This window comes from Nonomuraea sp. NPDC005501, assembly GCF_040605905.1.
Taxonomy (GTDB): domain Bacteria; phylum Actinomycetota; class Actinomycetes; order Streptosporangiales; family Streptosporangiaceae; genus Nonomuraea.
This window is the reverse complement of the sequence record NZ_JBEXDT010000086.1, coordinates 1-40,981: the sequence shown is the minus strand read 5'-3', so window position 1 is coordinate 40,981 and position 40,981 is coordinate 1. Positions and strand designations below refer to the sequence as shown.

The 40,981-nt window shown below is 71.8% G+C and carries 39 protein-coding genes and 2 pseudogenes; 19 read left to right on the top strand and 22 right to left on the bottom strand.

The features are described 5' to 3' along the window. The 6 genes from ABZS51_RS32795 to uppS form a co-directional block, all read right to left on the bottom strand. On the bottom strand, positions 1-291 hold a 291-nt coding region (locus tag ABZS51_RS32795; protein WP_355449238.1), incomplete at its 3' end, for a hypothetical protein. A 250-nt stretch (positions 292-541) separates the two neighbouring features. After that, the gene (locus ABZS51_RS32790; RefSeq protein WP_355449235.1) at positions 542-1,414 is read right to left on the bottom strand and encodes a CU044_5270 family protein; all 873 of its coding nucleotides are present in this window, start codon (positions 1,412-1,414) and stop codon (positions 542-544) included. Next, a complete protein-coding gene (locus tag ABZS51_RS32785) occupies positions 1,407-1,958 on the bottom strand; it encodes an RNA polymerase sigma factor (protein ID WP_310713093.1) in 552 nt (183 codons plus the stop codon). Before ABZS51_RS32785 ends, ABZS51_RS32790 begins: the two co-directional genes overlap by 8 nt. Before the next feature lie 96 nt (positions 1,959-2,054). Beyond that, positions 2,055-2,711: a maleylpyruvate isomerase N-terminal domain-containing protein gene (locus tag ABZS51_RS32780; protein WP_355449232.1), complete on the bottom strand. Its 657-nt coding sequence runs from the start codon at positions 2,709-2,711 to the stop codon at positions 2,055-2,057. A 45-nt stretch (positions 2,712-2,756) separates the two neighbouring features. After that, a complete protein-coding gene (locus ABZS51_RS32775; RefSeq protein ID WP_355449229.1) occupies positions 2,757-4,175 on the bottom strand; it encodes an EF-hand domain-containing protein in 1,419 nt (472 codons plus the stop codon). Then, a complete protein-coding gene (gene uppS / locus ABZS51_RS32770; RefSeq protein WP_355449226.1) occupies positions 4,172-4,909 on the bottom strand; it encodes a polyprenyl diphosphate synthase in 738 nt (245 codons plus the stop codon). Before uppS ends, ABZS51_RS32775 begins: the two co-directional genes overlap by 4 nt. 363 nt (positions 4,910-5,272) lie before the next feature. On the opposite strand from uppS, the gene ABZS51_RS32765 reads away from it, so the two are divergent. Continuing rightward, the gene (locus tag ABZS51_RS32765; protein ID WP_355449223.1) at positions 5,273-6,802 is read left to right on the top strand and encodes a hypothetical protein; all 1,530 of its coding nucleotides are present in this window, start codon (positions 5,273-5,275) and stop codon (positions 6,800-6,802) included. Positions 6,803-7,046: 244 nt separating this feature from the next. On the opposite strand, the gene ABZS51_RS32760 is transcribed toward ABZS51_RS32765, so the two are convergent. Together ABZS51_RS32760 and ABZS51_RS32755 are read right to left on the bottom strand one after the other, a co-directional pair. Continuing rightward, entirely contained in the window at positions 7,047-7,532 is a 486-nt protein-coding gene (locus ABZS51_RS32760) for a MarR family transcriptional regulator (protein ID WP_355449220.1), read from the bottom strand. Between the two features lie 36 nt (positions 7,533-7,568). Further along, positions 7,569-8,621, bottom strand: coding sequence for a M1 family metallopeptidase (locus ABZS51_RS32755; protein ID WP_355449217.1), 1,053 nt, complete (start codon positions 8,619-8,621; stop codon positions 7,569-7,571). A gap of 94 nt (positions 8,622-8,715) precedes the next feature. Between ABZS51_RS32755 and ABZS51_RS32750 the strand changes: the two genes are divergently transcribed. Next, on the top strand, positions 8,716-9,072 hold the full coding sequence (locus ABZS51_RS32750) for a hypothetical protein (RefSeq protein ID WP_355449214.1): 357 nt from the start codon (positions 8,716-8,718) through the stop codon (positions 9,070-9,072). Positions 9,073-9,173: 101 nt separating this feature from the next. Here the strand turns inward: ABZS51_RS32750 and ABZS51_RS32745 are convergent, their stop codons facing one another. Beyond that, complete coding sequence (locus tag ABZS51_RS32745) at positions 9,174-9,818, bottom strand: hypothetical protein (RefSeq protein WP_355449211.1); 645 nt, start codon at positions 9,816-9,818, stop codon at positions 9,174-9,176. Positions 9,819-9,995: 177 nt separating this feature from the next. Here ABZS51_RS32745 and ABZS51_RS32740 point away from each other — a divergent pair, with 177 nt between their 5' ends. The 5 genes from ABZS51_RS32740 to ABZS51_RS32720 all read left to right on the top strand — a co-directional run bounded on the left by ABZS51_RS32740 (position 9,996) and on the right by ABZS51_RS32720 (position 14,767). Further along, the gene (locus tag ABZS51_RS32740) at positions 9,996-10,763 is read left to right on the top strand and encodes a GntR family transcriptional regulator (RefSeq protein ID WP_355449208.1); all 768 of its coding nucleotides are present in this window, start codon (positions 9,996-9,998) and stop codon (positions 10,761-10,763) included. A 69-nt stretch (positions 10,764-10,832) separates the two neighbouring features. Further along, on the top strand, positions 10,833-11,195 hold the full coding sequence (locus ABZS51_RS32735) for a hypothetical protein (protein ID WP_355449204.1): 363 nt from the start codon (positions 10,833-10,835) through the stop codon (positions 11,193-11,195). Continuing rightward, complete coding sequence (locus ABZS51_RS32730) at positions 11,192-13,180, top strand: hypothetical protein (protein ID WP_355449202.1); 1,989 nt, start codon at positions 11,192-11,194, stop codon at positions 13,178-13,180. Before ABZS51_RS32735 ends, ABZS51_RS32730 begins: the two co-directional genes overlap by 4 nt. Before the next feature lie 91 nt (positions 13,181-13,271). Then, positions 13,272-14,078 (top strand): sugar isomerase domain-containing protein, encoded by an 807-nt coding sequence (locus ABZS51_RS32725; protein ID WP_355449199.1) that lies wholly within the window; start codon positions 13,272-13,274, stop codon positions 14,076-14,078. Further along, a complete protein-coding gene (locus ABZS51_RS32720) occupies positions 14,075-14,767 on the top strand; it encodes an SDR family oxidoreductase (protein WP_355449196.1) in 693 nt (230 codons plus the stop codon). The genes ABZS51_RS32725 and ABZS51_RS32720 overlap by 4 nt, the downstream gene beginning before the upstream one ends. Positions 14,768-14,852: 85 nt before the next feature. Here ABZS51_RS32720 and ABZS51_RS32715 read toward each other — a convergent pair whose 3' ends face one another. Next, positions 14,853-15,680, bottom strand: a complete 828-nt coding sequence (locus tag ABZS51_RS32715; protein WP_355449193.1) for an alpha/beta hydrolase — start codon at positions 15,678-15,680, stop codon at positions 14,853-14,855. A 78-nt stretch (positions 15,681-15,758) separates the two neighbouring features. Here ABZS51_RS32715 and ABZS51_RS32710 point away from each other — a divergent pair, with 78 nt between their 5' ends. Next, positions 15,759-17,102, top strand: coding sequence for a M28 family peptidase (locus ABZS51_RS32710; RefSeq protein WP_355449190.1), 1,344 nt, complete (start codon positions 15,759-15,761; stop codon positions 17,100-17,102). Positions 17,103-17,106: 4 nt separating this feature from the next. On the opposite strand, the gene ABZS51_RS32705 is transcribed toward ABZS51_RS32710, so the two are convergent. After that, the gene (locus tag ABZS51_RS32705) at positions 17,107-18,297 is read right to left on the bottom strand and encodes an MFS transporter (RefSeq protein ID WP_355449187.1); all 1,191 of its coding nucleotides are present in this window, start codon (positions 18,295-18,297) and stop codon (positions 17,107-17,109) included. A 26-nt stretch (positions 18,298-18,323) separates the two neighbouring features. Next, the gene (locus ABZS51_RS32700) at positions 18,324-19,211 is read right to left on the bottom strand and encodes an MBL fold metallo-hydrolase (RefSeq protein ID WP_355449184.1); all 888 of its coding nucleotides are present in this window, start codon (positions 19,209-19,211) and stop codon (positions 18,324-18,326) included. 143 nt (positions 19,212-19,354) lie between these two features. Here ABZS51_RS32700 and ABZS51_RS32695 point away from each other — a divergent pair, with 143 nt between their 5' ends. Continuing rightward, positions 19,355-19,783 carry a MarR family transcriptional regulator gene (locus ABZS51_RS32695; RefSeq protein ID WP_355449181.1) on the top strand — a complete coding sequence of 143 codons (429 nt, stop codon included), beginning with the start codon at positions 19,355-19,357 and terminating at the stop codon, positions 19,781-19,783. A 33-nt stretch (positions 19,784-19,816) separates the two neighbouring features. On the opposite strand, the gene ABZS51_RS32690 is transcribed toward ABZS51_RS32695, so the two are convergent. Further along, the gene (locus ABZS51_RS32690; protein ID WP_355449178.1) at positions 19,817-20,653 is read right to left on the bottom strand and encodes a phosphotransferase; all 837 of its coding nucleotides are present in this window, start codon (positions 20,651-20,653) and stop codon (positions 19,817-19,819) included. A 298-nt stretch (positions 20,654-20,951) separates the two neighbouring features. Between ABZS51_RS32690 and ABZS51_RS32685 the strand changes: the two genes are divergently transcribed. The 4 genes and pseudogenes from ABZS51_RS32685 to ABZS51_RS32670 all read left to right on the top strand — a co-directional run bounded on the left by ABZS51_RS32685 (position 20,952) and on the right by ABZS51_RS32670 (position 25,346). Next, positions 20,952-22,370, top strand: a complete 1,419-nt coding sequence (locus ABZS51_RS32685) for a hypothetical protein (protein ID WP_355449175.1) — start codon at positions 20,952-20,954, stop codon at positions 22,368-22,370. Between the two features lie 533 nt (positions 22,371-22,903). Further along, positions 22,904-23,650, top strand: a complete 747-nt coding sequence (locus ABZS51_RS32680; RefSeq protein ID WP_355449172.1) for an SDR family oxidoreductase — start codon at positions 22,904-22,906, stop codon at positions 23,648-23,650. 167 nt (positions 23,651-23,817) lie between these two features. Continuing rightward, a pseudogene (locus ABZS51_RS32675) lies at positions 23,818-24,220 on the top strand (transposase); the annotation flags it as partial. A 247-nt stretch (positions 24,221-24,467) separates the two neighbouring features. Then, positions 24,468-25,346, top strand: a pseudogene (locus ABZS51_RS32670) (IS5 family transposase). Positions 25,347-25,352: 6 nt separating this feature from the next. On the opposite strand, the gene ABZS51_RS32665 reads toward ABZS51_RS32670, so the two are convergent. From ABZS51_RS32665 to ABZS51_RS32655, 3 genes are all read right to left on the bottom strand, one after another. Then, positions 25,353-25,658 carry a YciI family protein gene (locus ABZS51_RS32665; RefSeq protein ID WP_355449169.1) on the bottom strand — a complete coding sequence of 102 codons (306 nt, stop codon included), beginning with the start codon at positions 25,656-25,658 and terminating at the stop codon, positions 25,353-25,355. Positions 25,659-25,761: 103 nt separating this feature from the next. Then, positions 25,762-25,941 (bottom strand): hypothetical protein, encoded by a 180-nt coding sequence (locus tag ABZS51_RS32660; protein WP_355449166.1) that lies wholly within the window; start codon positions 25,939-25,941, stop codon positions 25,762-25,764. Positions 25,942-25,994: 53 nt separating this feature from the next. Beyond that, on the bottom strand, positions 25,995-26,882 hold the full coding sequence (locus tag ABZS51_RS32655; RefSeq protein ID WP_355449163.1) for a LysR family transcriptional regulator: 888 nt from the start codon (positions 26,880-26,882) through the stop codon (positions 25,995-25,997). A 118-nt stretch (positions 26,883-27,000) separates the two neighbouring features. On the opposite strand from ABZS51_RS32655, the gene ABZS51_RS32650 reads away from it, so the two are divergent. The 5 genes from ABZS51_RS32650 (at position 27,001) to ABZS51_RS32630 (ending at position 31,488) form a co-directional block, all read left to right on the top strand. Further along, positions 27,001-27,318, top strand: a complete 318-nt coding sequence (locus ABZS51_RS32650) for an SDR family NAD(P)-dependent oxidoreductase (RefSeq protein ID WP_355449160.1) — start codon at positions 27,001-27,003, stop codon at positions 27,316-27,318. Next, positions 27,294-27,608, top strand: coding sequence for an SDR family oxidoreductase (locus ABZS51_RS32645; protein WP_355449157.1), 315 nt, complete (start codon positions 27,294-27,296; stop codon positions 27,606-27,608). The genes ABZS51_RS32650 and ABZS51_RS32645 overlap by 25 nt, the downstream gene beginning before the upstream one ends. A 197-nt stretch (positions 27,609-27,805) precedes the next feature. Next, a complete protein-coding gene (locus ABZS51_RS32640) occupies positions 27,806-29,032 on the top strand; it encodes a serine hydrolase domain-containing protein (protein ID WP_355449154.1) in 1,227 nt (408 codons plus the stop codon). A 91-nt stretch (positions 29,033-29,123) separates the two neighbouring features. Then, complete coding sequence (locus ABZS51_RS32635) at positions 29,124-29,528, top strand: hypothetical protein (RefSeq protein WP_355449151.1); 405 nt, start codon at positions 29,124-29,126, stop codon at positions 29,526-29,528. A gap of 79 nt (positions 29,529-29,607) precedes the next feature. Continuing rightward, complete coding sequence (locus ABZS51_RS32630) at positions 29,608-31,488, top strand: CocE/NonD family hydrolase (protein WP_355449148.1); 1,881 nt, start codon at positions 29,608-29,610, stop codon at positions 31,486-31,488. A 468-nt stretch (positions 31,489-31,956) separates the two neighbouring features. Here the strand turns inward: ABZS51_RS32630 and ABZS51_RS32625 are convergent, their stop codons facing one another. The 3 genes from ABZS51_RS32625 to ABZS51_RS32615 all read right to left on the bottom strand — a co-directional run bounded on the left by ABZS51_RS32625 (position 31,957) and on the right by ABZS51_RS32615 (position 35,333). After that, positions 31,957-34,194: an Orn/Lys/Arg decarboxylase N-terminal domain-containing protein gene (locus ABZS51_RS32625; protein WP_355449145.1), complete on the bottom strand. Its 2,238-nt coding sequence runs from the start codon at positions 34,192-34,194 to the stop codon at positions 31,957-31,959. A gap of 213 nt (positions 34,195-34,407) precedes the next feature. Further along, positions 34,408-34,770, bottom strand: coding sequence for a hypothetical protein (locus ABZS51_RS32620; protein ID WP_310713132.1), 363 nt, complete (start codon positions 34,768-34,770; stop codon positions 34,408-34,410). A 206-nt stretch (positions 34,771-34,976) separates the two neighbouring features. Beyond that, positions 34,977-35,333, bottom strand: a complete 357-nt coding sequence (locus tag ABZS51_RS32615; RefSeq protein ID WP_355449141.1) for a metalloregulator ArsR/SmtB family transcription factor — start codon at positions 35,331-35,333, stop codon at positions 34,977-34,979. A 173-nt stretch (positions 35,334-35,506) separates the two neighbouring features. Between ABZS51_RS32615 and ABZS51_RS32610 the strand changes: the two genes are divergently transcribed. Further along, positions 35,507-36,412 (top strand): zinc-binding dehydrogenase, encoded by a 906-nt coding sequence (locus ABZS51_RS32610; RefSeq protein WP_355449138.1) that lies wholly within the window; start codon positions 35,507-35,509, stop codon positions 36,410-36,412. 45 nt (positions 36,413-36,457) lie between these two features. Here ABZS51_RS32610 and ABZS51_RS32605 read toward each other — a convergent pair whose 3' ends face one another. The 3 genes from ABZS51_RS32605 to ABZS51_RS32595 all read right to left on the bottom strand — a co-directional run. Continuing rightward, positions 36,458-37,024: a GNAT family protein gene (locus tag ABZS51_RS32605; protein WP_355449135.1), complete on the bottom strand. Its 567-nt coding sequence runs from the start codon at positions 37,022-37,024 to the stop codon at positions 36,458-36,460. Positions 37,025-37,094: 70 nt separating this feature from the next. After that, positions 37,095-40,655, bottom strand: coding sequence for a hypothetical protein (locus ABZS51_RS32600; RefSeq protein WP_355449132.1), 3,561 nt, complete (start codon positions 40,653-40,655; stop codon positions 37,095-37,097). A gap of 101 nt (positions 40,656-40,756) precedes the next feature. Further along, positions 40,757-40,981 (bottom strand): hypothetical protein (locus ABZS51_RS32595; RefSeq protein ID WP_355449129.1); only part of this gene is annotated, 225 nt, incomplete at its 5' end.

The window sequence follows — 40,981 nt, the reverse complement described above, 5'->3', positions numbered from 1 at the left end:
CACCGTCGCCGTGGAGTCCCAGCGGACGCAGTAGTTGATGGAGCCCTTGTTGGCCATCACCTGGTCCCAGCCGTAGTTACGGAAGCCGTACAGGTTGGAGTAGGTGCTCTCGACGTGCTGCCAGACCTGGTTCAGCGGCGTCACCAGGTTGGCCGGCGGACTCCAGGTCGCCGGGGCGGCGGCCGTGGCGGCCGGGGTGACGTGGCTCGACGCCGCCTGGGCGGGTAACGAGGGGACGAGGAGCAGACTGAGGAGCAGGATCGGGGCGATCGACGCCCACCGTCGTCTCACGTTCGGAACCTCCGGGGTGCGGTGTGGTAGCGCTAACATTTTCGGTGTCAGCGGTATGTCACATTGCTCCGATGGGGCACAGTGTTGGCCCGGCCGCCCACCCCTGTCAAGGCTGGCTCGTCGGCGGTCAAGGATCGCCGTCAATGAGCTGGAAGAACCGCCGGCGGCGTGAAAGTTGCAGAGCGGCCACCGGTGGTGGTCCCGGGCTGTCCGCCACTCCCGGGACCACCACGTCACCCTGTCCGTCAGCTCATTCGGCGGGAAGGTGGTCGGTCCATTCGGCGTCGATCGTCACCCCGCCCTCCTCGACGTAAGCGGCTCCTCCCGTGAGGGGGAACCAGAGGCGCGTGTTGCGTACCCTCGCGGTGTCGGGGTCCACGACCACGGTGTCCGCGCCCGGGTGCGCCAGGGGAAGCCGCAGGCGTCGCCCGCCGTCGGTGTCGCCGAGGTCAACCACGCCCGGCCGCGAGGCGAGCGCCCGGTAGGCGGCGGCGCGGACCTGGGGCGACACGGGCGCCTCGCTGATCAGCGAGACCAGCGCCTCGACGGCGAAGCCGTCCTGCTCGGCGGCGGTCGCCGGTCCCCCGCTGGTGCGGATGTCGCTCTCGGTGACGGCCGACCGTAGCCGGTCGTACAGGGCGTTCTCGTCGTCGGGCAGCCGCCGCAGCTCGTCGAAGGTCATGCGCAGCGGCCCCACCGCGAACGGCTGGGGCTCCCCGGGGAACTTGACGAGCTTGCCCTCGCCCTTCAGCCCCTTGCCCTTGAGCCAGAAACTGCCGTCTCGCCGGTACCAGTACTCCTGCACCGGATACTTCTCGTGGGTGACGGTGATGTGCCAGTACGTCCCGGAGCCCTCGGGGGTGCGTTCGGCCGAGACGGCGGCGACGAGCAGGACCTCCCGCCCGTTCTTCGACGCCGGCGCGGGCTCGCCGGAACTGCCGGGAACGATCACGAACGCGGCCGCGGCGGCCGCGGCGGCCACCGGGACCAGGAGCCACCTCGCCCGTCTCATGGGGGCGCTGCGGCGCATAGCGGCGCGGACCTGCAGGCGCCGCCGGGCGACCACCTCGGGAGAAGGGTCCGGCTTGGCGAGCAGTGTCCGGATCTCGCGAAGGTCATCCATGGTTGTCCTCCTTGGCCATCGCCTGGTGGATCTTCTTGCGGGCACGGTTGAGGCGGGAACCCACGGTTCCGTAGGAGATGCCGAGGGCGTCGGCCACCTCCTGGTGCGTGAGCTCCGGCAGGTAGACCAGCGTCAGCACGTCGCGCTCGCCCCGGTTGAGCGCGGCCAGGGCCCTGGCCAGGCGAGGCCCCATGCGTTGTGCCGTGACGGAGTCGACCACGCGGCCCTCGTGACTGTCGGCGGGAGGCTCGGCGCTCGTCCGGGCCAGCGCCCGGTAGTGGCGAGCCTCCTTGCGGCGGTGGCGGGCGATCAGGTTCGTGGCGATGCCGAACAGCCACGGCCGCAGCCCTCCGCGGGCGGGGTCGAAGCGCCCACGGTCGCGGAAGGCCAGGCAGAACGTCTCGGCCGCGATGTCCTCCCCCGCCTGGACGTCCAGGCGGCCGGCGGCGTACAGGTACACCTCGCGGAAGTAACGGTCGTAGACGGCCGTGAACGCCTCCGCGTCCGACCGGAAGCGGGCGACGAGCTCTTCGTCGTCGCCCACGTGTTCTCGTGACTGGGTCGCCACACTCTCACCCTCCTGCGAACGGTTGTCACCCTCCCTTCGCCGCATCCCGCAGGAGCTTTCCCACGCGGCAGATCAGCCCAGGACGAGCGGGAGCCGCGCGGCGAGACCGCCCAGCGCGGCGTCCTCCGCGCCGGTCGGCGGGCGCCGTCCGGTGCCGACCAGCAGCGCGTCCTTGTCGGAGAACGAGGCGGGAAACGGGGCTCCGGCGATCTCCTCCAGCGACGCGCGGGCCGCCGCGAGGGTCTCGGCGGGTGGCTCGGCGGCCGACGGCAGGTGCGCGATCAGGTCGAGGTGGTGCAAGGTCCATTCGAGGACGTACACGGACAGGTAATCGCCGACGGTCAGCACCTCGTCGCGGGTGCTGACGCGGCCGCCGGGATCGGCGAGTTCGGCGGCGCGGCCCGCGGCGGAACCGACGTCGTCGAGGTGGAACTTGAGCAGCCGCGGCTCACCGTAGGCGGCGGCCAGCCGGGGGATCAGCGCGTCGAGCGGGTCCTCGCCGGTCGGCGGCGTGTCGGCGACGTGCCAGTAGGTCACCGCGTCGCGGGTCGGCTCCGTCGCGGCGGGCGTGACCAGGGTGATCAGGACGTCCTGGGCGTCGAGGACCAGGTGGCACACCAGGTCCCGCACGAGCCAGCCGGTGCAGCCGGACGGCCGCTCGAAGTCCTCGTCGGGGAGCTCGGCGACCGCCGCGCGCAATGCCGTCCAGGAGCGTGAGAAGAGATCCACCGGGGCACGGTAGTGCCGGGCCGGGACGGCGGACAAGCGCCGCGGTCAGGACAGGAGCGTGTCGTAGGCGGTCGAGTGCTGCTGCCCGGACATGAAGGACAGGAACTGCCTGACGAAAGCACTGCGGGAGTAATCGCCGGCGCCCCGGTCGGTCAGGTCCCGGCGGAAGGCCGAGCGGAACAACGTCTGGTACTCGTGGGCGTCGATCGTCTCGTCGTCGTTGACGTCGGTGACGTCGAACAGCAGGTCGGCGACCTTGACCAGGCCGGCGCTGGGCAGGACGGCGGCCGAGGCGGCGTACTCCTGGCGCGTGACGCGGCCGTCGCCGTCGGCGTCGAGGTTGGTCTGCAACTCCCGCCACCAGGCGGCGTAGGCGTCGTACAGCCGCTCCTCGTCCTTCTCGTCCAGGTCGAGCCGGGTGGCGAGCTCTCTGGCCATGGCCGCCAGGTCGGGCCAGGTCAGATGGCCGTCGCCGGTCTGGTCGAGGACCTCGGCGAAGAACCGGTCGGCCGAGCGGGTGACATGGCCGGCCTCGTCGGGAGCCGGGGTGATGAGGCGGATCATGGCCGCGGCCTGGCCGGCCTTGCGGCGTACGCTCTCCCACGGTCCCGCGTCGCCGGCGTGGCCCGGGTCCAGCAGGCTCACGAACGAGCCGACGCGCGTCCAGCCGTCCGGCAGCAGGCGGGTGGCGCAGCCGATGGCCAGGTAGGCCGCGTGCATGAGGGTCCGCGCCCCCGGCAGGTCGGGCAGGGCGAGGCGCCGGCAGAAGGACTCCGGCAGCGACGCGATGGTGATCGCGGCGGCCACCGGGCCCGCCACGGCCCGGCCCGCGGCCCACACCGCCGGTCGATCGCGCAGCAGGGGCGGCGCGGGCACGTCGGCGAGGAGCCGGTAGAGGATGACGCGCACCGCCTCGGTGTTCTCCAGACGGCGGTCGATCATGTCGTCGAAGTAGGGCCAGAACTCCCGCAACGTCGCGGGGAGATGGGCGCTGTCGCCCTCGATCACGGCCAGGACCATGCGGAACTCGCCGTAGAGCCGTTCCAGCGCGGGCCCGTCGAGCGACTCCCCGCTCAGCCGGTACATCGTCACCGCCGACTCGAACAGGGTCGCCACCACCCAGGCGCGGGCTTCGGCGTCCGTCGCGTCGTAGCGGCGGCCCTGCGGGTCGGTGCCCGAGATGCGGGCGTGCAGGCGGTTGAGGCGCGCCGCCTCCCGGGTGCGGACGCGCTGGTCCGGGTCGAGGATCCGCTGCGTGCTCACCAGCGTGTTGCTCAGCCGCCGCCACGGATGCGCCACGAACGTCGAGTTGCCGATCAGCGCCGCGCCGATCTGCGGGTGCGCGGCCTCCAGAACCGTGGCGCGGGTCACCGCGAGGCCCCACCGTGCCTCGTTGACGAGGCCGCGCAGCATCGAGTCCGGCCCGAAGACGTCGGCGGTCTCCTCTGCGGCGGTCTGGCTCATCGAAGTCCCTCTCCCGTGGTGGTGGTCGATCGGCGGACATCGCCGAACCGGCGCTGGCGCCGCCGGTAGAGGTCAAGGCATTCCCAGAGGTGGGTCGCGCGGAAGTCCGGCCAGAGCACCTGCGGGAAGACCCATTCGGCGTAGGCCACCTGCCAGAGCATGAAGTTGGAGATGCGCTGCTCTCCGGAGGTACGGATGACCAGGTCGACGTCGGGCGTGTCGGAGTAGGGCAGGTGCCGGGCGAAGGTGTCCTCGGTGACCTGCTCGGCGGACACGTCGGCGCGGATCAGCGAGCGGGCGGCCTCCACGATGTCGCGGCGTCCGCCGTGGTCGAAGGCGACCGTCAGCGTCATCTTCGTGTTGTCGCCGGTGAGCGTCGTCAGATCGGCGATGTCCTGGGCCAGGGGTGGCGGGATCCGCGGATCGGACATGCCCAGGAACCTGCACCGGACGCCTCGCGCGTGCAATGCCGGCGCGTGCTTGCGGATGGCCCGGCGCACCAGCCGCATCAGGAGCTCGACCTCGCCCGCCGGTCTCCGCCAGTTTTCCGTGGAGAAGGCGTACAGGCTCAGCCACCTGATGCCGGCCGACCGCGCCGCCTCGATGACGTCGATCACCGCGGCCTCCGCCGCCTCGTGGCCCGCGGTGCGCGGCAGCGACCGCTGGGCGGCCCACCGGCCGTTCCCGTCCATCACACACGCCACGTGACCTGGCAATCCGCCGATGATTTCCATAACTCAACGTGACTCTACCATTACGGAATGTAGGACGAGTCCGGCCGGGCGCGCCTCGCGCTGTCTCCCCCGGCCTTCGCCCAGGCTCGGGGGCGTGCTGTTCACCCTGGTGACCGCGCCGCCGCAGGACCTCGGCGAGGACGCGGTCCGAAGCGTCGCCCATGCCGTCGTCCGAGGGCGCGCCGGGCGAGGCCCCTGGGTGGTGAGCCGATCCTCCTCAGCACCCCCACACCCTGGCTCAGCCCCTGCCGGCCGTTTACGATCATCTGGACCCCCGTCCACGGCGATCCTCTGGAGGCCACGGTGCCGGTCGGCGTTGCGCGTTCGAGAGCGTTCCCCGTCATCCGGTCAGGAGCACCGGCGGTGATCGCCCGTCTGCTCACCGCCGTCGCCCTGGTCCTGGGAAGCACCACCCCGGCACCGGCGTCGGCGGCGGCCGGCGGCGTGTGGCTCGGCCGCTACGAGGAGCTCGCGGCGCGAATCGGCGACAGCCTCCTCCAGGACGGCGACAGCGCCACCCTCGCCTGGGGCGAGAGCTACGTCATGCGCAGCCACCTCGACATCTACCGCAAGACCGGGGACGCCACCTGGCTGGACACCTTCGTCCGGCACGCCGACGCGGTGATCGGGCATGCCGACGACATCGACGGAGATGGATACCTCGGCTGGAGCACCAGCCGCTACTCGCCGGTCGAGTCGCTCAACCCCGGCTTCGAGACCGCCGCGAGCGGCGACGCCACACTGCCCGCCGGCTGGACCCGCTTCCAGGACTCGGGCAGCCATGTTCACCGCACCACCGACGTGCCGTCCGGGACCGGGAGCCGGTCCGTGCGCGTGGTGTCCGACCTGACCAGGTGGAAAAAGCTCCACCAGCCCGTCAACGCCCGTTACGCCGGCGGGACCACGCACGTCCTGCGCGGCTGGGGCAAGCGGACGGGATCGGTGGCCGGCCGGATCGTGGTGCGGGACGGCTCCACCACGCTCTGCGGGCTGGAGTACACGACGAGCACGTGGACCTACAAGGAGACCGCCTGCGTCCTGCCCGCCGGCCGCTCGCCGGAGGTCTGGCTCGAACACGACACCTACAAGGTGAGCGGGTCGGCGTACTTCGACGACGTGAAACTCAGCGGGCGCTTCCCCTACATCGTCCACGACGCCATGATCGGCATCCCGATCGCCGAGTTCGTCCGGCTCGTCGCGCAGGACGCCGCGCTGTCCCGGTACGGCGTCAAGGCGGCGGCGTACCGGGCCTTCCTGGAGAACCACATCGTCCCCCGCTGGGAGTCCAGCGCCTACCTCGGCGACACCTGGCGGCCCCTCGGCGCCACTGAAGGCGTGTACCTGCAGTCCCCCAAGCTCGACACCCTCAGCCATACGAGGCCCAGCGACGAGCTGCCGTACAACATGGCGCTGGCCTTCGCCAACCTGCTCCTGGTCCTGCACAGCGTGAACGGCGACGCCGCCTACCTCGACCGGGCCACCCGCGTCGCCCGGTGGGCCAGGAACGACCTGACCACCTCGGGCGGCGCCTTCACCTGGAACTACGCCACCTACACCACGACCAGGGAGGACGTGTCCCACGCCAACGTCGACCTGTCGGCGTTCCTGGAGTTCCAGCGGCAGGGGTACGTCTTCACGGCGTCGGACATGGCCGCCTTCAAGAACACCTTCAAGACCAGGATGTGGAACGGCTCGACGACCGCTCCGGTGTTCAGCCTCCGGGTCGACGGCACCGGGAACGCCGACGGCGCAGACTCCTACCTGCACTCCTGGCTGGAGCTGACGGACTGGGATCCCCAGGTGAAGGAGCTCGTCGCGGCGAAGTACACCGGTTTCACCGCCACCAACGCCGGCCACCTGATCACGCTCGCCCGCCTCGCCGCCCGGGAGTGACACCGGCCGGCAGGGCCCGCCCGGCGGCACGCCGCCCAGCAGGCGGCCGAGGTGCGGCAGCGCCGCGGGATCCACCTCGCGGACCTACCCGCCGGCGCTCCGCTCCCCCGCAGGGGCGCCCGTTCCCGGTGGAGACGATGTGCTGCTGGTCCTGGCCCTGGTCGTCGCCTGGGCGGGCGAGCACGCCGGGCTCGCCGACGCTCGCCGCGCCGCACGTGGCCGGGGTGGCGTTGCCTGCCGGAGGTCAGGCCCAGGACTCCAGCAGGCCGCGCAGGATCCGGTCCAGCGCGGCGGCGTCCTGCGGTCCCAGGGCCGCGCCGAGATCGGCCAGGTTCGCCGCGTGCTCGGTGAGTGTCTCGTCGATCACCGACCGGCCCTTGTCGGTCAGGAGGATCCGAAAGCTGCGCCGATCAGCCGGGTCCAGCCTCCGCTCGACCAGCCCGGCCTGCTCCAGGCGGTCCAGCCGGTTCGTCATGCCGGCCCGCGACATCATCAGCACCGCCGACAGCTCCGACGGGATCATCGTGTACGGCGGCCCGGACCGGCGCAGCGCCGCCAGCACGTCGAACTCCCCAGGACGCAGGCCATGGCGGACGAAGACCTCCTCGACCGCCGCCTCGACCATGCGGGTCACCCGCCCCATGCGCGCGAAGACCCCCATCGGGGCAAGATCCAGATCGGGCCGCTCGCGCCGCCACTGGCCGAGAATCGCATCGACCGCGTCACCCATGTCCAGCACTATATTCGACCCAGGATAATCGCCGATCTAACTACCGCGCGGGCTGGCCCTGGAGTCGAGCCAGGTGTCGATCAGCTCCGTGAAGTCCTCACCCGTGTGCTGGTTGACCCAGGCGGTGAAGGACGCCCGGTCCTGGCTGGTGTTGCGGTGCTCCTGGACCCACGCGCGGGTCATGGCGAAGAACCGCTCGTCGCCGACGCGCTTCCTGATCTCGTGCAGCATCAGGGCGGGGCCGTAGTAGACGTTGGCGCCCGCGAACCAGTCCCGGCGGTAGTCGCCCGGCGAGCCCATCTCCTTACGCATGGCCTTCTCCCGGCTGCGGATCTCGGCCATGTGATCGTCCATCGAGCCGGGGCTGTGGTCGGCGGTCCACTGGATCTCGAAGTACATGGCGAAGCCCTCGTTCAGCCACACGTCCCGCCAGGTGCGCGGGCTGACGCTGTTGCCGAACCAGTGGTGCGCGAGCTCGTGCAGCACCACCTCGGGGCGCAGGAAGTCGTCCCCCATGGTGATCATCTGCTGGGTCTCCATGCCGGACCGGCTGGTGACCACCAGCCCCGCGCTGGGGAACGGATACGGCCCGGCCTTCTGCTCCATCCAGCGCAGCAGCTCCGGCAGCCGGCGCGCCACCGGCAGGTCCCAGCGGTCCTCCCGGCGCACCCAGTAGGTGATCGGGATGCCGCGCGGGCCCTTCGCCCGATACATCCGGTACCTGTCGACGGTGAACAGCGTCACGTAGCAGGCGACCGGGTCGGCCGACTTCCAGTGGTAGGTGGCCGTGCGCCCCATCTCGGTCCTGCCCCGGTACGTGCCGTGCGCGACGCCCGCCCAGCCCTTGGGGACGGTGATGGCGACGTCGTAGAGCGCCTCGTCCGACGGATGGTCGTTCACCGGGAACCAGGTGAACGCGCCGAAGGGCTCCTGCAACGCCCAGGCCGACCCGTCGGCGGCCGAGCGCAGGCCGAGCAGCGCGAGGTCCCGGCGCTGCTGCCCGGACGCGTACGGCTCCGGCACGCCGTGGTAGCGGACCACCACCCGGGCGCCGTGATCGGCGGGCAGCGGGGCGGGCAGGGAGGACATCCCGCTCACCCTCGGCGGCCGCCGCCACCACGCGCCGGACGTCAACTACTGGGGCGTCACGTTCGCCCCGGACGACAACCGGTTCTACGCGACCGTGGCCACCGGGGGGAAGACGTACCTGGTGGAGGGCGACTACACCGGCTGGCGGGCCCGCGCGATCAGGGAGAACGCCGAGTGCCCCTCGCTGTCGCCCGACGGGGCCCGCCTGGTGTTCAAGAAGCGGGTCTCCGCCGGCTCCGACCGGCCGTGGCGGCTGTACGTGCTCGACCTCGCCTCGATGCGCGAGACGCCGCTGGCCGAGACCGCCGGCATCGACGACCAGGCGGCCTGGCTCGACGACCGGACCGTGATGTACGCCAAGGGGCACGACGTGTGGTCCGTGCCCGCCGACGGCGGCGGCTCGCCCGCCCTGCTGGTTCGTGACGCGTCCTCACCGGTGGCGGTCCGGTGAGGACGCGGGTCCGGCCTCGGCGAGCGCTTCACGGGCGTGGCGTGCCCGGCGGTGGGAGCCGCCGGGCACACCACCTCACGAGCGGGCCGCGGCCCCCCTGATCAGATGGTGCCGTTCTCGATGGCCTGCTTGAGGCCCGCCTGCGTCTGCTGGTGGGCGGCGGTGCCGTTGGCCGCGACGAAGTCGATCAGCGTGGCGTCCGCGTCGAAGGTGAGGTTCTCGGTGACCACCGTCCTGCCCCGGGCCAGCACCCTGAAGGTGATCTTCTGGTGGGTGACCACGGCGGGCTCGGACCAGGTGTCGGTCTCGTAGGAGAAGCCCGCGGTGCTGAGGCGCTGCTGGGCGTACACCTTGTTGGTGACGGTCGCGCCCTCGTACGGGATCTCCTCGATGGCGGTGAGGTTGACGTACCGCGTTGCGGCCTGCCGCCACTCCTTGTGGGTGGCGACCCGCTTGAGGAACGGGTTGGGGCCGATGTGGTTGTTGATGTTGGAGTAGGCGGTGAACACCTGCTGGATCGGCCGGTCGATCTGGATGGAGATCTGGCTGGTGGCCCGGCTGCGGCCCGAGTCCGGGGCGGGCGGCGTGGTGTCGTAGAACGCGTGGGTGTCCCAGGCGGTCTGCCACTCGGCGGCCAGTTCGGCGTCGGTCTGGGTGGTGTCCGCGTTGGCGGGCCCGGATGCGGCGCTGACGAGGAGAGCCCCGGCGAGCACGGGAGCTGCGGCGAGGCGAAGGAAGTGCTTCACGTACACCTTCAGGTAGAAGCGATGGTACGGATGTCCTTCTATCGCAGATACGCGTCCTTTTTCCGGTACTTCACCGGAATGATCAAATTGTGAACATCTTCCGGCATGCCGGGCTGTTGACACCATCCAGCTCGGACAGAAAAGATACGGTCGTCCGTACAAATAAGGATGGACGACATGACCGACTGGGAACGCCGCCTGACCCTCGACCCGTCAGCCGCCGTGCCGCTCTACTTCCAGCTGCGCGAGCGTCTGCGGGCCGTCATCCGCGACTGCGAGCCCGACACCCTGATCCCGGCCGAGAAGGACCTCATGGTCTACGCCGGTGTGAGCAGGGCCACGGCTCGCCGGGCGATCGGCGACCTCGTCCAGGAGGGGCTGCTGGTCGCCCGGCAGGGCAGCGGCACCTACACCGCGCCGATGGTCGTGGCTCCCGAGCTGGGCGCGCGCCCGGCGGGGTTCACCGAGACGATGGCGCGGCTCGGGCGCAGGCCGACGACGCGGGTGCTCAGGGCGCACCGGCAGCCGGCCGGCGCCGACGTCGCCGTCGCGCTCGGGCTTGGCGAGGGGCAGGAGGTCGTCTTCGTCGAGCGGCTGCGGCTGATCGAGGGCACGCCGTGCATGGTGGAGAGCGCCCATCTGCCGGCCGACCTGGTGCCGGGCATCCTGGAGGAGGACCTGACCGGCTCGCTGTACGACCTGCTCCGCATGAAGTACGGCCTGACCCCCGCCAACGGCAGGGAGACGATCGGCGCCGTCAACGCCGACTATCGGCTCGCCGAGCTGCTGCGCGTGCCGATGGCCGCCGCCCTGCTGGTCACCGCCCGCAGCACCGGCACCGACAGCGCGGTCCCGCTGGAGTACACCATCCGCCACGCGCGCGGCGACCTCGCCGTGTTCTCCGTGGAGCTCAACGACGCCAAGAACGCCCTGATGGGCCAGTAACCCCCCTCGCCGGATCCCGGGGCGGCGCCGCCGCACCGGTGGCGAAGCGCTGCCTTCCGGAGGTCCAGCATGACCATGACGACCCGGCGCCGCCTGCCCGGAGCCGCCGCGCTGACGGCGGCCGGCCTCCTGCCCGCCTTCGCGGGAGACGCTCCCCCGGATCTGTTCAAGATCGGCGGCTGGACGGTCGCCGGCCACGCCCGCAAGGGACGGCTCGCCCCGGTCATTCCCAAGGCCATGGGGGTGCCCGACGAGAAGGCACTGGTCGCGAAGGACGACCGGAGCGCCGTCGACTCCCTGTCCTACCAGGGCGAGCGCATCGGCCTGGTCAGCACCGCCGCCCCGGTCACGGCCGTGCCGCCGCTGGTGCCGATGTTCGCGCCGCGGCGCCACCACGTGGCCGGGCTGACGCTCGGAGGAGTGCAGAGATGAGCGCGTTCGGCACCTGGACCACCGCGCACGGACTGCCCGCCTTCTCCTACACGATGGACCAGGACCGGGATCCGCGCGCCGAGTGGGACCCCGTCCTCGACCCGCCCACCCGGCGGCACGCCGTCCACCTGGGCAACCGGCGGATCACGCTGGTGGCCGACAACTACGGCCTGAGCGGCCTGTTCGACGAGCACACGGGCCTGAGGTGGCTCACGCGCGACACGGGCGTCACCCGGGTGGGCGGACTCTCGACGGACATCTCGGGATCGGAGCGGATCTTCGGGCCGACGTTCGTGATCGTCCGCGTGGCGGATGACCGGGTGTCGCTGGAACGCACCGTGCTCTGCCCCGAGGGCGAGGCGCCGTGGGTGCTGATCCGGCTGCGCGTGCGCAACCTGCTCGGCGCGCCGGCCCGGCTGACGCTGACCGAGGAGTGGACGGCGAGACCCGCCGAGGTCCGGCTCCTCACCGGCGCGGAGCCGGGCGAGGATCCCGGGCTGGAGCTGGAGGTCGTCGGCGGGGCGGAGCCGCGCCGGACTCGATCCGGCCGGGTGGCCGTCCCCCTCGTTCTCGACGCCCATGGTGAGCGGCTGGTCGAGCTCAGGTACGGCCTGCTGGACGACGCGAAGGCGTCGTTCGGCCGCAGCCTGGCCGCCCTGCGCGACCGGCTGCCCCGGGCGTCCGCCCCCCACGCGCCCGAGGCCGAGCGGGAGATCCCGTGGCACGCTGCGCTGCTGACCGGCGCGGCCTGCGCGGACGGCGTGCTCGGCGGGCACACCCTGGACCAGGGGTCGTGCTACTCCTTCCGGCACGGGTTCAACGGCGCCGCCCGCGACCCGCTCCAGCACGCGCTGCCGCTGGTCTACACCGAGCCGGACCTGGCCCTGTCCGTGCTGCGCAACACGTGCGCCTGGGGCAGCCCCGACGGTGACCTGCCCTACGCGCTCGGACCGGACAAGCAGCCGTGGGCCGGCCTGTTCCGGCCGTCGGACCAGAACCTGTGGGCCCTGTGGCTGGCGGCCGAGTACCTGTCCGCCACCGGCGACGAGGCGGCGCTGCGCGAGCCCGTGCCGTACCACCCGGTCCACCGGGCCGAGCCGGTGCCGCTCGGCGAGCACCTGCGCCGGCAGTTCCGGTTCTTCGCCGACGTGGTCGGCCGGGGTGAGCACGGCCACGTGCGGATGCTGAACGCCGACTGGAACGACATGGCCATCACCGAGAGCGGGGTCGATCGCGAGCTGATGATCGCGCGGGGCGAGTCCGTCCTGAACTCGGCCATGGCCGCCTGGGTGCTGCCGCGGTACGCGGTGGTGGCCGAGCGGCTCGGCGATCTGGCGACCGGGATCGAGGCGCGCAAGGTCGCCGAGGAGCTTCGCGGGCTGGTGGCCGAGGAGTGGAACGGCCGCTGGTTCCGGCGCGCCTACGGCCCCGGAGCCGTCGTCGGGGACCGCGACATGTGGCTGGAGGTGCAGCCGTGGGCCATCCTGTGCGGCGCCGCCCCGGCCGGCCGCGCGGCGGAGCTGTTACGCAGGATCGAGGCCACGGCCGCCGCCGGCTCGCCGCTGGGCGCCCGGCTGCGCTGGCCCGTCCGGGAGCACTACGGCCCCGGCGGCGTCGGCACGATCTGGTACGCGACCAACATGACGCTGATCTGGGCCGCCGCCGACCACGTTCCCGAGCTGGGCTGGCAGTGGTGGCGGCGGATGTCCCTGGCGGCGCACGCGGCCGCCTACCCGGACGTCTGGGAGGGCACCCTGTCCGGGCCCGACGCCTACCTGGCGCCCGAGACGGACCGCCCCGGCCGCACCTGGGACCTCGCCGACCTCGGCATCGCCATGCAGGCGTATCCCGTCGCCAACCTGCACAGCCACTCCCAGCCGCTGCTGGCCTACCTGCGGCTGCTCGGCGTCGAGCCGTTCCGCGAGCGCGCGGGGGCACGGGACGGCGCCCGGTTCGTCTCGCGCGTCCTGAGCGCAGGCCCATGACGCGGCCCGGGGACGTCCGACGTGCTGTTCGCCGTTCGCGGCAGCGGGATGGGCGGCGCGGTGGCGCCGCGCTCCATGGAGGGAGATCTGGATGAAGTGGATACGGCGGGCGATGGAGCTGCTCGGCGAGATCGAGCGAACACAGGAGGAGGCCCTCGCGGCGGCGGCGCGCATCGCGTACTCCGCCATCGGCGGCGGCGGCGTGGTGCACACGTTCGGCACGGGCCACTCGCGGATCGGTGTGGAGGAGATGTTCCCCCGCTACGGCTCGTATCCCGGCTTCCATCCCATCGTGGACCTGTCGACGACGTTCTACACGCAGGTCGCCGGGTCGAACGGGATGCGGCAGGCGATGTTCGTCGAGCGGGTCGAAGGGCTCGCCGACGCCATCCTGGCCAACTTCGAGCTCCGGCCGACGGACGCGGCGATCATCTTCAGCGTCAGCGGGCTCAACGCGGTGCCGATCGAGATGGCGATGGGCCTGCGCGAGGCGGGGCTGTCCGTGGTGGCCGTGACCTCGATGCGGGAGACCACGGCCGTCGAGCCCGGCCACCCCAGCGGGACGCGGCTCGCCGACCACGCCCACGTGGTGATCGACCTGTGCACCCCGGTGGGCGACGCGCTGTGCTCCGTGGACGGGCTGGCCGAGCCGGTCGGCCCCGGCAGCACGCTGGCCGCGGTCTCCGTGGTCAACGAGATCAAGGTGCGCACGGCGGAGCTGCTCGTCGCGGGCGGCTGGACGCCGCCGGTGATCTCCAGCGCCAAGCTCGTCGGCGGCCCGCGCTCCGAGGAGTTGTTCGAGGCCGCCTACCTGGAGCACGCCCGCCGCGCCGCCGACGTGCTCAGGAAGCCCGCCGACGCGCTCAGGAAGCCGGCCGACGCGCCCGGGAAGCCATGAGCGCGGTTCTGGTGGCCGGCTCGGAGGGCGGCATCGGCCGCGCCTGCGTCGAGGCGGTCGAGGCGTCCGGCGTGCCCGCCTTCGGCGTGGACCTGGCCGGCGGGATCGACATCACCCGGCCCGGCGGGGCGGAGAAGGCGCTCGCCCGGGCGACGGCCGCGCACGGGGCGGTCTCCGGCGTCGTGCACGCCGTCGGCATGTCCGGCCGGGCGCTCGGCGACGGCGGCGTGGCGGACTGCACCGACGCGGCGTGGAGCGAGGTGCACCGGGTCAACCACGAATCGGTCTTCCGGCTGCTGCGCGCGGCCATCCCGGCGATGACGCGGGGCGGGTCGATCGTGGTGATCGGCTCGGCGCTGGGCACGTCGATCGACGACGACTTCCGCACCGTGGCCTACGCCTCGGCCAAGGGCGCGCTGATCCCGCTGATCAGGACCGCGGCGCGCGAGGCGGCGCCGCACGGGGTGCGGGTCAACCTGGTCTCCGCAGGGCTGGTGGCCACCCCGATGAGCCGCCGCGCCCAGACCTCCGAGGCCATCCAGGCGAGGCTGCCCTCGCTGATGCCGCTCGGCGCCCGGATGTGCCGGCCGGAGGAGGTCGCCCAGGCCGTGCTCTGGCTGCTCTCGCCGTCGTCCGGGCGCACCACGGGCGCGGTCATCCCCGTCGACGGAGGATGGCACCTTCGATGAACGCGCTGCGGGAAGGCGACGTGGCCACGGCCGCGCCGACCGGGAACCCGGGCGCCGCCCTCGCGCCACGACGCCAGAGGGCCGGCTAGGGCAGGTTCTTCTCCGCCTGGTTCTGCCAGCCGGCGTTGGTGTTGAGCTCCGGGGCGGCGCCCGCGAAGGCGCCCCGCGCGTAGGTGTCGTCCTGGAGCCGGTACATGAGCCAGGCCGTCAGGTAGCCGAGGAAGCCGCCGCCCGTGCCCTGGATCGTGTTGTGGTCGGCGCCCTTGAGCAGCGCCTTCGCCGCGGCGTTGGGCACCTGGCCGTAGTACGTCTGGATCGCGGAGTGGGGAGAGATGATCACGTCGTTGGCCCCGCTGAGGAACAGCACCGGGCAGGCCAGCTTGCTGACGGAGAACGCGTCTCCCGGGCTCACCCAGATCGGCGCGGGCAGGGAGATGGGGACGACGGTGTCGATGAGGCCGCTGGCCCTGGTGGCGGTGTTGACCGAGCCGCCGGCGCCCTGGGAGTGGCCGACCGCGCCCACCTTGGTCACGTCGAGCTTGCCGTAGAAGACGCTGGAGGCGTCGGCGTTCCTGTCGGCCAGGTACTGCGCCGCGGCGATCATCTCCGAGCCGGTGCCCGTCGTGGTGTCGGTGGACGCGACCACGGCGAAGCCCCAGGAGGCGAGCTGGGTGAGCACGCCGGAGTACTGGGTGGGCACGGCGTTGGTGCCGTTGCCCCAGGTGACGATCGGATGCTTGAAGCCGCCGGCGCCGAGGTCGGCCGGGTAGGTGAGGCGGTAGCCCGGCACGTCTGCCGTGGCGACCGCCCAGGGGCCGGCCGTCCGGTAGTGCGCCTCGATGGTGTCCGCCGCCCTGGCCGGTGCCGCGGCCACTCCCAGGACGAGTAAGACGACTGCGGCGAGGAGCCTCATACAGCCTCCCTCAGATATGTACGGATGACCGGAACTCTCGCTTCACACGCGCCCCTTGTCAATGGTTGGATCACGGTCATGGATCACGTGCCTTCGGCCGCGGAGATGCTCGGCTGGATCGAGACCGTCGTGTCGCGCGGCATCCGCCGTCCCGGCTATCCGGCGGACGTGTGGACGGAGCGGTGGCTGGCGGACCGGCTGGCCGCGTTCGGGCTCGACGTCTCGCTGGAGCCGGTGGAGCTCACCCGCTGGCAGCCGGGCGCGGGAGCCCTGCGGCTGGAGGACGGCACGGAGTTCGCGGGCATGCCGCTGCCGTTCACCGCGCCGGCCGGCGGACTGCGCGCCAGGGTCGCCCCGCTCGGCGACGCGCGGCCCGGCGACATCGTGGTGGACGAGCTGGCCTTCGCCGAGGTGCCGCAGTCATTCGTCAGGACGCTCGCCACGTCGGCCTACGATCCGGAAGGGGTCTTAGACACGCTGGTCCAGACGATCCCGTTCGGGCCGCGGATGATGCGGGTCGTGGAGCCCGCCCTGGAGGCGGGCGCCGCCGGATTCGTGGGCGCGTTGACGGGCGTGCCGTGGGAGACGCGCGACTACTACGTGCCCTACGACGCCGTCGAGCGGCCGATCCCGGGGCTGTGGCTCTCCGGGGACGACGCCCGGCGGCTGCTGGCCCGGCTGCCCTGCCAGGGCGAGCTGGTCGCCGAGGCGGTCCGCGAGCCGGTGACCACGCACAACGTGGTCGCGACGCTGCCGGGCGCCTCGCCGCACTGGGTGATCGTCGCCTCCCACCACGACGGCCCGTGGGCGTCGGCCGTCGAGGACGCCTCCGGCGTCGCGCTGGTGCTGGCCGCCGCGCGCCACTGGGCGCGCGTGCCCGCCGCGGAGCGGCCGCACAATCTGATGTTCCTGTTCACCTCCGGGCACATGGCCCATGCCGCGGGCACCAGGGCCTTCATCGAGCGGCACCGCTCCCTGCTCGCCGACGTGGTGCTCCAGGTGCATCTGGAGCACGCCGCGCTGCGGTGCGAGAGCGTGGACGGCAGGCTGCGGCCGACTCCGGACCCCGAGGTCAGGTGGTGGTTCACGACCCGGGCGCCCCGCCTGGAGAGTCTGGTCGCTACGACGCTGGAGGCGGAGCGGCTGCGCCGGTCCTTCGTGCTGCCGCCGGACGCGTTCTCGCCGATGCCGCCGACCGACGGCGCGTTCTTCCATCCCGAGGGCGTGCCACTGGTGCACTTCCTGTCGGCGCCGATGTACCTGTTCGACTCGGCCGACACCCTGGACAAGGTGGACGTGGCGGGGCTGGAGCCGCTGGCCCGCGCGGCCGTACGCATCGTGGCGGGCACCGCCGGCTGGACACCGGACACGCTACGGGAGGAGGACGAGGCCGGAGGCGGCAGGAGGAGGGCCACGGCCTGAGTCGTCACCTTTCGCCGAGGCGCCGGGACAGCAGCGTTCCGGCGGTCATGGACGCGGCCGCGGCCAAGGCGGCGGTGGCGGCGAGGAGAGCCGATCCGGCGTAGCCGAAGGCGTCGGACAGCGCGGCGAAGGCGTACGGGGCGATGGTGGCGCCGGTGTAGACGCCGATCTGGACGGTGTGCCCGGCGTTCTCCGCCTGGTGGGCGACCAGCCGCAACGTGGTGGCGAGCAGGAGCCCGGTCCAGCCCCACCCGGCGGAGAAGGCCAGTGCGGCGCCCAGGACGAACGTCACCGGCGTGCCGATCGCGATCAGTACAAGCCCGAGGGCCCCGGTGAGCATCATCGCGATGATCACCGCCGGATTGCGGTGCGGGGCCCGATCGGTGAGCGCACCCGCGGCGAGCCGGACGGCGACGGCCAGCAGTGCGCTGAGCGACAGCAGGTTGCCCGTGACGGTGGCGGGCAGCCCGGAGTGGGTGCCCAGCTGGACGAAGTAGGTCGCCACCGCGTTGTTACCGGTGGCCGACAGCGCGGCCGCCAACGCCCACAGCACCAGCACGCCCCCTGTCCCCCGAGCGGCGGCGCCCCGCCCCGCCCGTGCCGGGGAGGGGCCGGGCGGGAGACGGGTCAGCGGGGTGAGCAGGACCGGGACGAGGGCGATCAGCCCGGCGGCCACCATCGCCGTGCGCCATCCGTGGACCGGCAGGACCAGGGCGACCAGCAGGCCGGGCACGATGGTGGCCGCCCCCAGCGCCGCGCCGATCGTGCCGGCGGCCAGCGAGCGCCGGCGAAGGGGGACGCGCGCGGCGATCAGCCTGCCCGCCACGGGCTGGACGAGCCCGTTGCTCAGCCCGCCGGCCACCAGGGCCGCCGTCATCGTGGCCAGGTCGTCCGCCTGGGAGACGACGAGCAGCGCGGCACAGGCGGCCACCGCCGCGACGGCGAGCACCACGGGTGCGGGCAGACGTGCCGCCGCCCGCTTGGCGATGGGTGAGCCCAGTGCCGTGGCCGCGTAGAAGGCACTGATCATGAGCCCGACGGCGGTACGGGAGACGCGCAGGTCCTGCTCGATCGCCGGGCCGAGGGCGCCGACGGTGAAGCCGGGCATCACCGTGACCGTCGTCGTCAGCGCGGCCGCGACGATGCCCGGCCAGTAGCTCGTACGCGCCTTCACGGGAAGCCCGCGCGCGATCATCGTTGTCACCGTTCGTTCCGGATGGCTCAGGCGTCGAGAGGGCGCCAGGCGGGGCCGTCGCCGTCCCGCCGGACCCGTCCGAACACCACGTCGGCGAAGTGGCCGCCGAACCCGATCGTGCCGGGCTCCTCCAGCTCGGCGACGAGGCGGCGGCGGTGGTCGGCGGCCTGGACAGGGTCGTGGTCGTAGACGCAGGACCATTCGGGGTGGTCCACCTGGATCGGTGAGTGCAGGGCGTCGCCGAAGGCGATCAGCCGCTGTCCGCCCGAGGTGATGACGTATTCGGCATGCCCCGGCGTGTGACCGGCGGCGATCCGGACCCGCACGCCGGGGAAGATCTCCTGCCCGTCCGCGACCGCACGGACGCGCGGCGCCAGGGCGGCGATCTCCTTGGTCATGCCCTGCGCCTCCGGCAGGTGGCGCTGAGCCCATTCCGGTTCGGACACCAGGTAGCCGGCATGGGCGAACGCGGGCCGGTCACCGCCCGGAGCGGGGTGCCAGGCCCAGCCGAGGTGATCGGCGTGCAGGTGGGTGAAGGCCACCGCCTCGATCTCCTCCGGCCCGCGGCCGAGTTCGGCCAGACCGTCCAGCAGCGCGCCACCGTGGATGGCGCCGTTCGGCTGTCCCGGCGCGGCCGGCACTGACTGCGGGCCGAATCCCGCGTCGATCAGCAGCGCACGGTCGCCGTTCTCCACCAGCAGGCCGCCGATGCTCGCCACGAGATGACCGGAGGCATCCAGGTACTCCGGATGAGCGGCCCAGACCTCATCGGTGGTGTCCGGCAGCCAGGCGAGCGGCCTCCCCTGCACGGCGCCGTCCGGCACGAAGGACACCTTCGTGTCGCCCAGCCGCACCGAGCGGATCCCCGAAGGCCGGCGCAGCCGCTCGTCCAGATGAACCGTGGAGTTCGTCATGATCCCATTCCTTCGATGGTCAGGTCGTCGCCGCGCCGTTCGGCGGCGACCACGCCACCGTAAACGTACAGCTAGAAATATTCAAGCTTGAAATGTATCCGCTTGAAATGTGCTGACTTGATGGAGTTGCTAGGATGGGCCGTATGACGACGTCCCCGGAGCCTCAGACCATCGCCGAGCGTGAGCTGTGCGGTCTGGTGAACGGACTGGCCCAGCAGATCGCCGACCACGTGCGCGAACGCGCCGTCGCCGTGGGTCTCACCGCGGCACAGGCCACCGCGGTGCGGGAGATGACCGGGCCGATGACCATGCGCGAGCTGGCCGAACGCATGAGCTGCGAGCCCTCCAACGCCACCTTCGTCGTCGACAAGCTCGAAAAGCAGGGGCTGATCGAGCGCCGCGCGCACCCCACCGACCGCCGCGCCCGGCAACTCGTGCTCACCGCCGAGGGCATCGCTCTCCGCGAAAGACTCCTCGAACTCCTCACGCAGGACTCACCGCTGGCAGGCCTCAGCCCTGAGCAGCAACGCGCCCTTCAGGGCCTGCTGGAGCAGGCCATCACCCGCCCATGACGGCCGTGCCGCCGGTCTCCGGCGGGCGGACGGTCACACGGCGTGCAGCGCCGCGTCGATGGCCACGGCGTTGCGCTCCAACCACGCCTCACGCCGTTTGATCTTGTCGCCGACGCCCTCGTCCCACATCCTCGCCCAGCCGCCGCCCCGCTCCTCGGCGATCTGCTTCATCGAGAACCACGACCGCCGCGCTCGCAGCAGGGCCACCTCGACGAGACGGGAGCGGTCGACGTCCGACATGCCGTAGGCGTCGGCGAGGATCCGGCACCGGCGCGGCACGTCCACCTCCCGCAGTGGCGGGTCGGCGTCGGCGGGGTCGCCCAGCGGCGCCCAGTACAGCATCGCGTTCAGCGCCTCCTCCACCCTCGCGACCGGCTTCGCCATGTCGAAGTCGATCAGTGCGGCCGCCCTGCCGTCCCGGAACACGATGTTGTCCGGCGTGTAGTCCATGTGGCCGACCACCTCAGCCGGGTACGACGGCTCGGGCGGCATGCCCGGCGGCTCCGAGACCCCGTAACCCGGCCGCACCCCCGCGGGGACGACGAAACCCGCGACGGCCTGGTCGTAGTCGCGCACGAGACGCCCGACGGAGGCCAGCCGCTCCTCATCGGCGATCCACGCCGGCCTGGGCCGCCCGGCGACCTCACCGGGGACGAAGGTCAGCACCTCGCGCCCGGCCGCGTCGATGCCGAGGAACCGCGGCGCGCCCGCGAACCCGACATCCTCCAGGTGACGCAGCAGCGCGTGGACGAGCGGGGCGTTGGGGCCGACCGGGCGGCGCACCGTGTCGCCGGCGCGCACGACCCCCTCGGTGACGTCCCCGCCGGCGAGCGGGATCTCGGGATGGGGCTCGGATGGTTCGACGTACATGAAGGAGTTCATCTTCCCTGCGCAGGCGAGAACTGGATCTTATGGGACCGCCGGCCGCCGTCACCAGCCCGAGGGTCAGCACGACGGCGGCCGTCACCGCCTCGCCGTACCGGTCGGGGCGAGGACGGGGCCGAGTCGGATTCGTGACCCAGGGAGTGCGGGGAGAAGACAGGAGACGCTGGACAAATCCGCGCTGCCTGCGGAACATGATCTACGTTCGGCGGTCGTTCCCCAACGAGCTCCGGATCCTCGCCCAGCACCGCCTCGCCCCCAGCATCCCCCAACGTGAGGACCGAGGATGACCCGTTCAAGGGCCCTGCTGTCCGTACTCGCCATGGCCGCGTCCGCGCTGACGATCAGCGGGAACGCGCAGGCCGACGCGGACCTGCCGTTACCGTCGGCGACCTTCCGCGCCACGCACAACAGCTACTCCGGCGACGTCGCCGGCGCCAAGAAGTCGATCACCTACCAGCTCGACCACGGCGTGCGCTTCATCGAGCTCGACGTCCACGACAACGGGTACGCGACCGCGCGCGACTACGCCATCGGCCACGACTCGCCCGGTGACCAGGTCGACCACTCCGGCAACCCGGCTTCCAACCTGTTGCGCGACTGGCTGAACGTGATCAACACGTGGTCCGCGCAGCATCCGGCCGCCGCCCCGCTCGTCGTCATGCTCGACCTCAAGGACGACCTGACCGACAATCCGTCGTTCGCCGCCGGCAACCTGGCCGCGCTCAACCAGGAGCTCGTCTCCGTCTTCGGGCCGCGGCTGCTGACGGCCGCGGACTACCCGGCGAGCCCGCCGTCGGTGGACACGCTGCGCGGCCGCGTCCTGACGCTGCTCTCCGGCAACGGGAAGAGCCGCGCGGAGTACAAGCGCGACATCGGCAGCGACCCGGCGATCGCGATCAACGCGAAGGGGCAGGTCGTGGAGGTGCACGACTCCGGGTCGGGCGTGCTCTGGTACTGGACCGGCAGGTACGACGACGGCCGGGTGACCTGGCTGCGCCATGGGCGGTACGACAACGGCAGGACGCCCGCCGTCGCGCTGAACGACAACGGCGACCTGGTCGAGGTCCACCAGTCCCAGAGCGCGACCACGCTGTGGTACCGCGTCGGGCGTCTCGGCGCGGACGGCGAGATCACCTGGTCGGCCAGCCACCAGTACGACAACGGCGTCCTGCCGACGGTCGCGTTCACCAGCCCGGCCGGCACGCAGCTGCGCGAGATCCACCGGAGCCAGAGCAACGCCCAGAACTGGGAGTGGAACGGCGCCCTGAACACCGGCACCTCGACGGTGTCGTGGAGCGGGAACGCGAAGACCTCCGACGCCCGCTTCGACAAGACCACCTCGGCCCGCGGCACGTCGAGCGTCCAGGTGTGGACCGGGGCGGACGGCCCGACCCCGGCGCAGACGCTCCGTGTGGACACCGACCGGTTCACCGGTGACCGCATCCGCTACCCGCAGACGGCCTTCGACGAGTTCCAGAAGGGCGACAGCGCGGAGCTCCAGCAGGGCGCCCTGTTCTACGCCGCCCCGGCGAAGGAGTCCGCCTTCATCGCCTCGGCACGGCAGTCGGGGAAGCTCGCGCGCGGCTGGGACTTCGACGCGGCGGACATGGCCACCACCCCCCTGGCCAGCTACCCGGCGACCAACCACCCCTACGACGCCTGGTACGAGAACCTCCTGACCCGTTCCGGCGCCGTCCAATAACGGCTGCTCCGAGTCGGCCGTCTGCTCGTCCGGAAGGAGGAGCTGACAGGACCGCGGCGTGGCGCCGACGACGTTCGACTGCCGACACCAGCGTCTACCGCCGCCTTGCGCAGTGTCTGAGTCAGCATCTTCTTGCTGACCCCCCGGTCCCGGAGGACCTGTCCGGCGACGCGCTGAGCGACCTGCAGCGGCCGTTCGGCGGGCTCCGCGAGCCCGAAGAGATCTTCCGGCGAGATGTCATCGACCGGCACCGGCTGCCCGATCATGCGTCCGGCACGACCAAGGCCGAACCGGACATCGCGCCGAGCGCGCAAGCGGTGGCCGCCGACCGCGAATGGCTGATGCAGATGACGGCCGTCGCCGCTCAGCCCCGGAGTCTCCCTGTCGCGATGCGCCTTCGCCCTCGGTCGCGGCAGGGCCCGGTGCCGCTGGCCCCTTTCCCGGATTTTCTCGGCTCGGATGTCAAGACTGACACCGGTGTCACGACTCTGCTGTGAGGCGCTCCCATCAGGGGAGGCGCCGACGGCAAGGAGTTGGCATGGGAACGTTGGACAACAAGTCGGCACTGGACCGGCGGGTCCCGCGGGATCGGGCGAGCGATTGTGGTGAGACTGGCTGCTGAGGGCGCGGCAGTGATCTTCAGCTTCAGGCGCGACCAGGCAGCGGCGGAGGACGTGGTGGCTGAAGTGGCGGCCTTTGGTGGGCAGGCGATCGCAGTACGAGCGGACCAGGGGCGCCTGGAGGACATGAAGTACCTCTTCGGCGAGGTCGACCGGAACCTGGCCGGTTTGGACGTGGTGGTCAACAACGCGGCGATCAATCCGATGGGGAACATCTGCGACGCCACTGAGAGCGACTTCGACGAGGTGATGACCGTCAACACCAAGGGGCCGTTCTTCGTTATCCAAGCCGCTGCCGAAAGGCTCAGCGAGGGTGGACGGATCATCAACATCTCCTCTGCCGGTGCGGTGCCGGGTCTGGCCCTGTACTTCGCCAGCAAGGCGGCGCTGGAGTCGATCACCGCGGTCGCCGCCCGCGAATTCGGTCCCAGGGGCATCACGGTCAACAGCGTGTCCCCTGGTGCCACCGACACAGACATGATGCGCGCCGCTGCCGGGGAGCATCTGGAGCAGGCCATCGAGCACACTGTGGCCCTGACGCCACTGCAACGGCTGGGACGCCCGCAGGACATCGCCAACGTCGTTGCCTTCCTGGCCGGGCCCGACTCACAATGGATCACGGGTCAGAACCTGCGGGTCTCCGGTGGCCTGATGATCTGACCGGCCGCCGGCGGCGAGCCGGACGAATCACTGGGCCACTGCGGGGCATCACCCACGTCGGCCTCGGCGGCGAAGTCAGCGATCCTGGAGGCGGCCGCTCCCTCCACCCAATCGCCGGCCGAGGGGCTACGCCAAAGGGGCAAAGCACCCGAGACGACGGGGACGGACGAAGGCGGCTACGACGCCGGCATCGGTTCCGGCTGAAGGCGGCCAAGCTGGCCGCTCGCGAGGCGGCCTGACCAGCAAGGTGCATCTGTCGGCCGACCGGACCGTCGATGCCGTCCGTTGTCCTTCGTCCTGACCGCCGGCCAGGCCGGAGACAGCCCGCAGTTCCGCGCCGTGCTGGAGCGCATCAAGATTCGCCTGCCTATCGGCCGTCCGCGCACCCGGCCGGGCGCGGTGGCCGCGGACAAGGCGTACTCCTCTCGCGGCAACCGCGCCTATCTACGCCGACGCCGGATCAAAGCGGTCATCCCGGAGAAGGTCGACCAGGCCGCCAACCGGAAGAAGCGCGGCTCCCGCGGCGGCCGGCCGATCATCCATGATCCCGATCTCTCCAAGCAGCGCAACGCGGCCGAACGCTGCAACAACCTGTGACTTGGATCGCCTGAGGTCGTGATTCTTGGATCGGTATTTGTCGTCGGGGTCACCGTAGTGATCGCCGAGAGCCGGGGCGCGGTGAGCGACTACCTGTTTGGGCTGCGTGGGATGGCGTCCAGGTGCCCGGCGCCTTGTGACGGGGCCTAGTGTCGGCGGCGGGTGGGGCTGGGGTCTGTTTCAAAAGTGGATCACGGAGTGATCAACTTTGGGATGATCTTTGGGTGGGTCGTGGGGATTTACTGCCGCTAGGTGGGCGGTCCTGGAGCCGTTGCTGCCGGTCGGCAAGAAGCCGGGCAGGCCGCCGAAATGGACGAAACGGCAGCTCATCGATGGCATCCAGTGGCGGACGCGGACGGGTGCGCCGTGGCGGGACGTGCCAGCCCGGTATGGCGAGTGGGAGACCGTGTACGGGCTGTTTCGGCGGTGGCAGCGGGACGGCACGTGGGCTCGGATCTTGAAGGAGCTGCAGGCCAGAGCCGTCGCCAAGGGGCTGATCACCTGGGATGTGCGCGTGGACTCCACGATCACCCGCGCGCACCAGCACGCCGCTGGTGCGCGTAAAAGGGGGATCTGCAGGTCGAGCCGCCCGGCGGCATCGACATCGAGCCTGCCGACCATGGCCTGGGCCGCTCTCGGGGTGGGCTGACCACCAAGCTGCATCTGGCCGTCGAGCAGGGGCAGAAGCTGTTATCGCTGATCATCACTGCTGGTCAACGCGGGGATTCTCCTCAGTTCCAGCTCGTGCTGGAGCGGATCAGTGTGCCCCGACTGGGGCCGGGGCGCCCGCGCAAGCGTCCGGACAGGGTCCGTGCCGATAAGGCGTACGGCTCGCGCGCCAACCGCGCCTACCTGCGCAGGCGCGGCATCGCGTGCACGATCCCGGAGAAGACAGATCAGATCCGTCACCGTAAGAACCGGGGCAGCCGAGGAGGTCGGCCGCCCACGTTCTGCAAGATCGACTACCGGGGAGCGTCACGCCGTGGGATGTGGCATCAACCGACTCAAACGCCACCGGGCCGTTGCGACCAGGTACGAAAAGCTGGCCGTCCGCTATGAAGCCACCATCACCATCGCCGCCATCAACGAGTGGCTGTAGCCACCATCAGCCGCGCACCCGAGACTGCTCCACCTCTAGCACCGCAGCCAATATTGGGTGCACCCGCCCCACATCGATCGTCGTGACCGTGTACTTGGCGACGCCAGCCACAACAAACGGATCCTCGGCAGCCATCCGCTCGGCAGCCACACGGTCAATGCCGTATGCCACGATGGCCCCACCCAGAGCCGAGGGCACCGTCTGCCCCGACAGCAAGAACATGCCATCGCGGTGATGACGTTCCAGGAACTCGACATGAGCAGCGACGAATGGCTCTGCCTCCCGCTCCGACGCCGTGTACTGCAGAAACAACAAGTGGAGCATACCGTCCCTCAGACCTCCTTAGGCGATCGGCAAATCATCGCACTCATTGATCCATTTTTGAAACAGGGCCTAGGTGCATGGGTGACCTTGGCTATGGCTTCGGGGCCGAATTTGACGTAGCGCATGGCGGTGCGGGGGTTTTTGTGCGGGTCTTGCCCATGATGAGCTGCAGCGGGATTTCGGCTTCGCCGAGGTGGCTGGCGGCGCTGTGGCGCAGTTGGTGCAGGTCGAGGCCGGTATAGCTCTTTCCGCGATCGAGCTGTTCCAGCACGGCCCTCTCTCACCCGCTCGTCCCAGAGCGACGCGGCGTGCCCGGTGTGCGGCTCAGGGGGCGAGAGGGCCGAGGTCGGCGGCGACTCGGGCGAAGGCGCGGATAAGGTCGTTCTCGGTCTCGGTACGCCACACCAGGGCGTATCGCAGGAAGTCGATGTCCTGGACGGGCAGGTAGGCGATGTCGGGGCGATTCCAGTAGCGCCTCATGTGGCCGGGGAAGAGGTTGACGAGCTCTCCGGTGCTGGCCAGGGTGAGAACCTCTTCGGTGTTGCGAACCAGCGGGCCGCGTTCGATCCGGCGCCCCGAGCGGGTGTGGGACGGGACGTAGCCGTCGGCCCAGTAGTCCGGCCATCCTGGGGCGTTCGCGTGCTGGAAGTCGGCGAGCATCTCCAGCGAGATCGAGGTGAGCCGGGTGAGTTCGTGCTCGGCGGCCACGGCCAGCACGCGCGGCTCGCCGAGCAGGACCGGGCCCACGGTCAGGTCGGGTTCTTCGACCGGCAGCCAGCAGACCAGGACGTCGACATCGCCATGGCGCACCCCGGCGAACGGATCGACGAAGGAGGCGTGCTGGATCTTCAGCTGCCACTGCGGGTGGCGGGTGCGGAAGGTGTCCCAGAAGGGGCGCAGGTCCTGGATGTTGATGGGGAGCATGCCGACGCGCAGCACGGCGGTGACGCCCCGGGCGGCGAGCTTGGCGCGGCGCATGCCGTCCTGCAGTCCGGTGTAGACGGGCCAGAGGTCGTCGCGGAGCTGCCGGCCGAGCGGGGTCAGCCGGACCATGCGGTTGGTGCGCTCGAACAGCGGGGCGCCAATCTGGCGTTCCTGCTTCTTGATGGCCTGGGTGATGCGGGCGGGGGTGACGCACAGCCGTTCGGCGGTCCGCCCGAAGTGCAGCTCTTCAGCCAGGGTCAGGAAGATCTCGATGGCGCGAAGTTCCACGATCCTCCTTCGCGTTAATGTAGCGGTTAATGCAGCCTTGCGCAGGTTGTCGTTGTTGCAGCGGCTGCTCGCGCCGATCCTAGTGGTGGGAAGAATTGGACCACTTCTGGGATGACGAATGACGCCATTGACGGGCAAGACGGCGCTGGTGACCGGAGCTTCGCGGGGGATCGGGCAGGCGATCGCGCGGCGGCTGGCGGCCGACGGGGCGCTGGTGGCCGTGCACTATGGCAGCAATGACAGGGCCGCCCGCCAGACCGTGCACCTGATCGAGAAGGACGGCGGCCGGGCCTTCCCGGTCCGGGCTGAGCTGGGGGTGGCCGGGGACGTGGACATCCTGTTCGCCGCCCTGGAGGTGGGCCTGCTCGCGGCCGCATCATCAACCTGTCGGCCGCGGCGACCAGGATCGCGATGCCCGAGCAGCCGTACGCGATGAGCAAGGCCGCCATCGAGGTGCTCAGCCGCTCCTTGGCCCAGGTGGTCGGCGAGCGGGGCATCACGGTCAACGCCGTGGCGCCCGGTCCGACGGTCACCGACATGAACCCGTGGATGCTCGACAACCCCGAGGTCCAGCAGCTGGTGGGCAGCGGCAACGCCATTCCCCGGGCCGGCCGGCCCGCTGACGTCGCCGATGTGGTGACCTTCCTGCCCTCCGAGGCGGGCCGCTGGGCGACCGGGCAGATCATCGACGCCTCCGGCGGCTGCTTCCTCGGCCCCCGGATCTGAGCTCTCTGGCTCGGGACGACGTCGTACGCCTGACACCTCGCCCAGGGGCGGGCAGGCCGCGCGGCGTCGTGTCAGCGGCGGCGTCAGGACGGCGACGGCCCGCCGTCAGCGCGGTCGGCGACGGTGGATCCCATGAGCGGTCCAGCGAACCGGACCTACCGGTCTCGCACTATCGAACAACGTATGCAAGGAGATTCATGATGGGTGCTGACGGCTTCTCCAAGCCCGGACTGTACAAGCTGCGTGAGGTGCTGGAGCGCCATGTCGACTCCGGACGGATTCCCGGAGTCGTCGCCCTGGTCAGCCGGGGCGGCCATACGCACGTCGAGGCGCTCGGGACGATGCGGCATGACGGTGGCGCGCCGATGCGCCGCGACACGATCTTCCGGATGGCCTCCACCTCCAAGCCGGTCTCGATCGCGGCGGCGATGGTGTTGCTGGATGAGTGCCGGCTGCGGCTGGACGACGTGGTGGATGAGTGGCTGCCCGAGCTGGCCGGCCGGCGAGTGCTGACGCGGCCCGACGGCCCGCTGGACGACACGGTGCCGGCGCGCCGGCCGATCACCGTGCGGGACGTGCTGACCTCCACCTTCGGGCTCGGCATGGATTTCACGGCGCTGGGCAAGCCGATCATGAACGCGGTCTTCGAGCAGGGACTCACGCCCAACCTGCCGGTGGAGATGCCCGAGCAGGATGAGTGGATGCGCCGCCTGGGCGAGCTGCCGCTGATGTACCAGCCCGGCGAGCAGTGGCAATACCAGATCAGCAGCGACCTGGTCGGCGTGCTCGTCTCTCGGGTCAGCGGCCAGTCGTTCGAGGAGTTCCTGCGCGAGCGCGTCTTCGAGCCCCTCGGGATGGTCGACACCGGCTTCCACGTGCCCACCGAGGAGATCGACCGGCTGCCGACCCTGTACGCCCCCGACCCGAGCAGCGGCGAGTTCCTCGCCTGGGATGAGCCCGAGGGCGGACGGTGGAGCCGGCCGCCGGCGTTCCAGGGTGGCGGCGGCGGGCTGGTCTCCACCGCCGACGACTACCACGCCTATTTCCAGATGCTGCTGAACGGCGGCACGCACCAGGGCAGGCGGATCCTGTCCCGGGCAGCCGTGGAGCTGATGACCACCAACCGGCTCACCCCCGAACAGAACGCCGCCCGCACCGCCCTGGCCACCAACAACGTCCATATCTCCTTCGGCCAGGGGCAGCAGGGCGGCTGGGGGATGGGCATGGCGGTGCGCACCTACCGCGGCGACTACGCCCCCATCGGCCAGTTCGGCTGGGACGGCGGAAGCGGCACCTCGGCCTACGCCGATCCGGCCAACCAGCTCACCGGCATCCTGCTCTGCCAGCTCGGCTACTCCGTCCCCAGCCCGGCGCACCTGATGAACGACTTCTGGACCACCCTCTACCAGGCCATCGACGACTGACACCCCGCCCACCCTCCCGATGGGAGAGCCCACCGGGACCACCTTCACCATTCATCCGGACGTCAGAGACACACCCAAGGAGCACCCGACCATGTCCATCACCCTGACCGACCAGGACAAGTCCACCCTGCGCACCGCCGCGTACGGCGCCATCTCGCTGATGTCCGCCGCCGACGCCGCCGGCAGACCCCACAAGGTGGCCACCCACGGCTCCATCGCCTTGTCCTCGGCCACCGGCGCGATCGGGCACGTCCTCGCCGCCAAGACCAAGGACATCAACCTGGACGGCAAGTCCGTCGCCGAACTCGCCGACCACGTGCTGCCGGCCCTGACCGCGGCCATGACCCTGCTCAAGCAGCAGGCCCCGGCCGAGGCCGGCAACTTCCGCAACACCGTCCTCGTCGCCGTCGAAGCCGCCGCCCGCACCCAGGGCTCGCCCAGCCCCACCCTCGCCGACATGACCCGGAAGATCACCGAAGCCCTCGACGCCGCCTGACGGGCTTGTCGCGAGGTTCTCGTCAGCCGCGTGATGCGGCGCTTCAGCCATAGCCAGTCATCAACCTCATGGAGGGCACATGTCCAGTTTGAACCGGCGAGGGTTACTCGCCGCAGTCGTCGTCGCAGCTCCGCTCGTGGTCGCCGGTGTTCCCGCCGCGTCCGCGACGGCGAAGCCGGCGATCTCCGGCGGGCTCACGCAGCCCGTCTTCTCCTACGCCGACGCCATCCGTGAGCACGTCCGGGTGCAGTCGCCGGTCGACAGCGACGGCGACGGCAAGAAGGACCTGGTCCGGGTGGACATCATCCGGCCCAAGGAGAGCGATTCCGGGCTCAAGGTCCCGGTGATCATGCATGAGAGCCCGTACTACGACAACCCCGGCGTCGGCTACGAGCTGGATCACAAGACGTACGACGCGAACGGAAACGTGACGAAATTCCCGCTGGCCTACGACAACTACTTCGTCCCCCGCGGATATGCGTTCCTGGCCGTCGACATGATCGGCACCAGGCTGTCCGAGGGCTGCCCGAGCTCCTATGGCGCCTCCGACGTGCTGGGCGGCAAGGCGGTCGTAGACTGGCTGAACGGCCGGGCCAGGGCCTACGACGACCAGGGCAAACCGGTCAAGGCCAGCTGGACCACCGGACGTACCGGGATGATCGGCCACTCCTATGAGGGAGCGCTCGGCGCCGCCGTCGCCGGCACCGGCGTACGGGGGCTGGAGACGATCGTGAACATCTCCGGCTACACCAGCGGATATGAGAACTCGCGCATCAACGGCACCCTCAGCTGGTTCGCGGGCCAGGCGTCCTGGCAGGCCGAACGGGTCGCCGCCGATCCGGGCAGATGCGCGGCGGTGAGTGCGAAGCTGCTCCAAGACTCCGACGACGCCACCGGCAACTACAACGCCTACTGGGACGAGCGCAACTACCGGACCGGGACGATCTCCAAGGCGCGCAACGTCCGCGCCAGCGTGTTCTCGGTGATGGGCATGCACGACCGCAACGTGGTGGGCAGCCAGTTCTCCGAGTGGTGGGCCGCGCTGCCCCGCGACGTGCGGCGCAAGGCGTGGGTGACGCAGTACGGGCACGTCGACCCGTTCTGGGCCCGGCGCGAGGTGTGGATGGACACCCTGCACCAGTGGTTCGACCACGAACTCATGGGCGTCGCCAACGACATCATGCGGCAGCCGCGCGTCGACGTACAGCTCGGCCCGGACCGCTGGATCACCCAGGCCGACTGGCCGGCACCGACCCGGACGGCGACCCTGCGACCGCAGCGGGACGGCTCCCTGGGCACCAAGCCCTCGACCGGCACCGGCAGCTACCTCGACCTGGCCAAGAGCGAGGTCGCGATGGCCACCGACCCCGCCACCGCCAACCCGAACCGGCTCGCCTTCCTGACCCCGCCGCTGCAGAAGGCGACCCGGCTGTCCGGAACGCCGTCGGTGAGCCTGCGCCTGAAGCTGGACAAGCCGACCGCCAACCTGGGCGTCCTGCTCGTCGACTACGGCACCGACACCCGCATCACCCACGAACGCACCGCGACGGCCGCGGAAGGCCTGACGTTCATCGGCGGCGAAGACTGCATCGGCCAGGCGAGCGCCGATGACGACGGCTGCTACCGCAGGGCCGCCGACAACACGGCGACCTCCGACTTCCAGGTGGTCACCCGCGGCATCCTGGACGCGCAGAACCACAAGTCGCTGAGCCGCTCGACACCGCTGACGCCGGGCAAGTCGTACCAGATCACCTGGAAGATGCTGCCGCAGGACTACGAGTTCAAGGCCGGGCACCGGCTGGGTCTGGTGCTGACCGGCGCCAACGACGACTTCAACCTCGACGAGAGCGGCAACGGCTCCGGGACCGACGTCGAACCCGGCACCGGGGCCAACGTCACCATCGACCTGGCCGGCACCTCGATCTCGCTGCCGTTGGTCACCGGCACACCCAACATGTAACGGCAAGCTGTAGCCGATCATCAAGCGAGACCCCGCAGACGTCCGCGCGACCGACCGACCACCACAGCAGAAAGGACGGCAGAACACCCGTGAGCTCCACGTTGATCCGCTTGATCGAGCCCTCCGACGGCCCCGCACTCGCCGGCCTGCGGTGGCAGCCGTCGAGAACCCGCGGCATGCGGCAGACGACGCGCGCACATCCGGGACCGATCGTGGTTGGTGATGACCAGCCATGCACCTTTTCCGCCCCGGCTCCGGGACCGGATGTACGCGGTCAGCCGGTGCTCGCCATGCTGCTGGTCCCGGTCGAGCGGAGCACGCCGCGCCAGGCGGCGCGGGCGAGGGAACGCGAGTGGACGTCACGCTCCCCTGCACCGGCAGGGCACACGACTCCGCGCGACCGCGGCGCACGCGGGTCCGGGCCACGTGAATCCCTGCGCACGGCCACCGGGGCGCGTGGGCTCGGGGTCAGTCCTTGACGACCTCCACCCAGTAGCGGCCCTCGCCGTCGCGGTGGGCGCCGTGGATGTCGGTGGCCAGATCCGGGAAGGACCGGTCGAAGTCCTCCAGAGCCCGCAGGTACGTCATCAGCGGGCCGTCGGCCGGGCCGGTCGCCTCTCCGGGCATCAGCATGGGGATGCCGGGCGGGGTGACCACCACCGTGGCCGCGGCGACCCGATCGGGCAGGCCGGTCAGCGGGACGCGCTCGGTGCGGGCCCGGATCATCGCCTGGTAGCAGTCGCCCGGAGTCGTGACCGGATCGGGCAGGGTGGTGAAGACCTGGTCGAGAAGCTTCCCGACCCCGGAGTCACGCAGCCTCTCGTGGACCAGGGTGCAGAACTTCTGCAGCGAGATCGCGGGCGGCCCGAAGCCGGGCAGCACCTCCGCCAGCGGCAGGTCGTTGTCGTAGGCGTGCTTGAAGTCGGTGAGCGCGTCGATCAGCGTGCCCCACTTGCCCTTGGTGATCCCCATGGAGAACAGCACCAGCAAGGTGTGGTCGCCCGTCTTCTCCACCACGATGCCGCGCCGCTCCAGGTAGGCGGCCACGACGCGGGCCGGGATGCCCCACGCGAGCGTGCCCGTGGCGGCGTCGGCGCCCGGGCAGGTGATCGTGACCTTGACCGGGTCGAGCAGGCAGTAGCCCTCCGACATCCCGTCGAACCCGTGCCACGCGGCGCCCGCCTCCAGGGTCCAGCACCGGGGTTCGGCGCACAGCAGCCCCGGGTCGGCGTCGGCGAAGGAGACGGTCCGGCCGGTGCTCGGGTCGGTGACCGCCGGGGGCTGCCAGACGCCGAAGAACCAGTCGGGCCGCAGCTCGTCCTCGCGGATGCGGGCGGCCAGCCGTACCATCGCCTGCCGGAACCGGACCGCCTCGACGATCGCCTCCCCGGTGAGGAACGGCCCCGACGGGCCGTCCATCATCGCCGCCGCGACGTCCAGCGAGGCGATCATCGGGTACAGCGGTGACGTGGAGGCGTGCATGAGGTAGGTCTCGTTCAACGCGTCGTAGTCGACCGGCGCCCGCTCGGCGGGGCGGACGTGCAGCATCGCCGCCTGCGACAGCGCCGCCAGCAGCTTGTGCGTCGACTGGGTGGCGAACACGGTGGGGCGGTCCGGGCCCGGCAGGGTGCGCTCGTCGATCGCCATGCCGTACCGGCCGGCGTAGAGCGGGTTGAACCGGGCGTAGGCGAACCACGCCTCGTCGAAGTGCACCCGGGGCACGCTGGCGCCGAGCAGCTCGCCGACCCGCACCGCGTCGTAGCACACCCCGTCGTAGGTGGAGTTCGTGACCACCGCGTACGACGGCTCGGCGGCGGCGAGGGGGTGGGCGGCCAGCCGCTCGCGGATCGCGCCCGCCTCCAGGGCGGCGGGCGGGATCGGGCCCGCCAGGCCGAGCCCGTTGCGCTCGGGCACGAGATAGACCGGCCGGGCGCCGCTGATCGCCAGCGCGTGCTGGACCGACTTGTGGCAGTTGCGGTCCACCAGGACGGTGTCGTCGCGGGCGATCGCGTGGTGACCGACGATGCGGTTGGCCGTGGAGTTGCCGTTGACGACGAAGAAGGTGCGGTCGGCGCCGAAGATGCGGGCGGCGTTGCGCTCGGCCTCCCCGATGGGGCCGGTGTGGTCGAGCGGCGATCCCAGCTCGGTGACGGAGATGGACAGGTCGGTGCGCAGCAGCCGCTCGCCGTAGAAGTCGAAGAACGCCCGCCCGACCGGGGACTTGAGGAAGGCCACGCCTCCGGCGTGCGCCGGGGTGTGCCAGGAGTAGCGATGGTGGTCCTGGAGGCGGCGCAGGGCCCCGAAGAACGGCGGAAGGATCTTATCGGCGTACTGGTCGGCGGCGTGGGCGATGCGCCCGGCGATGAACTGCGGAGTGTCCTCCAGCGGGAAGACGTAGCCCTGGATGACCTCGTAGACCCACAACGGGAGCTCCTGCTCCTGGGTCATCAGGAAGACGGGCAGGCCGCGGAACCGGCGGCCCACCGCGCCCAGCAGCTCCTCGGCCCCCGGCCCGTCCCACGCCGCCAGCACCGCCGTCAGCGACGCGTCGGACCCGACCACCGCCAGGGCGTCGCCGGGCCGGTGGGTCCAGCGCACCTGGAGCCCGAGCTCGTCCATCGCCGCGCACACGCGGCGGATCTGCTCGGCGAGCGCCGAGTCGGCGTCGGGACGTTCGGTGACGGCGGCCAGAACCGTTCGCTCCATGCGGCGCTCCATGCTCGGGGGGAAAGGGGCGGTAAGGAGGATCCCCAGCCATGGTAACGCTCAGCTGTCGGATGGCAACTTCAGGTAACGACCACGCCGACCACCGTGACGCGACCTGGAGGACGGCCTGCCGGACGCGGTCACCCCCGGTCCGGGCGCCGGACATGGAGCCGGCCCCGGCCGTGGAGCGACCGGGGCCGGCGGAGGCCGAGGTCAGTCGGCGCAGATGGCGAAGACGCTGATGCCGACGTCGTTGTAGCCGTCCTGGCGGCCGATGCCGATCCAGCCGCGGCCGTCATCGGTGGGGAACGACCCGACCAGGATCGCCCGGTTGCCGCGCGCCTCGGCGCCGCCGCCGAGGACCTTCTTGGCGCCGGGACAGTAGAGCGTGCGGCGCTGGAAGTTGGGGACGTTGGCGTTGGGCAGGGTGACCAGCTGGTAGCCGGGAGGAAGCGCTGACGGACGGGCGGCCGCGGCGACCGGAGCGGGCGCCGCGCTGGCCGCGGCGGTCGTCGTGAGGCACGCCACCGCCGCGAGGACCGTGAGGGGGAGGGCCAGGAACCTCTTCGAATGCATCGTTCTCCTTCTGTCCTGTCCCCTGACGGGCACGACTCCGGGCAACACGGCACGCCGGCGAATGCGGTGCTGGCAGTGGTGAAGTGATCGCAGGAAACAAAGGGGGCTGACACGTTGAGTATCGTCTCAGTCACGCAGCGTGTCCATACATATCTGTGTTCGGACGTCGCCCGTCCGTGCCGCCGGCCTCGGGCCCGCGGGCCCGGTCAGCCTTCGGCGACCTCGGACGCGTGGGCGTCGGACGCGTAGGCGTTCACGATGGCGTCCAGGAGACCGGGGAAGCGGGCGTCGAGGTCCTCCAGACGCAGTGCGGTCCAGCGGCGGTTGCCGTCCTCGCGCTGGCGGATGAGGCCGGCCTCGCGGAGCACCCGGAAGTGGTGGGTGAGCGTGGACGGCGCCACGTCCACCGGGAAGGTGCCGCAGGCCCGCTCGGGCGCGGCGCGCAGGGTCCGTACGATCGTCATGCGGGTGGGGTCGGCCAGCGCGTGCAGGATGTCGAGCACGTCGAGCGCGTCGGCGTCCGGGTGGACCAGGGCTGGGCGGCGGCTGTTCGATCGGGGCATGTCGCATCTCTCTTTCGACAAACGTCGTACAACCATGATACGACTTTCGTTGTACGACGAACATCGAAAGAAAGTGGGCCGGGATGCGTGCCTTGGTGATGACCGCGCCGTCGGCGGGATCGGACCGCACGGAGGTTCAGGAGATCGGCGAACCACGGCCGGGCGAGGGAGAGGTGAGCATCGACGTCGCCTGGGCCGGGATCAACTTCATGGACGTGATGGCCCGCCGCGGCGATCCGGGTTACGCGCCGGCGTGGCCGTACGTGCCCGGCCTCGAGGTGGCCGGCACCGTCCGGGAGGCCGGCCCGGGCGTCGGCGGCCTGGTGGCGGGGCAGCGGGTGGTCGCGTTCACACCGGGAGGCGGCCTCGCCGAGGTGGCGATCGCGCCGGCGGCGCTGACCGTGCCGGTGCCGGCGGAGATCCCGCTGCCCACGGCGGCGGGCACGCCGATGGTGTTCACCTCCGCGCTGCTGCTCCTGACCGATGCCGCGCGGTTCACCCCCGGCGAGAGCGTGCTGGTGCACTCGGCGGGAGGGGGCGTGGGGGGCGCTCTGGCTCGGCTGGTCCCCGCGCTGGGCGGCGGCACGCTCATCGGCACCGTCGGCCGCCCGGACAAGGTCGATGCCACCCGGCGGAGCGGATACGACGTCGTCCTCCCCCGCGGCGCCGAGCTCGCCGAGGCCGTACGCGCCGCCGTCGGCGGGAACGGCGTGGACGTCGTCCTGGACCCGATGGGCACCAGCCTGCTCGACGTCGACCTGGCGATCACGTCGCCGGGCGGGCGGATCGTCATCTTCGGCAACGCGGGCGGCGGGGCGCCCGCTCCCCTGCCGGAGGCGGGACGGCTCATCGGCGGCAACGTCGCGATCGGCGGCTTCAGCATCACGAGCCTGAGCCGGTCGGCTCCCCAACGGGTGGCCGCGGGCCTGCGGCGCGTTCTGGACCTGGTCGGAGCCGGCCGGCTCGATGTCGCGCTCACGCGGGTCGGCTCGCTGGCCGGCGTGCCCGCCGTGCACCAGCTGCTCGCCGACGGCCGCGGCAACGGCAAGTACGTGGTCCGCGTGGCGGACGTGGACTAGGGCTCGCGTTCGGGAGCCGACCGGCTCAGGCCCGGGATGCGGACGTCACAGGGCCCCGCGACGCCCGCCCGTCCGCCACTCCGGCGCGAGCACCGACCAGACCTCGATGTCCTGCCGCTTCCCCCGGTACAGGAAGCTCTCCCGCAGGACCCCGTCCTTCGTCATCCCCAGCCGCCGGGCCACCGCGATGCTGGCCTCGTTGGCCGCCGAGACGTGCCACTCCACGCGGTGGACGCCCCGCTCCTCGACGGCCCAATCGATGATCACGCGTGCGGCCCGCGTCACCAGGCCCCTGCCCACGGCCGACGGCTCCAGCCAGCAGCCCACCTCGGCGGTGCCCTGCGCGACGTCCATCGTCCGGAAGAGGACTCCGCCGACCAGCTTCCCGTCCGTCCAGATGCCGTAGATCCGCCCGGCGTCGGCCGCGGCCTTGTCCGCGTACGTCTGGAGGAACCGGCGGGCCGACTCCAGGTCCGTGACGATGTCCCCCAGCGCCACGTGCTGCCCGACGAACTCCCGCCCCCGGTCCATGTGGGCCAGGAACTCCTCGGCTCGCCACGGCTCCAGCGGCCGCAGCTCCGCGCCGTCGTCACCCAGCGATGTCGCGAACATCGATCCCCCTCCACACTCCGAACCCGTACATATGCGGATGGATCTTCTCACGGCCGGGTCTCCCTCCGACTCAGCCGGGGAAGGTGTCCCAGGCGTCCTGACGGACCTCGAGGTGCGGAGAACTCCGCAGGTCGTGCAGGAGCTCCTCCCACGGCGCCGCCCACTCGGCACGCTCCCCGCAGACCCGCGTCAGCGCGAGCGCGAACAGGGCCCCGGCGAGATCACCGCGATCCATCAGCCGCCGAGCCACGACCGGGACGGCCGCGGTCGGCATCGGCCACCGCCTGCGGTACCTGCCGAACACCTCCGAGACGACCCTGACGGCCGTGCGAGCCGCCAGGACCGGCCGGTCGTGGAGCAGGTCGGCGAGCGCGCACAGCTCATCGCCGAACGACGGTGACTCCCCCTCCTCGTCCGCCGGGAGCAGCGCCACGGCGAGCCGCACCGCCTGGGTCAGCAGCAGCGGCCGGCCGGCGAGCAGGTCCACCGCGTCACGGGCGAGCCGGCGCCGCCACGGCTCGGCCACGACATTCAGGTCCTGCACCCTGGCCAGCTCCTCCACGAGGCCGGCCACGCGCGCCCGCGCCGGCGTCCGCAGGCTCTCACCGGGTACGGCGGCGGCCAGCCGGGAGAGCACGTCGAGCGCCTGGGACCGGATCGTCCCGGCCCGCAGCAGCGCCAGGAACACCTCCATGGCCTGCTCGCCCGACCCCGGGTCGGCCGCGGCCTCGATGATCTCCTCGAGGCCGCCCCGGTACCAGTGCGCCCACAGGGCGAACGCCTTCGACGCGCGGAAACGCACGCCCGGCAGGTCGGCGGCCAGGAGCAGCCGCCGTACCAGGTCCGCGTAGCGGGGACGGACGTCGGGGGCGTACTCCAACGGATGAGCCGCGAGGAGCTCGCGCAGCATCGGCTCACCGGCGTGCCGGCCGGCCGCGTCCCCCAGCGCGTCAAGAGCCCGGGCATCCTCGGGCATGCCACGCAGCACCGACGCCACCGCCACCCGTACGTCCCGGTGCAGCCCCGGGTCCGCCCACGCCCGCAGCAGAACGTCCGCCGCGCCCGGCGGCCGGTCGCGCCCTAGCCGGCGGATCGCCTGCTTGCGCAGGACGACCTTGCTGTCCGGGGCGGTCAGCGCCTTCTCCAGGAGCGGGCCGAGCAGCGACGGCGGGACCGCCCCGCAGCGGCGAGCCAGCGCCGCCACCGCGACCCGGGACGCCCGCCCGCCGGCGTGCTCCAGGAGCAGGCGCACCGCCCGGCCAGGCGCGTCGGCGTCCGCCATGGCCGCGATGGCGGCCTCGGCCAGCACCACCTCCTCCCGCCTCGCCCAGGCGGCCAGGAGGTCCAGCCCGCCGCTGATCCGGCCCGTCGCCCGGACGGCGGCCACCCGCAGGGCGATGGGCAGCCCCTCGTCGTGTACGGCCTCCGCGAGCACGGCGCGCACCCGGTCGAGCTGGCCGGGTGTCCACCGGCCGGCGTCCCCGGCACTCACCGGCGGCACCCACGCGGAGCCGGCGAACCGGCCGCCGCGGTCGCTCTCCAGCAGCGGCGGGAGCAGGTCGGTGCGGCGCCGGGCCACCGTGCGCCAGACGGCGGGCAGCACCACGGTGGACGGGTCCTCGCGGACGAGCTCGGCGACCCGCCGCTCCCGCTCACCACCCGTCGCGTACGGCGGGCGCCCGCCTCCCGGTGGCCGCTCCGGTCCCGGAGCACGGACCGGCTGGAGCGTCCGCCGACGATGGTGCGGGCGGGTCAGCCACAGCCCGGCGGCCTCGCGGGCGAGCGGCTCGGGGGCCAGACGTACGGCGGCGCGCAGGTCGTCCAGGAGCTCGGCCAGCGCCCACGAGCGACGGCCGAGCGCATGGGCGAGGGCCACGGCCAGGGCGAAGTCCCCCCGCTCGCGCGCCGCGCGAAGGTGCGGGCGCAGCAGCGCGAGCAGATCGTGCTCCTGACCCGCGCGCAGCACCCGGTCCAGAGGTTCCGGCACCGCGGGCGTGTCGGACGCGTAACGGCGGCGGCCCGCGGGGACGGTCCGGGACACCCGCCCGGGCAGACCGTCCGCGCCGTGCCGGGCCACCAGCCCTCCGTACACGCCGAGCGCCCATGCGGTCAGCGCCGGCGCCACGCCCGGATCATGGTGCCGCAGGGTCCGGCCGGCCAGCCCGTGCAGCGCCTCCGCGGTGGCCAGGGAGGAGTCCGGCGCCTCCAGCGCGTCGGTGGCGATGCGATCCAGCGTCCCGGCGCAGGAGTCGTCGAACAGCCCCGGCGGCACCTCACGCAGAGCGGTCAGCAGGTCCCGGCGGAGCGGGTCCTGTTCGTTGACGGTACGCGCCGCCAGGTCCGCCAGCAGCGCGTGGAGCTCCGCCCGGTCCCCGGCGCGGACGGCGCACCGCACCAGCAGCGTCCTTGCCAGTCCCCGCCGCCGCGGGTCCCCGCCCACCGCGGCCTCCCTCAGCGGTCCGGCCGCCTCCTCGTACGGCAGGAAGGAGGTGAGCCGCAGCGGGATGTTCGGATCGTCCAGCCGGGCGCGAGCGGAGTGCCACACCGACTCGTACCAGGCGAGCATGTGCCTGGCCTCGGCCGCCGCCGGCCCGGCGGGCAACCACCCGAGCACGTCCAGGGCCCACATGCCGGTGGATCCGCCCCGCTTCCCGGCGACCGCCTCGAAGATCACGACCCGGCGGGCGGGCGGCAGCCACCGCAGCACCGGGCCGAGCCCTCGATCCGCGTGGGCGAGGCGCATGATCTCCGCGTCCGGGACCGACCGCAGCCGGCGGAGCAGCGCCTTCGGCGGCGCCGACCCGCAGCTCGACCAGGCGTCGGCGACCACCCTCGTGGCACGTGCCACGTCCACTCCGAACAGCGCGTTCAGAGCCGTGACGGGGAGCCTGACGACGAACGGACGCAGGTCCCGCCGCTCCAGCAGGGCCAGCAGCCGCGCCGGCTCGCGCAGCGACGCGCGCGCCACGCCGGCCCCGCGGCGACGCCACCAGGTCCACGCGTCGGCACCCGAGGACAGCTCCTGCTCGGCCACCGCCATGACGGCGTCCGCGTGCCGTTCGGCCAGGGCCGTCCAGGACGTCACCGCGTGGGCGACCCGCGGCAGCCACTGCCCGGCGGTCGTCGCACCGCAGGCCGGCAGCAGCGCGGCGGCCTCGCGGTCACCCCACCGGGCATGCACGTGCGGCAGCAGGCTCTCGGCGAGGGTCTGCCGCCGGGCGTGCGCCAGCGTGCGGTACAGCGCCAGCCGCAGGTCGGCGGGCGCGTCCTGGAGCGCGGCGGCCACCGCCGCATCCGGTACGGGGAGCGTGCGCACCGCGCGCAGCGCCGCCCGTCGCAGCCCCATGTCGGGGCCGGCGAGGACATCCTGGACGAAACCGAGGTCACGGGCCGCCATGGCGACGTGCAGGGCCGTACGCCGGGCGTCCCTGTCTCCCGCGGACAGCTCGCCCAGGAGGACACGCACCCGCGAGGTGCCCGCCAGGCGGCGGGCGAGCAGCGCCAGCGCCCGCATGCGCCGCGGGTACGGCAGAGGTTCGAGAAACGCCGGCAACGCGGCGCCGGGAATGTCGGTGGGGATGTCGGTGAGGATGTCGTGGGCCGGCTCCTCGGCCGGCTCCGTGGGCCTCAACGGCCTGGGCGGAGAACGCCCTTTCCACTAGTCATGCCGACGATGGTGACGGATCATGCCGTTCTCCGCAACTCCCTGCGCCGGGCACGGCCGGCGCGGCGTCAGGCGCTCTCCCCCATGCTGCGCTCGTTCCAGTTCGCCAGCTCCACCAGCAGCCCGTCCGCGGCGCCGCCGAACATCTCGCCCAGGACGTGGGGCCTGTCGACGATGACGACACTGTCGAGCAGGGTGGCGCGCAACCTGGCGGCTCGCGGGTCGCCGGCGCCGTCGGGGTCGAACGCGGTCGCGGCGAGGAACAGGCCGCCGACGCCCGCGGACGCCGCGGC

Excerpts from the sequence above, each read along its gene's own strand:
- ABZS51_RS32730 (WP_355449202.1), top strand. The coding sequence starts at position 11,192 with ATGAGCGCGTTCGGCACCTGGACCACCGCGCACGGACTGCCCGCCTTC.
- ABZS51_RS32760 (WP_355449220.1), bottom strand. The coding sequence starts at position 7,532 with ATGGGTGACGCGGTCGATGCGATTCTCGGCCAGTGGCGGCGCGAGCGG.
- ABZS51_RS32685 (WP_355449175.1), top strand. The coding sequence starts at position 20,952 with ATGACCCGTTCAAGGGCCCTGCTGTCCGTACTCGCCATGGCCGCGTCC.
- ABZS51_RS32725 (WP_355449199.1), top strand. The coding sequence starts at position 13,272 with ATGAAGTGGATACGGCGGGCGATGGAGCTGCTCGGCGAGATCGAGCGA.
- ABZS51_RS32735 (WP_355449204.1), top strand. The coding sequence starts at position 10,833 with ATGACCATGACGACCCGGCGCCGCCTGCCCGGAGCCGCCGCGCTGACG.
- ABZS51_RS32630 (WP_355449148.1), top strand. The coding sequence starts at position 29,608 with ATGTCCAGTTTGAACCGGCGAGGGTTACTCGCCGCAGTCGTCGTCGCA.
- ABZS51_RS32755 (WP_355449217.1), bottom strand. The coding sequence starts at position 8,621 with ATGTCCTCCCTGCCCGCCCCGCTGCCCGCCGATCACGGCGCCCGGGTG.
- ABZS51_RS32640 (WP_355449154.1), top strand. The coding sequence starts at position 27,806 with ATGATGGGTGCTGACGGCTTCTCCAAGCCCGGACTGTACAAGCTGCGT.
- ABZS51_RS32700 (WP_355449184.1), bottom strand. The coding sequence starts at position 19,211 with ATGACGAACTCCACGGTTCATCTGGACGAGCGGCTGCGCCGGCCTTCG.
- ABZS51_RS32775 (WP_355449229.1), bottom strand. The coding sequence starts at position 4,175 with ATGAGCCAGACCGCCGCAGAGGAGACCGCCGACGTCTTCGGGCCGGAC.
- ABZS51_RS32645 (WP_355449157.1), top strand. The coding sequence starts at position 27,294 with ATGCCCGAGCAGCCGTACGCGATGAGCAAGGCCGCCATCGAGGTGCTC.
- uppS (WP_355449226.1), bottom strand. The coding sequence starts at position 4,909 with ATGGAAATCATCGGCGGATTGCCAGGTCACGTGGCGTGTGTGATGGAC.
- ABZS51_RS32720 (WP_355449196.1), top strand. The coding sequence starts at position 14,075 with ATGAGCGCGGTTCTGGTGGCCGGCTCGGAGGGCGGCATCGGCCGCGCC.
- ABZS51_RS32705 (WP_355449187.1), bottom strand. The coding sequence starts at position 18,297 with ATGATCGCGCGCGGGCTTCCCGTGAAGGCGCGTACGAGCTACTGGCCG.
- ABZS51_RS32710 (WP_355449190.1), top strand. The coding sequence starts at position 15,759 with ATGGATCACGTGCCTTCGGCCGCGGAGATGCTCGGCTGGATCGAGACC.
- ABZS51_RS32790 (WP_355449235.1), bottom strand. The coding sequence starts at position 1,414 with ATGGATGACCTTCGCGAGATCCGGACACTGCTCGCCAAGCCGGACCCT.
- ABZS51_RS32625 (WP_355449145.1), bottom strand. The coding sequence starts at position 34,194 with ATGGAGCGAACGGTTCTGGCCGCCGTCACCGAACGTCCCGACGCCGAC.
- ABZS51_RS32740 (WP_355449208.1), top strand. The coding sequence starts at position 9,996 with ATGACCGACTGGGAACGCCGCCTGACCCTCGACCCGTCAGCCGCCGTG.
- ABZS51_RS32635 (WP_355449151.1), top strand. The coding sequence starts at position 29,124 with ATGTCCATCACCCTGACCGACCAGGACAAGTCCACCCTGCGCACCGCC.
- ABZS51_RS32650 (WP_355449160.1), top strand. The coding sequence starts at position 27,001 with ATGACGCCATTGACGGGCAAGACGGCGCTGGTGACCGGAGCTTCGCGG.
- ABZS51_RS32695 (WP_355449181.1), top strand. The coding sequence starts at position 19,355 with ATGACGACGTCCCCGGAGCCTCAGACCATCGCCGAGCGTGAGCTGTGC.
- ABZS51_RS32615 (WP_355449141.1), bottom strand. The coding sequence starts at position 35,333 with ATGCCCCGATCGAACAGCCGCCGCCCAGCCCTGGTCCACCCGGACGCC.
- ABZS51_RS32690 (WP_355449178.1), bottom strand. The coding sequence starts at position 20,653 with ATGTACGTCGAACCATCCGAGCCCCATCCCGAGATCCCGCTCGCCGGC.
- ABZS51_RS32605 (WP_355449135.1), bottom strand. The coding sequence starts at position 37,024 with ATGTTCGCGACATCGCTGGGTGACGACGGCGCGGAGCTGCGGCCGCTG.
- ABZS51_RS32620 (WP_310713132.1), bottom strand. The coding sequence starts at position 34,770 with ATGCATTCGAAGAGGTTCCTGGCCCTCCCCCTCACGGTCCTCGCGGCG.
- ABZS51_RS32715 (WP_355449193.1), bottom strand. The coding sequence starts at position 15,680 with ATGAGGCTCCTCGCCGCAGTCGTCTTACTCGTCCTGGGAGTGGCCGCG.